A 53,808-nucleotide genomic window follows, 5' to 3' on the forward strand; every position below is an offset into this window, starting at 1 on the left:
GAAGCGCGCGAACTGGCCAAGGCCGCCGAAGGGCATGAAGACAAGCTGGCCGAAGCAGCCGAGATCGCCCATGACGCCGCCGCCGTGCTGCAGGACCGCGAAGAGACCCTGTCGCAACAGACCGAGGATATGGCCCGTCTGGTCGCCCGCCACCAATCGGCACAGCGTTTGGTCGAAGACAGCCGCAAGACATTGGCCCGGTCCGAAGCCGAGGAAGAAAAGGCCCGGTCCGCTGTGGAAGAAGCGCGCGGTGCCTTGTCCCGCACCAGCGAGGCCTTCGAAGCCGCTCAGGAAGGCGAGGAAGAAGCCCGCGAAGCCGCCGAGGCCGCCGAGGAAGCACTGGCCGCGGCGGACGAACTGCGCAACGAGACACAGGCGCGCGAGGCCGAGGCCCGCGCCCAGCGGTCCGAGGCCGAAGGTGAACTTGGCGCCATTCGTGCCGAGACAACGGCGCTGGCCAAACTTGTCGAGCGTGACACGGCCGAGGGTGGGCAGGTGCTGGACCTGCTGCGTGTGGAGCCTGGCTATGAAAAAGCCTTGGGGGCGGCGCTGGCCGACGACCTGCGCGCGCCGCTGGTTGAGGGCGAGGGGCCTTCGGGCTGGGTGCAAGTGGCGGGGTATGACAGCGATCAACCCCTGCCGGACGGGGCCGAACCGCTGGCTCTGCATGTCTCGGGCCCGGATCGCCTGAGCCGCCGGATCGCGCAGATCGGGCTGGTCGACGCGGACCAGGGTGCCCGGCTGCAGGCGTCCCTCAAGCCCGGTCAGCGGCTGGTGTCGCGCTCCGGGGATCTGTGGCGCTGGGACGGGTTCCGGGCCTGGGCCGAGGATGCGCCAAGCGCTGCGGCGCTGCGGCTGGAACAGTTGAACAAGCTGGAAGCGCTGAAACAGGAGCTGGCCCGCACTGAGGCGCAGGCCGATGGAGCGCGCGCTGCGCACGAGGCGCTCTCGCAGCAACTGGCCGACGTCACCGAAGCCGACCGCAGGGCGCGGGAGGCGCGTCGCGCAGCCGATCAGCGCATGGCGGAAACGGCCCGCCAGCTCAGCCGGGCCGAGGCTGACCGCAATCTGGCGCAGGGTCGGCTGGAAACCCTGACACTGGCCGTCGATCGCCACAAGGAAGACGCCATGTCCGCCCGTGCGCAACTGCGCGAGGCCGAGGGCGCGCTGACCGGGCTGGGCGATCTCGACAGTGCCCGCGCGCAGGTCGAAGACATCAAGCAGACGGTCGAGGCGGCCCGGATCACCATGTTGACCCACCGCTCGACCCATGACGAACTGCGCCGCGAGGGCGAGGCCCGCACCCGCCGGACGCAGGAGGTGACCAAGGATCTCAGCGGCTGGCGGCACCGTCTGGACAGCGCCGGAAAGAGGATTTCGGAATTGGCCGAACGCAAGGAAAGCTCCGAAGAGGAACTGTCCGAGGCCATGGCGGCGCCGGGTGAAATCGCTGAGGCCCGCGAAGAACTGAATGACCTGATCGAAACCGCCGAGGCCCGCCGGGCGGAAGCCGCGGACAAGCTGGCCCAGGCGGAGACGCAGCAACGCGAGGTCGTGCTGGCCGAGCGCGAAGCCGAGCGTCTGGCCTCGGAAGCGCGCGAGGCACGCGCGGCGGCTGAGGCGCGGTGTGACGCGGCAAAGGAAAGCGTGACGGCTGCAGCCGAACGCATCGCCGAGGATCAGCAACTGACCCCGAACCAATTGCTGAACCAGTTGGACGTGAACCCCGACCAGATGCCTGCTGCCGACGCGCTGGAGGCGGAAGTGAACCGCCACAAACGCCAGCGCGACGCGATGGGCGCGGTGAACCTGCGGGCCGAGGAGGATTCCAAGGACGTTCAGGAAGAGTTTGATACGCTCAACACGGAAAAGGCCGATCTGGAAGAAGCGATCAAGGCCCTGCGCAGCGGCATCGCCAGCCTTAACCGCGAGGGGCGGGAACGCCTGCTGACCGCGTTCGAACAGGTGAATTCAAACTTCGCCATGCTGTTCAAGCATCTGTTCGGCGGTGGCGAGGCCAATCTGGTCATGGTCGAAAGCGACGATCCGCTGGATGCCGGGCTTGAAATCATGTGCCAGCCGCCGGGCAAAAAACTGTCGACCCTCAGCTTGCTCTCGGGCGGGGAACAGACCCTGACCGCAACGGCGCTGATCTTCGGCGTGTTTCTGGCAAACCCGGCGCCGATCTGTGTGCTGGACGAGGTTGACGCCCCGCTGGACGATGCCAATGTCACCCGGTTCTGCGACCTGCTGGACGAAATGTGCCGCCAGACCGACACACGGTTCCTGATCATCACCCACCACGCGGTCACCATGGCGCGGATGGACCGGCTGTTTGGCGTGACCATGCAGGAACAGGGCGTCAGCCAGTTGGTCTCGGTCGATCTGAAAAAGGCCGAGCAGATGGTGGCCTGACCGTTCACCGCAACGTTATGACCATGTTGCGGGCGATCAGGGTAAGCTGGCCGCATGACCCGTGTTCTGATCCTTGCCCTGCTGATCGCAGGCCCCGCATGGGCCGCAGAGTGGCCCACCAAACCCGGCGACGTCCCACTGACGCCCGAGGAGCTGGACTCTCTGGCTGGGCAAACCCTCACCTTCTTCGATGACGGCCAGTCCCGGTTTTCGGCCGGCGGTGCCTATTCCTATACCTATGCCAGCGGAGAATCCGCTTTTGGCACCTATTCCATCGCCGAGGATGGCAGCGTCTGTATCGCCTATCGAAACGGGTTCAGCCGCTGCGACCTGTATGTGCGCAGTGGCCAACGGCTGATCCTGATCGATGAAAAGGGGGATCGCTATCCGGTCAGACCGGAGTGAAAGCCGCAATCCCGCCTTTCACTATTGGATCAATCTCAATTTTTGGATGGAACCGGCGATCGACACAAATGAGTCGATGATCTCTTCACCGGTCACTTCGTAGTAGTGCGACGGAGAGGATGCGCAGGCCTTGATCTCGGCCGCGGCCACTTCCGATGTCTCAAAGGCAACTGCATAGATGGTTACACCATTCTCCTTGGCCAGTTCACATTGCTTTTTGAACAGCTGAAGGTTGGTCAGTTGCGAAGAGGTTACAGTAGTGTCCTCTGACGGTCTGGCTACAAGCTCTGTAGTGCCATTTTCCTCTTCCATCTCATCAGACGGACGTACCTGCGGGCTGGTCCGGCCATCCGTCATGATAACGATGTACTTGGAGGTGTCCCGGGCATCCCAATCAAGCGGACGGCTTGCAAATTCCGCTGGAATCTCTCCGACCTGACTAAGATAAGCGAACGCGTCTCGGGCAGCAGGATCCAGCAAAGCCAATGCGTATTTCAGACTGTAATTGGTGCCGGTGCCGTCGAACAACCGCAGACCATCTATGAAGTTGTGCAGAATGGTTTCATCGTTCTGCGCGTATTGGATGCTCATTTCGTCATCCGGGCACCAGCCCCAGTTCTGCGTTGTTTCGTCATAGTCCCAGTTCACGAAATACGGCACCTGCTCCGTCGAGCCTGACGGCAAGTCGGAATTCAGAAAGTCCGAATAGGTCAGCTCAAGGCAGGAAGAGACGTTGTTCGGAATGGTTTCGACATAGGAATAGAACTCGTCAAACTGGTATTCCAGGTCGACATTATTGAACTTTGTCGATCCGGTAATCGTTTCCCCGGTTATGCTGAAAAAGGTTGTGGTCTGCTTGCCGCCCTTGATGGACGCGCCCAGCATTTCGGCGGATTCCGGCAGTTCGGACGTTTTGGTTATGATGAAGTCTTTGACATAGTGGTAATATGTGTCGACGTCATCCTTGTTGAACAGTTCGACATCGCGGCCCGGATACCCTTCGATCTTTGCCGAAAAATCGACGTCGTTGTCATTGTCGGTATCGAACCAGAAAACAACGTTCGAGACATCCTGTGTCCATTCATCAAAATAGTCTTCTTCCGTGGTCGTGCCGAAGCGTTCACCCCCCAAGTATTCAAACATCGTAGAACCCGGGTTTGTCTGACCTGCGAAAGGAATAATGTTGATCGAGGTTTGTGTCTCGGATTTTGCTCCGGAGGTGGGATCAGCATTGCGGCTCAGGCTTTTTGTCACAAACGCCTTGGCAGCTGCCTGCATAAGTGCGACACGATTGCCGGTTCCCATGCTTCCTGAAATATCCAGGACCATGGAAATCTCGGTATGCGGTGCTGCCTCGTTTGCAGCGGCGACAACTCCCATTTGAAGGGTCGGAATGCCGCTTAGGCGCATGAAATTTGTCGTGAACTCTGATGAGACGCCGGCAGTGACCGTCCGATCCAGATAGGCATCCTGAACGTCGATGTCTTTTTCGTAGTCAGCAAGGCCCTGGGCTGCGAAATGGGCATTCACCACATCAGCCGGCGGCATTTCCTGTTCAAGGTTTGCGGCGGCCAGAACGGCGTTATCTAATGCCCATTGCAATCTTACGCGGTCTCTCTCGTAGTTCATCAAGTCTACGGCCATTCCGGTAGCAGCCAGAATGCACAGAAAGACAAAAAGCGTGAAAATTGTTAGCGCGCCATCTTCCTTGGAAACAAAACTCTGAAACTCTTTAAAACCTTTACTCGGGCGCACAATGTTCGAAGCCTTCTGAGGCTGTCGTTTGAACATGGGAAACTCCGTTGTATTCAGATTTCCGAATGATCATACGAAGTGATGTTGTCCGATTTTTGCCGCAAAATTGGAGATAAAATTACTCAAAATGAACTCAGAATGAACTCAATGTGAATGAGCCGCTTTGCCTTGGTTAAAAATCCGGGTGCCGTTAAAAAAATTTTTAATAAAATCTTGTAAAGTCAATGGTTTGGCCGATGTTAGCCGGCGCCATCCGGACAGAAGGATGAACACCGACAACTTGGGAAATGTGGCAGACCTGCCACCTTACAACTTGTTCAAAAGATCCACCGTCGGCCACGCATCTGCTGGCAGCCCCAGCCTTGATTGCTCGGCCTGCACCGCCGCACGGGTTCCGGCCCCGAGAATCCCGTCGATCTTGCCCACGTCGTAACCGCGTGCCTGTAGTTTGCTCTGCAACTGCTTCATTTGCGCGCCTGACAGACCCTGCGCCGGGTTGCCTGCGTCATAGATCTGGCCGCCTTCCAGACGGGTGCCGAAATAGGCGGCTGTCAGGACATAGACAAAACTCTGGTTCCATTCGAAATAGACGTCAAAATTCGGATAGGCCAGAAAGGCAGGACCCTTATGCCCCTGCGGCAGGATCAGCGAGGCGGGCAGGTTGGTCAGTGATCCGCTGCGTGCCTGAACGCCCATCGCCTGCCACTCGGACACCGGGCGCGGCTTGCCGGGGCCGGACAGCGACCAGTCCATCTGTGCGGGCACCGTTACTTCCTGCAGCCAGGGCTGGCCCGCCTGCCAGCCCAGATGCGACAGCATCTTGCCGCCCGACATCAGCGCATCCGGCGCCGAGCTTTTCAGCGAGACGTTGCCGTCTCCATCCCCGTCGACACCGTTTTCCAGAATGTCGCGGGGCAGCATCTGTACCATGCCGATCTCACCGGCCCAGGCGCCGGTTGTCCGGTTGGGGTCAAAGCTCCCTTGTTGGAACAGTTCAATTGCGGCAAAGACCTGCGGTCGGAACAATTCGGGTCGGCGGCAGTCATGGGCCAGAGTGACCAGCGCGTTGCGTGTGTTGAAGTCGCCCTGAAACGCCCCGTAATCCGTTTCGAAGGCCCAAAACGCCAGCAAAACCCCCCTCGAGACGCCGTATTCACGTTCGATCCGGTCAAAAACCGCGTCGTATTTGCGGGACATGGCCTGGCCGCGTTCAATCCGGTTTTGTGAGATCAGACGTCGGGAAAATTCGATGAACGGCTTTTGGAACACGCCCTGCGCGCGGTCGGCTTTCAGCACTGCGCTGTCCTGCTGCACGCCCTGAAAGAACGCGTTTACGGTGGCGTCGTCAAACCCCTGTTGCGCAGCCTCGGCCTTCATGCCCCGGACAAAGGAATTGAACCCGCCGCCGCATTGGGCAAAAGCGGGCGAGGCGATGAAAGCGGCGGCCACCAGGCCGGAAAGAATGCGCATGAACAGTTCCGTCACAAGAAAAAGCTGGCCCCAACCCACACTGACAGAAGACCAAGTGCAAGCCCCCAAACGCGCCACAGCATGTCACATGCGCGGAAAACTTCCGGCGCGTCGATTTCGCGCGGTGCGTTGCCGTTGACCCAGGCCAGATCACGCACTTGCCCGTCATAACTTCGAGGACCAGCCAGAGCCACGTTGAGCGCGCGGGCCATCGCAGCCTCGGGCCAGCCGGCATTGGGCGAAATGTGGCGTCGGGCATCTGCGACGATCTCGGGCCACCGACCCCACTGGCCGGAAAGTGCCACGATGATCAAACAGGTCAGGCGGGCCGGGATCAGGTTCAACACGTCGTCGAACCGGGCCGTTGCCCAGCCAAAGGCGCGGTATTTCTCGTTCCGGTAGCCGATCATGCTGTCAGCGGTGTTGACGGCCTTGTAAACCAACAGGCCCGGCAGCCCTGCGACCAGAAACCAGAAGGCCGGTGCTATCACCCCGTCGCTGAGGTTCTCGGCCGCGCTTTCGATGGCTGACCGGGCGACCTGTGCCTCGTTCATGTCGTGCGTGTCGCGCGAGACGATCATGGCCACTTTCGCGCGCCCTTCCGACAATGAGCTGCGCAACCCCTCGCCAACGTCACGCACATGCGCAACCAGCGACTTCTGCGCCAACAGGATGGCGCAGAAGATGACCTCGGCCAAAGGCCCCAGCAATGTCAGCGCATACCCGGCCATCAAGGCGCCGACGGTCAGCGCCGCAACTATGGCACACCCTTTCAGTCGCCGCATGTCGCCCCGGTTCAGCCGATTGTCCAGCCAGCCGATGATGTTGCCGATGGCAACCGCGGGGTGGCGGACGCGGGACCACAGCCAGTCGGGCTCTCCCAGTGCTGCATCGAGGCACATAGCGCACACCAGCAGAAACGCGGTGCTCACAATGCGGCCTCCAGCCTGTCCCACCCGTCTGATGGCGGCAGTCCCAGCCGCAGAAGGGTGCTGGAATAGGGGAAAACACGGCTCCAGATATGGGCGCGGGCCAGCCGATCCTGCCAGTCTGCGGCATCGACGACTTGGTAGAGGCGGAACAGGGTTGTTCCACCGACAAGTTCGGCCCCATTGCGGATCAGCAACCGGTCCAACCGGGCGGCCTCGGTACTCAGTACCTGTCGGGTTTCGTCGGCCCAGTTGAAATCAGACAGCGCCCGTGCCCCGATCCGCAGTGCCGGTCCGGAGACAGCCCAGGGGCCGGTCAGATCGTTCAGCCGGGCGACTAGATCCGGGTGGCCAATGGCGAAGCCCAGTCGCATCCCGGCCAGGCCCCAGAATTTGCCAAAGCTCTTAAGGACAATGACGCCGGGCCGATCTGCCAGATGTATCAGCGACGCGTCTGGGCAGACGTCGCAAAAGCTTTCGTCGATCACGGTCAGCGGCGCGTCAACATCGGCCGCTGACCAGACCCGGCCATCAGGGTTGTTCGGATGCACAAGGACGCGGGCCTGCCCGGGACCGTGCTCGGCCACGGTCCAGCCCTGCGCCGAAAATGCCGCAGCGTGCTCGTTATAGGTTGGCATCGTGATCTGGACGGGGCCACTGGCCGCCAGCGCGGGAAGGCGCGCGATGATGGCCGAGGCACCCGGCGCAGGCAGGATCGCAGCGTTTTCGGGGACCGACCAGAACTGGCGTGCCGCGTGGGTCAGACGCGCAAAGGCGCCATGATCCGGCAATCCGGTCCAGTCCGACGGAACCAGCCCCGAAATGTCGTACGGGTGCGGATTGATGCCGGTGGACAGGTCGATCCAGTCCGCGCGTGTTCCGCCATAGGCGGCGATTGCTGCATCCAGTCCGCCGCCGTGATCGCGCGCGGCGCGTGGGTTCAAGGTTTCGTCATGGCCTGCCATCGGGTGCCTCGCCTGAATCGCCTGTTTCGGCCTGCTTCAAGCGGATTTTCGCCATTTACACAAGCAAATCCGCGTGACCAGTGGCTGGGAGGGGCGTCGTTAACAGTTTGTTAAGGAAATAGCGTGATCACAAACCACGGGGGTCGGCACCACTCACCATACCTAGTGCCGAGGTTGTTGCAAATGAATGTTCTGATTGTTGAGAGTAACCCCGATCTTGGTCGGGTCTGGAAAAGGCATCTGGAACGGCAAAATGCCGAGGTGACGCTTGTCACCGGGCAGGAGGCCGCGATCCTTGCGCTTTATGGCGCGGATTTCGACATTATCGTGCTGGATCTGGTTCTGGAAACAGGCAGCGCGCTGGCAGTGGCGGATTTCGCCAGCTATCGCCGCCCCGAGGCACGGGTGATCTTCGTCACCAATACCACATTCTTTTCGGATGGTTCGATTTTCGCACACAGCCCGAACGCCTGCGCCTATGTGCAAAGCGGGACGCCGCCAGAGGATCTGGCGGCGATGGTGGAACATTACGCGGCGGGTCGCTGACCGCGGCCATGAGGCTCGGCATAGTTCAGTGCCGGGTTCACCGGGATGATCCGGTGCGGATTGATGCTGTTGTGGCTGTAGTGATAGTGGCGCACGATGTGGTTCATGTTCACCGTTCCGGCCACGCCCGGCCACTGGTACAACTCGCGGGTGAAGGCCCACAGGTTGGGGTAGTCGATCAGCCGGCGCCGGTTGCATTTGAAATGCAGGTGATAGACCGGATCGAACCGGATCAGCGTGGTGAACAATCGCCAGTCGGCCTCGGTCACACGGTCACCCATCAGATAGCGGTTCGAAGCCAGACGATCCTCAAGCCAGTCCAGCGTGTCGAAAAGCGGCTCAACGGCGGCATCATAGGCTTGCTGAGTGGTGGCAAAGCCGGATTTGTAAACGCCGTTGTTGACGTTGGAATAGATGCGGGCGTTGACCTCTTCGATCGCGTCGCGCATCGCCTCGGGCCAGTAGTCGTCGGTATTGCCGGTGATGCCGTCGAAGGCCGAATTGAACATGCGGATGATTTCCGAACTTTCGTTCGAGACAATCGTTTCCTGCTTTCTGTCCCACAGGATCGGAACGGTCACGCGGCCTGAATAGGCCGGGTCGGCCTTGGTATAGACCTGATGTGCAAAGTCCAGACCGTACAGCCCGTCACCCGTGGCGCCGTGGTCGTCGGTTTCGAAGGTCCAGCCGTGATCCAGCATGTCGGGATGCACTACAGAAACCGAGATCAGGTCGCTCAGCCCCTTTAGTTCGCGGAAGATAAGCGTGCGATGCGCCCAGGGGCAGGCGTGGCTGACATACAGATGGTAACGATCGGACTCTGCCTTGAACCCGCCTTTGCCGGTCGGTCCGACGCTGCCATCGGCGGTCAGCCAGTTGCGAAACTGCGCGGCGCTGCGTTTGAACGCGCCGCCGGTGGATTTGGTGTCATACCAGGTGTCATGCCATTTGCCGTCGACCAACAGGCCCATTTCAAGTCCTCCGCAATGCGATTTCGGTAAACATAAGGGGTCGCTGCCTGCCTTCCTATGACAGGCGACGCGCACCGAACCTGCGCTTGCGCACAGGTCGATTAGGATTTCCACGCAACAATTTAAGGCCAAAGGCTGTTGTGTGAACGGCTTCATTGGATTTTTACGATTGCTGCCGCACAATAGAGACCATTGCGGGGGAAATTTATTATGACGACCTATGTTTCAAAGGAAATCAGCGCCGAATTGGATGCGGCGCGAATCGCGGCTCTGAAGAAAACCAGCCGGCTACGGGTGCAGATTGGCGACAATGCCTTCAAAATTCTGAGATTGTGGAAAGACGGCTTCACTGTCGAGGCCGCATCGACACCTCGGCTGCGTGGGCTGGTCGATATCTACGATGGCGCCCGTCACCTGTATCAGTGCCTGATCATTGCGGATGAAGATGAAGCAGGTGAAATGCGGTACGAGTTCAAGCGCAGCACGGCAGCGGCGGACAAGGCTCCGCTGGACTTCTACCGCGCGCCGGATGCGCCGATTGCCCTGCTGGGGTACGAGGACTAGGGGCGGATTTCCACGACAGTACCGGTTGGCGTCAGGCTCCAAAGCTGCGCCATTTCGGCGTTTGAGATCGCGATGCACCCTGCCGTCCAGTCGCCGGGCAGGGTCAGGCCGACAACACCGTTTGGTTGCCCGTGTATGAAGATATCTCCGCCCGGATCGATGCCCAGGCTTTGGGCGCGCGTGACATCTTCGGGCAGCGGATAGTTGATCCCCAGTGACAGGTGATAGGCGCTCTGAGGATTGCGCCTGTCGATCTTGAAGGTGCCAATCGGTGTTTTCCCGTCACCTTCCTGTTGCTTATCGCCATCGGGAGCAAAACCCAGTGCGATGTCGGCCTGCATAACAACTGCACCGTTCAGCGTGGCGGTCAGCAAACGGGCAGACTTTTCGATCAGGATATGGTCAATCTGCGTGGCGTGAGGAGCCATTGGCGGCGCAGGCGGGCGCGGCCCGAACTGGTGCCAGCCAAACCACGCCGCGCCTGCCGAAAACAGCAAAAGAGTTATAAGCGCAAACCGCCGCATGCCCTACTGCAGATCGGCAAAGGCGTGCTTCAGCCGTTCACAGGCATCTTCAACCCGCGCCCGCTGGGTGGCCAGATTGAACCGTTCAAAGGTCTCTCCTCCAATGCCAAAACCGGGGCCGGAGGATGTGGCGATCCGGGCTCCCTCACGCAGGCGCCGGACGAATTCGTCGTGGTTCATTCCGGTGCCCGAGAAATCAACCCAGGCTAGGTAAGTGGCCTGCAGCGGCATGGACCATAAACCGGGAATCTCGGCGATGGCGGCGTCAAAGATTTTACGGTTGCTGTCCAGATGCGCGATCTGCGCGTCGACCCATTCCGCCCCTTCCGGCGAATAGGCGGCCGTGATCATCGCCACGCCCAGCGCACTGGGATCGTAATCCAGCGCTTGTATCCGGTGGCGCATGGCCGCACGCAGTTTCGGATCGGGAATGATCATGTTGCCTGTCCGCTGACCGGCGATGTTGAACGTTTTGGACGCTGCTGTCAGGGTGACAGTCCAGGGCCGTGCGTCAGGGGCGGCCACATCCATCGGCACAAAGGTGCTGCCGGGATAGACCAGATCGTGGTGGATTTCGTCAGAGACCAGGATCAGCCCGTTGCGTTCAGCGAAGGCGGCCACCGCGCGCAGTTCGTCCGGCGTCCAGACCCGGCCCGAAGGATTCTGGGGTGAGCACCAGAGCAACAGTTTTTCCGACCCGTCCAGCCGCGTTTGCGCGTCATCCAGATCCAGAACATAGGAATCGCCGTGCCGCACCAGCGGGCATTCGACCACACGACGCCCGGATTTGTTCACCTTGTGGGCGAATTCATGATAGACGGGGCTGAAAATCACCACGCCGTCATCGGGTTCGCTCCAGACATCCAGACAGAGGGCAATTGCATTGCCGAGACCCTGCGACGTCAGCACCCAATCGGTGTCGATCTCCCATCCGTGGCGGCTTTTCATCCACCACTGAACCGAAGCCAGGTAATCCGGGTGAATCCAGGAGTATCCGAAGGCACCATGATCGGCGGCTTTGCGCACTGCGTCGATCACGCAAGGCGCTGTCGCGTAATCGGAATCTGCCGTCCACATCGCCAGCCCATCCTCGGGCGAGACGCCATATAGCGTCTCCATCTTGTCCCATTTTGAACTGTTGGTTCCCCGGCGGTCGATCAGGTCGTTGAAAGTCATGTCTTCTCCATCTGTCCTGCCGAAAGCTAGCTGCTATTCCCGCGGGCGCAAGGGGGGCGTTGCGGCGGGGGGCGGGATGGCCTAAATCAACCCCATGAAACGCAATATCCTGATCCATCCCGATCCCCGCCTGAAAAAGGTCTGCGCGCCGGTTTCCGACATCACCGACGACTTGCGGCAGCTGGCCGATGACATGCTGGAGACGATGTATGACGCGCCCGGCATCGGGCTGGCCGCGCCACAGATTGGGGTGTTGGACCGCTTGATCGTGTTGGATTGTATCAAGGAAGAGGGTGAGACGCCGCGCCCGCTGATAATGTTCAACCCGGAAGTCATCGCGTCGTCGGACGAAACCAATGTCTACGAAGAAGGCTGCCTGTCGATCCCCGAGCAATTCGCCGAGGTGACGCGCCCCAAAGTGGTCGATGTCACGTGGTTGGATCGCGATGGGAACCTGCAACAGGAAACCTTCGACGGGCTCTGGGCAACCTGTGTGCAGCACGAGATTGATCACCTGAACGGCAAGCTGTTCATCGATTACCTCAAGCCGCTGAAACGTCAGATGATCACCCGCAAAATGCAGAAGCTAAAGCGCGAGCGGGCACGCGCATGACTGTTCGAACCTGCCTGCCGTGGCCGGATAAACGCCTGCGGACCAAGGCCGAGGACGTCACCGAGATCACCGATGAGATACGCGCGATCTGGGACGACATGATCGACACGATGGAGGCAATGCCCGGCGTCGGTCTGGCCGCCCCGCAGATCGGTGTGATGCTGCGGTTGGCTGTAGTGGACGGCTCGACCGAGCGTGGTCGCGCGGTGCGTCTGGCAAATCCGGAAATCCTCCACAGTTCGATTGAGCTGCGCGAACATGACGAGGCCAGCCCGAACCTGCCGGGTGTTTCGGCCAAGGTGAAACGTCCGCGCGCTGTGACTGTCAAATATCTGAACGAGCACGGCATGATCGATCGACGCGATTTTGTTGGCATCGAAGCCACCAGCGTTCAGCATCAGATCGACCACCTGAACGGCCGGATGTATTTCGACCGGCTCAGCAAGGTCAAACGGGACATGCTGCTGCGCAAAGCCAGAAAGCAGGGGTAGGAATGCGGGTCATTTTCATGGGCACGCCGGAATTCTCGGTTCCTGTACTGGACGCTCTGATTCAGGCTGGGCACGAGATTGCTGCGGTGTATTGTCAGCCCCCGCGCCCGGCGGGTCGCGGCAAAAAGGACCGTCCGACGCCGGTGCATGCCAGGGCCGAGGCTCTGGGCCTGACTGTGCGCCATCCGGTTTCATTGAAATCACCGGAAGACCAGGCGGCCTTCGCCGCGCTGAATGCCGATGTGGCCGTGGTCGTGGCCTATGGCCTGTTGCTGCCGCAACCCGTTCTGGACGCGCCAACGCAGGGATGCCTGAACATCCACGCCAGCTTGCTGCCGCGTTGGCGGGGTGCTGCGCCAATTCACCGGGCGATCATGGCGGGCGATGCTCGCACCGGCATTTGCATCATGCAGATGGAGGCCGGGCTGGACACCGGCCCGGTTCTGTTGCGCAGGGCCACCGATATCGGGCCCGAGGAAACTACCGCCCAGTTACACGACCGCCTTGCGTTGATGGGTGCGGATCTGATTGTCGAGGCGCTGTACCGGCTGCCGGACCTTACGCCCGAACCACAACCGGACGATGGCGTGACTTATGCGACCAAGATCGACAAGGCCGAGGCGCGGGTGGACTGGACCAGACCCGCGCACGAAGTCGATCGCCTGATCCGGGGCCTGTCGCCCTTTCCGGGGGCATGGACCGAGATGGACGGCGAACGCGTCAAACTGCTCGCCTCACGATTGGCCGAGGGGCAGGGCGCGCCGGGTGAAGTCCTCGATGACACACTGCGCGTGGCCTGTGGAAGCGGTGCGGTTGACCTGCTGCGTCTGCAACGGGCCGGCAAGGGGGCACAGGATGCGGATGTGTTTCTGCGCGGCTGGCCCGTGCCCAAAGGACGCCGAATTCAGAAGGAACAGTGACTTGTACATGATTTTGTTTGGGACGGTTCTGATCGCTGCTGCGGTGGGGGCGCTTTCGGAAAAATCCGGCTTCACCCGGAACGGGTATCTGCCGTCCGTCATCATTTGTATCGGCGGGGCGTTTTTGTTTTACTTCGCGCAGATCATGTTTGGCAGAATGTTCGGGTTCAATTTCGGGATCGGGTCGCCGGGGATGAACGCCATTGTGTCTTCCGTCGGTGCGCTGGTCATCGTACCCACCCATTGGAGGAAGTAGCATGCCCGTCATCGCCCTGATCGTGATCGGAGCCGCCGCTGGCTTTCTGGCCACCCGCCTGATGCGGATCGAGGCGGATATCCCCACAACCATGCTGATCGGCATCATCGGGGCCCTGGTGGGCGGATTTCTGTTGCGCGCCCTCATAACGGTGGCGGGCTGGCTGTCGGGCTTTGTCGGCGCCGTACTTGGTGCGCTGCTGGTGATCTGGATCTGGCAGACCTATCTGCGCCGCTAGCCCGCCAGTGCCCGGGCATTGGGCAATGGGGATGACTTACCGCCCAGAGCGACCGTTTAGGGTAGATCGCTGTTGAATATGGAAATGGCGACTTTCCATGCGCCGTCAGGCTGGCGTTTCAGGATGTTGACGAACTTGCCTTTTTCGGGCGGGTCCGTATCCGCGATGGCATAAGTTCCGACCTGATAGGCCATATCGCCGTCTACGCCATAGTCGATTAACGCGTTTTCGTGCGTGCCACCGGTATTTTCCCTGATGCGGGAGCGGTAGGTTTCGACGAAAGCGGCCCTGCCGCGCGTCATGGCTTCTCCGGGCGGCATAAGCATGACGTCTTCGGTAAAGAACGCAGCACACCCGTCCGCGTCGCCCCGGTTGAATGCGTCATTATAGGCGGCGTCGAACTTTTCGAGGGTTTCTTTCATATCCATGGGCCCCTCCCACTGACCGTTAAACCTGCGAAATGTCTGCCCCATCGTGCCACAAGGCTGCGACATCCCCAAAGAAGGCAAAGTGGCGGTACAACTTCCGGCTTTTCAAACTGCGCTTGGCAGGCGTGGAGGGGCAGCGTTTCAGCGGCGCGGTGGGCGGGCTTTGTAGACCGGCAGTTGCCAGCCAAACAGCAACGAACCGGCCCGCAATGCCCAGCAGATCAGCGCGCAGGTGGTCAGCGCCACAAACTCACCAAACCCCAGAAGGGTGATCAGCACGGCGGTCAGCGCACCGGCAAAGGCGCAGGACACATATAGCTCGCCCTGTTTCAGAACCAGCGGCACCTCATTGCAGACCACGTCGCGCATCAGCCCGCCGAGGCAGCCGGTGGTTATTCCCATCAGGACCACGATTACGCCCGGCTGACCCAGCGCCAGAGCCGCACCCGTGCCGGCGGCAACGGCAACGGACAAGGCAAAACTGTCCAGCCACACCAGCCAGTTGTACCGGCTTTCCACCAGATGAGCCGTGAAGAACACCAAAACGGCGGCCGCGACCGCGATCAGGATATAGTCAGGCTGCCCCACCCAGAACACCGGGTGACGGTTCAGCAGCAGATCGCGCACCGTGCCGCCGCCAACCGCGGTCAGACATGCGATAAACGCGAATCCGACAAGGTCCAGTTGCGCCCGGCTGGCCACCAATGCACCCGTCAGTGCAAAGACCAGAACCGAGGCGTAATCGAGCAGGGCAAGCCCGCTCACGCCTGGGCCTTTTTTGGTTTGAACGGGGCCATGCCCGCGCGGGCAAGCTCATCGGCTTTTTCGTTTTCGGGGTGCCCCGCATGGCCCTTGACCCATTCCCAGGTCACGTCGTGGCGGGATTGCGCCTCATCCAGACGCTGCCACAGGTCGACATTCTTGACCGGCTTTTTATTCGAGGTTTTCCAGCCGTTCCGCTTCCACCCGAATATCCACCCGGTTACGCCGTTTTTCACATAGGCGCTGTCGGTTACGACGGTGATCTTCGACGCCCGATCGAGCGTCTCCAGCGCGCTGATCGCCGCCAGCAATTCCATGCGGTTGTTGGTGGTCTCGGCCTCGCCACCGTTCAGTTCGCGCTCTTTCAGGACTTTGTCGCCGTCCACCGCGCGCAGCAACACGCCCCAGCCGCCGGGGCCGGGATTGCCGGAACAGGCGCCGTCGGTATAGGCAAAAAGCTCAGGCATGGGCCAGAACCAGAATAAACCCGTCATAGGACCCCGCCAGCCCCTTTCCCATCCCAGTGGTGATCCGGTCGATGGTGAACCCCGCCTGCGCCAGCGCTTCTTCGATCTCGGTCTGCGAGAAATAGGTGTAATAGCGGTCCAGGTCGTCGCGGTGTTCGCCGGTGCCCAGTTTCAGTCCTAGGAAAAAAACACCCTCGGGTTTCAGGGCACGGTGGATGGCGGCCAGATGTTTGGGGAAATCCGCGCGCGGGGAATGCAGCAGCGAAAAACTGGCATAGACGCCGTCATACGCGGCCTCTTCACTTACATCGTCGAACGTGCCCAGATGCGCGTCCACACCGTTTTCGCGGGCATGTTCGACAAAGGCCGGGGTGGCGTCCAGCGCGCGGACCGTCAGCCCTTCGCGCATGAAAAAGGCGCTGTCCGAGCCGGGGCCGGAGCCCAGGTCCAGGACATATCCTGTGCCCACCGCCTCGGCAAAGGCCATGCGGGCCTCAATCTGTTCCGGGGGCAGGGGGATCTGCAGATAATCCATCACGCGGGTCGAATAGGCTTTGATCGTTCTTTCGTCGGTCACAGGTAAACTCCTACTGCGAGGCAGGCCAGGACAATGACTGTCAGCAGCACGCGCAGCCGCAACCACCAGGTTGGGGTCAGCCGCCAGTACGCAAAGATGGCGTCCAGCACCAGCAGACCGGCGAAGCCATACATCAGGTTGGTCCCCGTGCTGACCGGCCCGCCGCCGGTTTTGAAAAACGCCCACAGCGCGGGCAGAACCGACAGCGTATAGCAGGTTGCTGCCTTGCTGCCCGAGGTCTTGGTGGCAAAGCCCCAGAGCACACCGGACATAAAGCTGAGGATCACCGAGCCATAGAACAACTGCACATAGGGCCCGACAAAGCGCGCGCCCAATGCGTGCGTGCCCCAGGCGTGCAGATCATCGCTCAGGTACGTCAGCGCGCCCCAGATGAACGGAATCAGCCCGGCCAGCCCGAGGACAAACGGTGCCCTTGGGATACCGCTCATGCGGGTTCTCTCAGCACGCGGGGCACTTTGAATTCGACATTTTCAACCGCTGTTTCCACCATTTCGACGGCCACATCATAATGGTCGCGGAAGGCGTCGATCACCTCGTTGACCAACACCTCGGGGGCGGACGCGCCGGCGGTGATGGCAATGGTGGAAATCCCCTCCAGCGCCCGCCAGTCGATATCGGTCGCGCGTTGCACCAGTTGGGCATAGTTGCAGCCGGCGCGCGCTGCGACCTCGACCAGACGGCGCGAATTCGACGAGTTCGGCGCGCCGACCACCAGCAGGGCGTCCGATTTCGGAGCGACAGCCTTGACCGCCTCCTGCCGGTTGGTGGTGGCATAGCAGATGTCTTCTTTGTGCGGTCCGATGATGGCCGGAAACCGGGCCTGAAGGGCGGCAATGATGTCCTTAGTGTCATCCACGGACAGCGTGGTCTGAGTCACAAAAGCCAGCTTGTCGGCATCACGCACCGCGACGCGCGCGACATCCTCGACGGTTTCGACCAGCAGAACCTCGCCTTCGGGCAGTTGCCCCATGGTGCCGACGGTTTCGGGGTGGCCCTTGTGGCCGATCATGATCATCTGCAGCCCGGCGTCCGCATGGCGCTGGGCCTCGACGTGAACCTTGGACACCAGCGGGCAGGTGGCGTCAACATAGATCATTTCGCGCTGTGCCGCCGTGGCCGGAACCGATTTGGGCACACCATGGGCGGAAAAGATCACCGGGCGGTCATCGGGGCATTCATCCAGTTCCTCGACAAACACCGCGCCCTTGGCGCGCAGCCCGTCGACGACGAATTTGTTGTGCACGATTTCATGGCGCACATAAACCGGCGCGCCCCACTTCTGCAGCGCCATTTCAACGATCTTGATCGCCCGGTCCACACCGGCGCAGAATCCGCGCGGGGCGGCAAGGTAAAGGGTCAGCGGGGGCTTCGTCATGTCACGGTCTCCATACGGCCACAGGTAAGTCTTTTCCCGGCCTTGGTCCAGACAGGACGGCGTCATTTACCTGACATGAATCAGTGCTAGCCAATAGGTGTTTCAGCACCTGTTCCTAGTTAAAGCAGCGCGGTCAGGGTGGTAAATCCTGACCGCGCCGATTTCTTCCCCGGAAATGAGCAGCCGGGGCCTATTGCCCGCCGGCCGCCGCGACGCTGCGCGGTTCCATCGGCACATCGCGCGGAGGGCGCCCGATTACTTCGCGCAGGTCTTCCAGTTCGATGAAGTTATCTGCCTGGCGGCGCAGCTCGTCCGAGATCATCGGCGGCTGGCTGCGGATGGTGGAAACCACCGAAACGCGCACGCCCTGACGCTGAAGGCTTGCAATCAGCGGGCGGAAATCCCCATCGCCCGAAAACAGCACGATATGATCGACACGCGGCGCAAGTTCCATGGCATCCACGGTCAGTTCGATATCCATGTTGCCCTTGACCTTCCGACGCCCCATGCTGTCGGTGTATTCCTTGGCCGGTTTGGTCACCATGGTGAAGCCGTTGTAATGCAGCCAGTCAACCAGGGGACGGATCGGCGAATACTCGTCGTTTTCCAGCAGCGCTGTATAGTAAAAAGCCCTGAGCATCTTGCCGCGGCGCATGAACTCCTGGCGCAGCAGCTTGTAGTCGATGTCAAACCCCAGTGCTTTTGCGGCCGCATAAAGATTCGAGCCGTCGATGAACAGCGCTAGCCGTTCGTCTTTATAAAACATAAATAGATCCTTCCGGTACAAACCAGAACGCCGGGTGTTACGTGAGTGAGCTTAGGAAATATGCGGCGCGCTGATACGCCTATAATTAAGGCTTTTATTATGTATCGCAAGTATGCAATTCGCCGAATATAGGGAGCAGGATGAGCAATTTTTCGTCAGAAGCGGTGATCGCGTTGGGGGCAAATCTCAGTTTGAGAGGTTCAGAACCCAAGGTGACACTTCAGAAGGCCCTGGACGCGATTTCGCGTCAGGGGGTGGTGATTCGCGCCACAAGCCGCATTTACCGGACGCCGTGTTTCCCGGCCGGTGCGGGCCCGGATTATGTCAACGCCGCCGCCCTGATCGGGGCGGATCGGTCGCCCGCCGACCTGTTGCGCGTGCTGCATGAGGTTGAACACGAATTTGGCCGCGAACGGGTGCAACGCTGGGGTATGCGGACCCTTGATCTGGATCTGGTCTGCCACGGTGATCTGGTTCTGCCGGACCTGACCGAATATGACAGGTGGCGGAATTTGCCGTCCGAGGCGCAGAAACAGCAGGCCCCGGATCAGCTGATCCTGCCGCATCCCCGCCTGCAAGACCGTGCCTTTGTTCTGGTTCCGATGGCGGATGTGGCCGCCGGGTGGCGCCATCCGGTGCTGGGGCGGACGGTTGCGGAAATGCTCTCGGACCTGCCTGCTGAAGACACGGCGGCAGTCACCCCATTGTGATTGGTGCGTTGATGGCATTTCTTGCTTGTCAAGGCAGGGATTCGCGCTTAGATAAACGGCTTCCTGACATGGATTCAGTAACGGAGAGCGCCCAATGGCCCGCGTGACGGTAGAAGATTGCGTAGACAAGGTTCCGAACCGGTTCGAGCTGGTGATGCTTGCCGCCCATCGTGCGCGCGAGATTTCTGCCGGTGGCCCGATCACCGTGGACCGTGACAACGACAAGAACCCTGTCGTGTCGCTGCGCGAGATTGCCGACGAAACCCAGAGCGCCGATGAACTGCGCGAGCGTCTGATCGAGGCCAACCAGACTCAGATCGAGGTGGACGAGCCGGAGGAAGACCAGATGGCTCTGCTGATGGGTGCGGAATCGGACAAGCCTGCCGATGACGACATGTCCGAAGAGAAGCTGCTGCGCGCTCTGATGGAGGCTCAAGGCCAGGGGTAAGCCCCAGACACGAAGGTGCGGACCGGATGATTTCTGCTGACGATCTGATTGCGCTGGTCCGCAACTACAACCCCAAGACAAATGCTGACCGCATCGCCCGGGCCTATGAGTTCGGAAAGCAGATGCATGAGGGTCAGTTCCGCCACTCCGGCGAGCCCTATTTCACCCATCCCGTTGCCGTTGCCGCCATCCTGACCGAACAGCGTCTGGATGATGCGACCATCATTACCGCGCTGCTGCACGACACGATCGAAGACACCAAGGCCAACTACGGCAAAGTGTCCGAGCTGTTCGGGGAAGAGGTCGCCAAGCTGGTCGACGGCGTCACCAAGCTGACCAACCTGCAGCTTTCCAGCCGCGAAACCAAGCAGGCAGAGAATTTCCGCAAACTGTTCATGGCCATGTCCAAGGACCTGCGGGTCATTCTGGTCAAGCTGGCCGACCGCCTGCACAACATGCGGACGATCAAGGCGATGCGTCCGGAAAAGCAGGTGGTGAAAGCGCGCGAGACGATGGATATATACGCGCCGCTTGCGGGCCGGATGGGTATGCAGTGGATGCGCGAAGAACTGGAAGACCTCGCCTTCCGCGTCCTGAACCCCGAAGGCCGTCAGTCGATCATCCGCCGTTTCATCACGCTGCAACGCGAAACCGGCGACGTGATCCATCGCATCACCGGTGACATGCGGCACGAGCTGGAAAAGGCGGGTATCGAGGCCGAAGTATTCGGCCGCGCCAAGAAACCCTATTCGATCTGGCGCAAGATGCAGGAAAAGGATCAAGGCTTCTCGCGCCTTTCCGACATCTATGGGTTCCGCATCATCACCCAGACCGAAGAGGATTGTTACCGCACCCTCGGCGCGATCCATCAGCGATGGCGCGCGGTGCCGGGGCGATTCAAGGATTATATCAGCCAGCCGAAATCGAACGGTTATCGCTCGATCCACACCACAGTCTCGGGCCGTGACGGCAAACGGGTCGAGGTGCAAATCCGCACCCGCCAGATGCATGACGTGGCCGAAACCGGCGTCGCGGCGCACTGGTCGTATCGCGACGGCGTGCGCTCGGAAAACCCCTTTGCCGTGGACCCGGCCAAGTGGATTGCGAACCTGACCGAGCAATTCGACAGCGAGGATGATCACGAGGATTTCCTCGAAGCGGTTAAGCTGGAGATGTACTCGGATCAGGTGTTCTGCTTCACGCCCAAGGGCGACGTGGTGAAGCTGCCGCGCGGGGCGACGCCGATCGACTTTGCCTATGCCATCCATACCCGTATCGGGCACGCCTGCGTGGGGGCCAAGGTGGACGGTATCCGCGTGCCGCTCTGGACCCGGATCAAGAACGGGCAATCGGTGGACATCATCACCGCCGACGGCCAGACGCCGCAGGTCACCTGGCTTGAGATTGCGGTCACCGGCAAAGCCCGCACCGCCATCCGCCGGGCGTTGCGCGAGGTGGACCGTGAACGCTTTATCAAGCTGGGCAAGGAACTGGCGCGGTCCGGGTTTGAAAACGTGGGCCGCAAGGCGACCGACAAGGCCCTGGACACAGCTGCCAAACACCTGCGCCTGAAAGACCGGCATGAGCTGCTGGCCCGCCTGGGCAGCGCCGAACTGACGGCGCATGACGTCGTCAGCGCGGTCTATCCTGAACTGACACAGGACGAAGGTGACGCGATCCCGCTGCGCCGGGCTGTGATTGGCCTTGAACCGGGGCAGAAATTCGACCGCGCGCCCTGCTGTCAGCCCTTGCCGGGCGAGCGTATCGTCGGCATCACCTATCGCGGCAAGGGCGTGGTCGTGCATGCCATCGACTGCGATCGCCTGTCTGATTACGAAAGCGAACCCGACCGCTGGGTCGATCTGCATTGGCATTCGGGCACCCACCCCGCCGTTTATGGCGCGACGCTGGACGTGACGATTGGCAACGATGCCGGGGTGCTGGGGCGTATTTGCACATTGATCGGTGAGAAAAAGGCCAATATCTCGAACCTGGAATTCGTCGACCGCAAACCGGATTTTTACCGCCTTCTAATCAGTGTCGAACTGCGCGACCTGGAACAGCTGCATTCGCTGATGCTGATGCTGGAAGCCGAAAGCGACGTTGCCGCGGTCGAGCGGTACAGAGACAGGACCAAAACCGCCGTTGCGGCTGGCTGAGAAGGGGTGATCAGGAGTGGTTTTCAAGCGCCGAGATCGACGCTCGCCTGTCCAGATCGCTTCGGAATTCGTCTATCCCCGTGGCGGATGGACCCGGGCCTTTCACTATGTCAAACACCGCGTCCGTCGCCTGCCGGATTCACCTGAACGCATCGCGCGCGGAATCGGCGCAGGTGTATTTGCGGCATTCACACCGTTTTACGGGCTGCATTTTTTGGTTGCCGCAGTACTGGCCCGGCTGCTGAACGGCAACATTCTTGCCGCGCTCAGCGGGACATTCTTCGGTAATCCCCTAACTTATGTCCCCATCGGCGTCGTCTGTCTGCAAACTGGGCATTTCCTGCTGGGAACCGAGTTTCAGGAAGGCGATACACACGGCCTGATGGGTAAATTCGCCAATGCAATAGGAGACCTGAAGGACAACCTGATCGCCGTGTTTACCGATCGGGTGGCCGACTGGCACGGGTTGGGCATCTTCTACCGCGAGGTGTTTTACCCCTACATGATCGGCGGCGTCCTTCCCGGTATTCTGGCCGGAGTGATCTGCTTCTATCTCAGCCTGCCACTGATCCGTACCTATCAGCAACGCCGCCGCGCCAAGATCAAGGCCAAGTTCGAAGAAATCAAACGTCTGGCCGAATCCGAGGCTGCCGTTCCCGTTGCAAACCCACTAGGCTCGGGTCGGAATTCGGGAAAGGAATCAAGCGATGTCTGACAACCACCTGCGTCTGGGCGTGAATATCGACCACGTGGCCACCGTGCGCAACGCCCGTGGCGGGGCATATCCCGATCCGCTGCGCGCTGCCAAACTGGCCGAAGAGGCCGGGGCCGACGGTATCACAGCCCATCTGCGCGAAGACCGCCGCCATATCTCGGATGCCGATATCGACGGGCTGATGGAGGTTCTGTCGGTGCCGCTGAATTTTGAAATGGCCGCCACCCCGGAAATGCAGAAAATTGCGCTGCGCCACAAACCGCACGCGGTCTGCATCGTGCCCGAAAAGCGCGAGGAACGCACCACCGAAGGCGGGCTGGAAGTCGCGCGCGAGGAAAACAAGCTTGCGCATTACATCGCGCCGCTGCGCGAAGCCGGGTGCCGCGTGTCGATCTTCATCGCTGCCGACCAACGCCAGATCGAAGCCGCCCATCGCATCGGGGCCGAGGTGATCGAACTGCACACCGGGGCCTATTGCGACGCCCATGCCGAAGGCCGCATGGACGAGGCCGCGCGCGAACTGGATGCGTTGCGCGAAATGTCTGCCTATGCGCATTCGCTGGGGCTTGAGGTTCACGCGGGCCACGGCCTGACCTATGACACCGTCAAACCCGTGGCCGAGTTTCCAGAGGTCCGCGAATTGAACATCGGCCATTTCCTGATCGGCGAGTCGATCTTTCTGGGGCTCACCCCGGCCATTGCCGAAATGCGCCGATTGATGGATGAGGCGCGGGCGTGATCACAGCGGGGTTCATAGCGATCTGGATCGCCTGGCTATTGGCGGGCGGCTCTCCGGGTCCGGCGACAATGGGTATTGCGGGGACCGCCATGAACGAAGGCCGCCGCGCGGGCCTCGCCTTTGCGCTGGGCATCTGCGCCGGGTCCGCAGCATGGGGCATCGCCGCGGCGCTGGGGCTGTCGGCGATCATGCTGGCCAATGTCTGGGTTTTCGAAGTCATCCGCTATGTCGGAGTGGCGTATTTGGGCTGGCTGGCGTTCAAGGCCCTGCGCCGTGCGATGACATCGGACGAAATTGCGCTGGGCAAACCGGCGACCGGCTCTGTTGGCGCGATTTTCGCCAAAGGCGCTGCAATCCACCTGACCAATCCCAAGGCCATCCTCAGTTGGGGGTCGATCTATGCCCTTGTCGCACCAAGTGACGCCAGCCTGCAGATGCTGCTTGGGTATTTCGCACTGCTCTACGCGGGTTCGTTGCTGATCTTCGTCGGCTATGCATTCCTGTTCTCGTCTGCCCGTATCGTGCGGTCCTACCGGCGTGCCCGCCGCTGGTTCGATTTCGCCTTTGCAGGATTTTTTGGCGTGGCCAGTTACAAGATTTTGACGGTGCGGCTGACATGATCCTCGGCATCGGTACGGACCTTGCGAATATCGACCGCATTCAGGGCACGCTCGACCGGTTTGGCGACCGGTTCCGCAACCGTGTCTTCACCGAGACCGAACAGCGCAAGGCCGAGCGTCGCGCCGATACCGCAGGCACCTATGCCAAGCGCTGGGCCGCGAAGGAGGCGTGTTCCAAAGCGCTGGGCACCGGCCTGCGCATGGGTATCGCTTGGAAGGACATGGCGGTTTCCAACCTGCGCACCGGGCAGCCCGTCATGCATGTCACCGGCTGGGCTGCTGAGCGCCTGAAGGAAATGACACCGGACGGGCACGAGGCGATCATTCACGTCACCCTGACCGATGATCACCCCTGGGCGCAGGCCTTTGTGGTGATCGAGGCGCGCCCGCTTCACGAAGGCACCGCGCAGCCTTGACTCGCCCCCGACCGACCCGCATGTAGCACCCCAACAACGCAAGGAACGGAGAGCAGTATGGCCGAGGAAGCCAAAACCGGAAGTGGCATCTGGGAGACGATCAAAACCATCGTCTACGCCCTGCTGATCGCGGGTGTTTTCCGCACCTTGTTCTTTCAGCCCTTCTGGATTCCGTCCGGGTCGATGAAGCAGACCTTGCTGATCGGAGATTTCCTCTTCGTCAACAAGATGGCCTATGGCTACTCCTATGCCTCATGCCCCAGCCTGATCATCCCCAGCGTCGGACTGAACATCGACGCAGAAGATATCTGCGGCTGGTTGTCGGGCGATGACAACGCACGGATTCTGGGCGGTGAGCCGGTGCGCGGCGACGTCATCGTGTTTCGCCACCCGGTCACCGGACGCGATTACATCAAGCGCCTGATCGGCCTGCCGGGCGACCGCATCCAGATTCGCGAAGGCCAGATCATTCTGAACGGCACCCCTGTTCCGCAACAGCCGGATGGGGTCTTTACCGAAATCGCCGAGCCGCAAGGCCCGCAACGTCTGCGCCCGCGCTGTGAAAACGGACCTGTCGGTCGCGGGGGGCAGTGTGAAAAATCACGCCTGATCGAAACCCTGCCCAATGGCGTCTCGTATGATGTGCTCAATATCGGCAATCAGGGGTCCGACAATACCGGCATCTATACGGTGCCCGATGGCCACTATTTCTTCATGGGCGACAATCGCGACAATTCCAGCGACAGCCGCCTGCCGCAGTCTGCCGGCGGGGTCGGGTATGTGCCGTACGAAAACCTGATCGGTCGCGCGGATCGCATCATGTTCTCATCCGCAGGTCGGTCGATGCTGTTCTTCTGGACCTGGCGCGGAGATCGCTTCTTCAAGGCGGTCAATTGAAGCTGTCAGCCGAGATAAAGGCGTTCCAGAAACGTCTGGGGTATGAATTCTCCGACCCCGAATTGCTGCTGCGGGCGCTGACGCACGGGTCGGTCTCGTCCCCGACCCGCCCCGACAATCAGCGGCTTGAGTTTCTGGGCGACCGGGTTTTGGGCCTTGTTATGGCGACCGCGCTGCTGGAGGCCGACAAGAAAGCCTCCGAAGGACAGCTTGCGCCCCGTTTCAATGCGCTGGTCCGCAAAGAGGCCTGCGCCGATGTGGCGTTGCAGATCGATCTGGGCGCGGTCCTGAAACTCGGCCGGTCCGAGATGCTGTCCGGTGGTCGTCGCAAGCAGGCCCTGCTGGGCGACGCGATGGAGGCTGTCATTGCCGCCATCTACCGCGATGCCGGGTTCGAGGCGGCACGCGACGTGATCCTGGCGCTTTGGGGTGACCGCATCCACAATGTCGAGGCCGACGCTCGCGACGCCAAGACCTCGCTTCAGGAATGGGCGCAGGCACGGGGGCAGAAGCCGCCCTCTTATGTCGAAATAAGGCGCAGCGGCCCCGACCACGCGCCCGTCTTTACCATTGCTGCCCGTCTGCAGGACGGCGCCGAAGCGCAGGCCACTGCCGGATCAAAGCGGCAGGCAGAACAGGCAGCGGCGCGCGCTTTGCTGGACAGTCTTCCCGCTAAGTAACCCGGATGAACCCGGTGAGCCCGGTCTTCTGGTGTTCGATCACATGGCAGTGGAAGGCCCAGTCGCCGGGATTGTCGGCAACAAGCGCTATCTCGACCACTTCGTCTTTCAGCAACAGCATTGTATCCGTTGTCAGCGGCGGCAGGTGGCGCAGGTTCGACTTTAGCGGCACGAAGGTCAGCCCGTGCAGATGGATCGGATGCAGGTTCGGGGACTCGTTGCGCAACCGCAGAACATAACTTTTGCCGCGTTCAAGTGTCGCCAGCGGACCGACATCCTGCGCCGCGTCGCCGGGCCATGGTTTGCGGTTGATCGACCAGAAATTGTACCCGAGAGAGCCGCAGAACCCGTTGGTGGGTTCACCGCCTTCAGGTGTCCAGCCAAAGACAAACTCATGCAGTTCGGCGGTGTTCAGATCGGGTTTGGCGATGGGGTTCTGGGGCAATGACCGCAACTCGCGCAGGTCGCGTGTTACTGACTTCCCTGCGGCGCGCAGTTGGGCCATTGCGCGGTGCGGCTGGCCGGGATACTTGGCCATCAGATCGACAGTTTCCCCTTCACCTGACGGCATGACCACTGCGAAATCCACCCGCTGACCGGGCCCGACCAGAAGGGGCTGATCCGCGTCGGGCATCGGAACTTCAACTGCGACCGGGTGTCCGTCCCAGGCAATGATCCGGGCCTGACCGCCCTGCAGATGCACTTTGTAGATTCGGGTGGTGTCGGTGTTGACCACGCGAAGACGCACCAGTCCACCCGCCGCATGATCGTAAACCGGGTTGTTCAGCCAATTCGCCGTTTGCATATTGCCAAATGTCCCCGCCCGGGCCGCGCCGCGGGTGGTGTAGGCCGGTAAAAACGTCCCATCATCATTCAGTCGAAAGTCGCGCAGGTTGATCACCTGCTCGCTGTCGAACCCGGGGTCCTGAGCTTCAGCAATGACCATGACACCGGTCAGCCCCTGGGCCATCTGCTCCATCGTCATGCAATGGGGGTGGTACCAGTAGGTACCCGCATCCGGCGGGGTGAATTCATAGTCAAAAACCTCACCCGGTCCGATCGGCATCTGTGTCAGGTAGGGCACTCCATCCATTGCGTTGGCGATCCGCAGCCCGTGCCAGTGCATCGCGGTATAGTCGGGCAGGGTGTTGCGCACCGGCAAGCGCATCACTTCGCCCTGCCTGCCATAAAGCACGGGCGGCGGCGCGTCCGGCGACAGGCTGACCATTCCCGTCGTTACTTGGTCGCGCAGGGCAAAACTGGCCGGTTGAATGACCAGTTCGGATGCGCCGGCCGCGCGACCGAACCCGCCCAGACCCAGTGCGCCGGCAGCAGCGGCGCTGCCCAATAGAAACTCTCGTCGTTTCATGTCTGCCTCGTTGAAAGGGAATGTCGCCTGGCTGGGGGTGGCTTGGCACGCCCCTGTGGTGACATCCCTGGCGCATGGCTGCAATGCGACAAATCCCTCTGGCCCGACCGGGCTTTCTGCTATAGGGGTGCGCACTTGCAACCAGGATCGCAGGACACATGAGCACACGCGCCGGATTTATCGCCCTGATCGGAGAGCCCAACGCAGGCAAATCCACCCTTCTGAATCGCATGGTCGGGGCGAAGGTCTCGATCGTGACGCACAAGGTGCAGACCACCCGCGCCCGCATTCGCGGCGTGGCGATGGAAGGCGACGCGCAACTGGTCTTCGTCGACACGCCGGGTCTGTTCAAACCGCGCCGCCGTCTGGACCGCGCCATGGTCGCCGCCGCCTGGGGCGGCGCAGCGGATGCCGATATCGTGGTTCTGATGGTCGAGGCCCATCGTGGCATCACCGAAGGGGTGGAACGTATCCTCGAAGGTCTGGAAGAGATTGGGAAGGGCCGCAAAATCGCATTGGCGATCAACAAGATCGACAAGGTGCCGTCCGAAAAGCTGTTGGCGCTGACCAGCGACCTGAATGCGCGCTATCCCTTTGCAGAAACCTTCATGATATCTGCCGAAAAAGGCTATGGTGTCGACGATCTGCGTAAATGGCTGGCGGATGAGCTGCCCGAGGGGCCATGGCTCTACCCCGAGGACCAGATCGCGGATCTGCCCCTGCGCATGATCGCGGCCGAGATGACGCGCGAGAAACTGACCCTGCGTCTGCATCAGGAACTGCCCTATCAACTGACCGTCGAAACCGAGAACTGGGAGGAACGCAAAGACGGTTCCGCCAAGATCGATCAGGTCATCTATGTCATGCGCGACGGCCACAAGGGGATCGTTCTGGGCAAGCGCGGCGAAACCATCAAGGCCGTCAGTCAGGCGGCCCGAGCAGAGTTGGAAGAGTTCCTGGACCGCAAGATCCACCTGTTCCTTCAGGTCAAGGTCCGGCCCAACTGGCTGGAAGAATCCGAGCGTTACTCGGAGATGGGTCTGGAATTCAAAGACGGCAACGCATGACATCCGACAAGAGTTTTCGACGAAAATTCTCGGGACCCGCAGCATGACTCGGTTGACCGCAGAATTTTGGGTTCACGCCTATCTGGCGCGGCTGCGGTTTCAGGAAATTCCGGCCTTTGTCGTGGTTCATGGCGACGATACGGCCGGCGCGGTGCTGGTCAAACTGAACACACTGGACGGGCAGGCTACGGCGTTCCAGCGCAGCTTTGATCTGATGAGCGGTGAACGCAAATGGGTTGAGCTTTCCAGCGGACCCGAAGCCGATGTTGACGCTGCCGTCACCCGCCAACGCGGTTTCGATCCCGACCTCTGGGTGATTGAGGTCGAAGACCGGCAGGGGCGGCATCTGCTGGGCGAAGAGGGATTGGAATAGCCCTACCAGCCGCCGGTTTTCGCCGAAATCGCATGCCCGGTTGCATTGGGATTACCACCGGCGAACTCTTTCACCTTGGCAGCGAAGTTTTTGAAATAGGCCTGCGACTGGACATGGGCCAGTGTTTCCGCACTGTCCCACCGCCCCCAATGGAAGCGGGACTTTCCGTCATCAGCGACGGCCACTTGATAGGTGAATTTTCCGGCAACTGCGGGATCGGCATCAATGGCCGCAATGAAAGCCTCGGTTGTCGCCTTCCAGTCGGCTTCGTCGCCATCGAAACTGTAGGTAATGGTGATTCCGCGCATGATGGCCTCCAATTTAACAATCAGGTTAATTAATGTGTGGCAGGCCCCCTTTGTCAAGCCGACCGTTATTGAGGGTTATTTCAACTCCGGTATCTGTCGGCGCAGCTTCAAAGACCTAAGTTGGTCAATCTTAGGGGCGAAGCCACCGCGCCGATGAGGCTGCGCGTCATTTCAAGGACGGCAGTTCGGGTCTTGAATACAACCCGTTAGCGCAGCTTTGGTTGCGGGGTCGAATGTGCCGGTGATCTGTCCATCGTAGTGGCCGGTTTCTTGCATCTCGGTTTGAAGCACCTCGATCACGCGGCTGTTGGCAATCGAAAGCGATGTGACCAATTCAGATCGTGCATCGTCGGCGCTGCGCTGCGAATTCAGCACGGATGCCCGCGCAAACAACGCCTTCAGATGCGGCGTGTCGCGGCGGAGGGACTCACCTTCGCCCGACTCAATCAAACGAACGGCTTCCTGATAATCGGCCAGCGCGTCCGCCTGGCGTCCGACTGCTTCAAACACCTCCCCGCGTTTGATCCAATGGCGGTTGTCGTCAGCATCGAACGAGATGAATTCGTTCAGGGATGCAAGCGCCCCTTCCCAATCCTGAAGTTCCATTTGCAGCGCGAATTGTGCCTTCAAGGTCAGCGGGAACATTGCAACAAGATTGCTGACCATTGCATCATGGTATGCTGAAGCACATCCACCAAACGTTGGAATGCGGTCGATGTTCTTTGCCCAGTTTTCTGTAATCGCTTTGTAATCCGCCAGCGCCAGTTCTTTTTGTCCGGTGTATTGATACAGACTTGCGCGGTATCGCTGCGCAAATAACGGAATGTCTGATACTTCCATAAGACGGTTGGCATCCTCGATGGCACCCTCAAAGTTCCGGTCGGCCCAGCGGGCGAATAGCCGGAGTTCCAGGAAATCGGAATTTTCAGGGTCGTCCCTGAGCACTTCGTCGGCCGCTGCCTCGATCTTTTTAGGATGCGAGCGGGCCTGCTGACGCAAGGTCGTCAGCAGTTTCCCCTGCCGCTTCAACGCGCGACAATAATCGGGCTTCAGTTCCAGGGACTTCTGAAAGTCGAGCAGTGCAGCGGGCCAGTTGTCTGCTTCCATGTGAATCCAGCCACGCAGGTACAGCCGCTCGGGCGTCACTTCCCCGAAGGCCATGGCCTTGTTTGCGTCAGCCATCGCCCCGTCAGTGTCGTCAAGGCGGAGCCTGATCCAGGCCCGATCCATCAGGAACAGGTCGAAAAACGCATGTTCGGAATGCGCCGAAACCGCGGTGTTCAGAACCGCCAGGGCTTTGTCGTATTCCTGCAAGTCGTCAAGGATGCGGGCCTTTTCAAACAGGGCGACGTCATGGGTCGGGTCCAGCTCAAGTGCGGCGTCGGCGTCTGCCAGGGCGCGTTGGGTGTCTTCCAGATTTCGAAACACCCGCGCCCGGTATGACAGGGCGTGTTTGTGATATCTGCTTGTGGGTTTCGAACGCTCGATTATCCCGTTTAGCTCGGGCAGGGCCGCCTGATAGTTTCCTTGTTTATCGACAAGAAAAACGGCCCGTTTATACGCCGCAAGGGTTGTCGCCTGAAGCGGGTTTCTGGATGGGTTAAACACAAGGAAAACCGTCAGGGCAGCAATCACCAGCGCCAGAACGCGGGTTTTCGTCAATGCAATCATGTCAGGGGCTCGGGCCGTCAATATGTTTTCTACCTGTCCCATAAGCTATGCCGATGCAAAGCGGCCAGATTGTGGCCGGCGGGTTGGAAACTGCCGGGGTTCGAACCCGGCATGGCCTTGACGCGGCCCTTGCGAACCGGTTCGTATTGCGGTCTTTTGGCGGCTCAACGGGCTGAAACTTCCGGGAAACGGTGATGGACTGGCGCGATCACGGCATCCTTCTGACCTCTCGCCGTCATGGCGAAACGGCGGCGATCATCGAGGTCTTTACCGAAGGCCATGGCCGCCATGCGGGTGTCGTGCGCGGCGGGACCAGCCGCAGGGTCGCGCCAGTCCTGCAACCCGGCGCGCAGTTGGATGTGCTGTGGCGGGCACGGCTTGAGGAACATATCGGAACCTTTCAGGTCGAGCCGATGCGATCGCGCGCGGCAGCGGCGTTTTCGGGGCGGCTGGCGCTGTCCGGGCTGAACGCGGTGGTGGCGTTGCTGTCTTTCTGCCTGCCCGAGCGCGAACCCCATCCCGCGATTTACAAGCAGACCGAACAACTGATGGACCTGCTGGGGCAGGATGAGATCTGGCCACTGGCCTATCTGCGCTGGGAACTGGCGCTGCTCGAAGAACTTGGCTTTGGTCTCGACCTGTCCGTTTGCGCGGTGACGGGGGCCACCGAAGGGCTGGTCTATGTTTCGCCCAAAACCGGGCGCGCGGTCAGCGCACTGGGCGCCGGAGAGTGGGCGGACAAGCTGTTGCCTTTGCCGCCGTGTCTGCGGGGGGAAGGGGCCGCGCCGGACGCGGAAATCGGTGCGGGGCTACAAACAACCGGCTACTTTCTGAACCATCGGCTGGCCCCGTCACTGGGGAATCATCCTTTGCCCGAGGCCCGGGCGCGGTTTGTGGATCAGTTCACTCGGCGGATTTGAACACCATCTCGTGCCCGTCCTCATTGCGCAGAATCAGAATGTCGCCGGACACTTCGGATTGTGTCATGGCCAGCAGGGCGGCAAAAAAGAGACCCTCGGCCTCAAGCCCGGCACAGGCCGCACGGGTGGCGGTCAGGTCTGTGACTTCGAACCACGGATAGGGCGCGCCCATGGTGCCGCTGTAGCGGTTGCAGGGGGCGTTTCCGGCGATCTTACCGGGCTCAGGAAATCGCAGCAGGGCGCTGGCCGGATAGGTCTGTCCGTCAATCTCCTGCAGGGTCCAGACCTGATCAGCCGCGCCATAGGCCGCGACTGTCTCGTCCCTGTCGCATTGAAACAGGGCCAGCAGCGGCAGTATCACGGTCAGGCGCATCATCAGGCAGGTTTACCTTATGGGGCGCACGGAAGGAACCGGCGCATCGTTCATCAATATGCCAACTCGCCGTTCAGCAGGGACGCACGCACCTCCAGCCGGGGTTTCCAGTTGTAGCGGGTGTCTTCGCCAACCGGGGCCCAGAACAGTGCGCCGCTGTTTCGCCACGGATCCAGAATGATCCCGTCATTCATCGGATCGCCCTTGGCGCTGATCAGGGCGGAATGGTGAATGATCCGGAACGGCGTCGGGGGCGACGTCACCCAATGCAGGTCCAGCGTCCGGAAATTTTCCTGACGCATCCGTGTTGTCATTGCCTGCGCCCAGTCGTTGCACAGGCCCCGTTCGCGAAACCCGTTGATGATCTTGGCGTTGTGGATGATGGCCGGATCGGTGACATTCCACTCCTGTTTCAGCTGCTGGGAATGGGTATAGGCAAGGGTTGCGGCCTGCCGGGCTTCAACGGGGTCAACATCTGGGCCGAGGCTTTGGATGGCCTGCGTCAGATCGTCGATGTCGCTTGCGCCGGCAGTCGGGTGGCTGGTGGCGCAGCCGCCAAGGGCAAGTGCCGCGAGGGTTGCCCAAAGGGCCAGAATTCGTCGGGTCATGTGATGGGCCAACTGCTGGATAATTGGTCTGTGTCGCCGGGTGCTCTAACCGGGTTCCTTGCCGGATCAAAGGGGAAGTTTTGGTTTCGGCGGATCAGGGCTGAGCCGTTGCTGTGTCGCACGGCGCGTTCGAACCTATCCGAAGGCCGATAGGACGCCAACACCACAACGAAAAAGACCCGGCGCAAGGCCGGGTCCAGTTGGGGAAACAGGAAAGCCGAAACCGGTCACCCGAGCAGACGTCGTGCGATGACCTGTGCCTGAATTTCGGCCGCCCCTTCGAAAATGTTCAGAATGCGTGCGTCACACAGCACGCGGCTGATCTTGTATTCCAGCGCAAAGCCATTGCCGCCATGGATTTGCAGCCCATTGTCCGCCGCCGCCCACGCAACGCGCGCACCCAGCAGCTTGGCCATCCCGGCCTCAAGGTCGCAGCGCTGGCCGTGGTCCTTTTCCCAGGCCGAGAAATAGGTCAGCTGACGCGCGATCATGATCTCGACCGCCATCATCGCCAGCTTGCCGGAGACGCGCGGGAAATTGATCAGCGACTTACCGAATTGCTTGCGGTCCTGCGCGTATTGCATGGCGATATCCAGCGCGCTTTGCGCGACCCCGATGGCGCGGGCAGCGGTCTGGATACGGGCGGATTCAAAGGTTTCCATGAGCTGTTTGAAACCCTTGCCTTCTTCGCCACCCAGCAGGTTCTCGCCCTTGACCTTGAAGCCGTCAAAACCCAGTTCGTATTCCTTCATGCCGCGATAGCCCAGAACCTCAATCTCGCCGCCGGTCATGCCCGGGGTGGGGAAGGGATTCTCGTCCGTGCCCGGTGTCTTTTCCGCCAGGAACATGGACAGGCCGCGGTGGTCTGTGCTGTCGGGGTTGGTGCGCGCCAGCAGGGTCATCACATGGGTGCGCGCCGCGTGGGTGATCCAAGTCTTGTTGCCGGTGATTTCATAGTCACCATCCGCGTTTTTGACAGCGCGCGTGCGCAGGCTGCCAAGGTCGGATCCGGTGTTCGGTTCGGTGAACACGGCGGTCGGCAGGATTTCCGCGCTGGCCAGCTTTGGCAGCCAGTTGGCTTTCTGTTCGTCGGTGCCACCTGCAATGATCAGCTCGGCCGCAATCTCGGAGCGGGTGCCCAGCGAGCCCACACCGATGTAACCGCGCGACAGTTCCTCGGACACAACGCACATCGAGGCTTTGGACAATCCGAACCCGCCGAATTCTTCGGGGATCGTCAGACCAAAGACGCCCATCTCGGCCAGTTCCTCGATGATTTCCATCGGGATCAACTCGTCATTCAGATGCCAGTCATGGGCGTTCGGTTCGACCTTTTCCTGCGCATAGCGGCGGAATTGGTCGCGGATCATCTCAAGCTCGACGTCCAGACCCGAGGCGCCGAACATGGTGGCACCGGACTGGTCCTCCATCAACGTGACCAGACGGCTGCGCGCGGCCTGGGAATTGGCCTGCGCCATCAGTGTCTGTACTTCTGCGGCCTGAAACCCGGACAGCGCGTCCCAGCCAAGGCCCATGTCCTGCAGGCGCACGACCTCGCCCTGATTCATCGGAATGCCGCCCGCGACCTGGTGCAGGTATTCGCCGAAGGCAATCTGATGCAAAAGCTGCTCGACCTCGCCGAACTTGCCGTCAGCTTCCAACGCCTCGGCCCAGCGTTGCATCTGCTGAAGAGATTGTTGGTAGGTTGCCAGCCAGGCCAGTCCATGGGCTGCCGTCTGGTTGGCTTCGATCAACGCGCCTGAGACCCGGCCGTCCGCAGTGACCATCGCCCGAACGGACTCGCGTGCGCGGTCAAACACGGCCCCCACCGCCGGCACTGCCACGCGGGTCAGCGTCAGAAGATCGGGCAAAATCGCGGATGTCGTCATCGGGGTCATATCCTGTCCGTCATGGGCCATGAATCAGGTCTCTCCTTTGGTCGTCTGGTCATATCATGCTGCACGTGCAGCGCAACAAAAATGCGAGTTACGCTGCGAAATAGTTCGATTATTGCTTGGGCATTTTTGCAGTGCAGCGCACGTCAGGAGTGATATCACAGGCCCATGACGTTGTTTCCAATGCTGACCTCGCAGGATTTGTTGCTGGCTCTGGCCGTCGCCTTTCTGGCGGGGTGGGTCAAGGGGATTGTCGGTTTCGCCATGCCCATGGTGCTGGTCTCGGGGCTCAGCATGTTCCTGCCACCTGACCTGGCCATTGCCGGGTTGATTCTGCCGACGCTGGTCACAAATGGCGTTCAGGCCCTGCGCGAAGGCGTTCCGGCCGCCGTCTCGTCGATCAGGCAATTCCGAACCTTTCTGATCGTCGGATTGCTGTTCCTTCTGGCTGGCGCGCAGGTGGTCAGCCTGGTGCCGCCGACGACCTTTCTGCTGATGATCGGGATACCCGTCACCTTCTTTGCGCTGATCCAGGTACTGGGCGCGCGGCTTACGCTTCACAACCCGTCTGCGCGGATTGAGGCTGTCATTGGCGCGATTGCCGGTTTCGTCGGTGGGATGTCAGGTATCTGGGGGCCGCCGACGGTCGCCTATCTGACCGCACTGAACACGCCAAAGGCCGTGCAGATGCGGGTGCAGGGGGTGATTTATGGATTGGGTGCCGTTGCCCTGCTGGTAGCCCATCTTGGGTCCGGCATTTTTCGCGCCGAGACGGCACCGTTTTCGGCGGCGCTGATCGCGCCTGCGCTGGCCGGAATGTGGGCCGGGTTGCGATTGCAATCCAGGATCGATCAGGGGCTCTTTCGCAAGGTAACCTTGCTTGTGCTGCTGGTGGCCGGGATCAACCTGTTGCGGCGCGGGCTGATAAGCTAGCTGCGGCTGTCCACGAACCGAAGCGTGAAATACAGGCCAAGCATCAGGAAAAACAGCCCCGAGATGTCACCGATCAGAAAGGCGACATATTCCACACGCGCGCTGCCAAAGGCCATGTTGGTCAGGCCGGAAACAAGAAATGACGTGACGATTCCCACGCCCATGACACAAGACCAGCAGGGTTTGCGATCCGGTCGCGGAAACAGATCCCAGCCCGCCCATTTGCACAGATAGAACACCGCCGGAACCGTGGTGACGGCAATGACTATGGCCAGCAGGCGGCTGGGCAAAAAGACATCGCTGCCGCCGAGAAAGGCGAAGACCAAAAACACACCGGGCAGCAGGGCGAAGATCGCCCGCCAGCCCAGCAGCCACGCTGACAGAACCCGCACCCCATGCGGAAGAAACAGCAGGCTGGCCCGGCTGGGATATTCGGGAAAGAACACATTCTGCAGCGGCATCAGAACCTCGAATGTGAGGAACGATGCAACCACGTAAGCCAATGAGGCAAAGAATGTGTCAGAGGCCCATCTGCGCACGATGTTCAGCCACCGTTGCGCAGGTCAAAGGCGTCACCTGGGGGCATGAACGATATACCGTCCCCGGTTCGCGCTGCCACTTTGCGACAGGTACCCTTTTTGCACCAGAGATTTGAGTGCACGGAAAAACGTCGGGCGCGACACGCTCTGGACAAGCGTATGTTCGATCAGACCGAAGGTGCGCACTTCCTGGTCGGATTTCGACAATTCCTCGGCGGCGTAGTAAATATCGCGCTCAACCGGAGAGAGTTGTTCAAGCCCCAGAGTCCGCTCCATGCTCTGCATCAGTTTACGCAGTTCGGTCAGTTTTGAGATTTCGGTCATTTTTTACCCATCGTTTTCCGTGCCAACTGCCGCCGTCCCGCGACAAACTGCGACATGCTGTTTCGAGTGTTTTTCAGCACGTCTCATCTTGACACTCATCCCCTTTAGAATACACTAGTTATCTGATTAGGTTGCTCAATTCGCTGATGTGAGAGTCTGCTTGAGCCACCCAAAGGTCTTTTTACTTTTCGCCCGGTGCGCAAGCGCCGGGCATTTACGTCATAATGACACGGTGGAATACCCTAAACGGGCAATTCGGGCAACGCATTTGTATGCGCACGTTGCGTAATACAACTTTAAGATGATCAATCTGCGGCGAGACTCTTCAAATGAGAAAGGGGGCAAGCGCCCCCCATATGCGTTTATCCGATTGCGACGGCTTTGATGTCTTCGTCGATGAAGGGCAGGTACTGTTCGAAGTTCTCGGCAAACATCCGCACCAGTTTTTCGGCCTGTTTGTCGAACGCGGCCTGATCGTCCCAGGTGCGGCGCGGGTCCAGCAGAACCTCGGCCACGCCGGGTACGGAGACCGGCACGTCAAAGCCGAAATTCGCGTCCTTGCGGAACTCGGCATCGCGCAGCGAGCCTTCCAGCGCCGCAGTCAGCAACGCACGGGTGGCGCGGATCGGCATCCGGCTGCCCACGCCATAGGCACCGCCGGTCCAGCCTGTATTGACCAGCCAGCAGGTCGCGCCGTGCTGGGCGATCTTTTCGCGCAACAGGTTACCGTATTCCTCGGGACGGCGGGGCATGAACGGCGCGCCAAAGCAGGTCGAGAAGGTCGGCTGCGGTTCGGTGATCCCACGTTCGGTGCCCGCGACCTTGGAGGTGAAGCCGGACAGGAAGTGATACATAGCCTGCGCCGGGGTCAGCCGGGCGATCGGAGGCAGCACGCCGAACGCGTCGCAGGTCAGCATGATGATGTTCTTCGGGTGCCCGCCCAACGCGCTTTTGGACGCGTTCGAGATGTATTCCAGCGGGTAGGCACAGCGCATATTCGCCGTCAGCGAGTCGTCGTCGAAATCCAGTTCCTTGGTATCGGGATCGAAAACCATATTCTCGATCACCGTGCCGAACTTGCTGGTGGTCGCATAGATTTCCGGTTCGGCCTCGGCGTTCAGGTTGATGGTCTTGGCATAGCAGCCGCCTTCGAAGTTGAAGGTGCCGCGATCCGACCAGCCATGTTCGTCATCCCCGATCAGGGTGCGCGACGGATCGGCGGACAGGGTTGTCTTGCCGGTGCCGGACAGGCCGAAGAACACGGCGGTGTCGACCGGGTTGCCGACGGCATGGTTTGCCGAGCAGTGCATCGGCATCACGCCTTTTTCCGGCAACATGTAGTTCAGCAGGGTGAAGACGGATTTCTTGTTTTCACCCGCGTACTCGGTTCCGCCGATCAGGATCAGCTTGCGGTCAAAGTTCAGCGCGATCACCGTCTCGCTGCGGCAGCCGTGCTTCGCGGGGTCGGCCTTGAAGCTGGGGCAGTTGATGATGGTGAAATCTGCGGTGAATTCGTCCAGATCCTCCCGATCCGGACGGCGCAGAAGATGGCGGATGAACAGGTTGTGCCAGGCCAGTTCGGTCACCATGCGCACATTGATCGCATGGGCGGGATCGGCCCCGCCAACCAGATCCTGAACGAAATAGTCGCGACCCTTCATATGGGCCAGCATATCGTCATACAGCGCATCGAACCCTTCCGGGCTCATCTCGGCATTGTTTTCCCACCAGATGCTGTCAGCGACGCTGTCGGTCCTGACGACATGCTTGTCCTTTGGCGAACGGCCCGTGAACTTGCCAGTGGTGACCAGAAACGCCCCGCCATTGCCCAGCGTACCTTCGCCCCGTTTCAGAGCTTCTTCGATCAGCGCCGGTTCCATGAAGTTGTAATAGACATTGCCCAGACCCTCGATGCCCTGATCTTCGAGGCGGAATTGCGGGTTAACCCGTCCAGATGTCATGTGTTTCTTCTCCTGTGGCGGCGCGACGGCGGTTGGGCCGGGTGCGCTCTTGGGGCATTTTGCCGGAACGCTCCGGCGGACAGGCGGGTCTTATCATGGTCATTTGGGGCATGAACAGGACGGTTTGGCGCAGTTAGCGCAACCAAGTTCAAGTTTAGCGCCACCACCGATTTCCTGCCGGAAAACAAGGCTCTTATCCGCCCGAATTAACGGCTTTTTTGCCGCATCAGTGTGACAACAATCGCACGATTCGCAGATACGGATTGATTCGCGGCCATAAAAACGACAAAAATGCCCTACAAATAAGCGAAATATTGCATGAGTGAGCAGGAATAGGGGTAACCCCGATGTCAAAGATTGCACTGGTGGACGACGACAGAAACATTCTGACGTCCGTGTCCATGACTCTCGAAGCCGAAGGTTTCGAGGTCGAAACTTACAATGATGGGCAGGCCGCCCTGGATGCATTCAACAAAAAATTGCCGGATATGGCCGTGCTGGATATCAAGATGCCCCGCATGGACGGCATGGATTTGCTGCAGCGATTGCGGCAGAAAACCCAGATGCCGGTGATCTTCCTGACCTCGAAGGACGATGAGATCGACGAGGTTCTGGGCCTGCGGATGGGCGCGGATGATTATGTCAAAAAGCCGTTCTCGCAACGGTTGCTGGTGGAACGCATCCGGGCGCTGCTGCGTCGGCAGGAGGCGACCGCGGGCGACGTGACCAACGCGGCGTCGGGCGACACCAAGGTGATGGAACGGGGCGAGCTGCGGATGGATCCGCTGCGCCACGCGGTCAGCTGGAAAGGCACCGATGTCTCACTGACCGTTACCGAATTTCTTTTGCTGCAGGCTCTGGCGCAGCGTCCGGGCTTTGTCAAAAGCCGGGATCAGTTGATGGACGTCGCCTATGACGATCAGGTCTATGTGGACGACCGCACCATCGACAGCCACATCAAGCGCCTGCGCAAGAAAATGCGCGCAGCAGACCCCGAATTTTCGGCCATCGAAACCCTGTACGGAATCGGATACAGGTATAACGAAGAATAAGCGTGGCCGCTCAAAAGGGGTAAACGGGTCTCGTGCGCGATACGGAACAAGCCAGCGAATTGCGGGACGGTGATGTCGTTCTGGGGGATGATTGGGTCATCCCGCAGGACCCCGAGTCGGCCGAGCTTCGGGCCGCGCGCCCCCGGCGCAACCTGTTTTCCATGCGCGGCTCGCCCCTTGCGCGCAAAATCATCACCCTGAACCTGATAGCGCTTGTGATCCTTGTTACGGGGCTGCTGTATCTGGACGATTCCCGTGAGGAACAGGTTCAGCAGACGGCGCGGAACCTGATCGGGGATGCACAGCTGGTCAGCAACGTGTTCGAGGCCCAGCTGCGCCAGAACGCGTCGGCACCCTCGCAGGATGCCGCCGCGCTTGACGTCAAACAGACGCTGGCGGGCCTCAGCCTTCCGGACGGGGGTGAAGTGTTCGTCTATGACGCAGACGGGACGCTGATCGGCTGGACGCGTGGCGCGTCCAGTTCGGGGCAGCTGCCAGTGCTGCTCAGATCTGATGCAGAAGTGCAGACAGGCAGCACGCTGATCAGCGACGCCCTGAATGCCGTCTGGACCGGATTGTCCAGGGTATTCACACGCGCGGACCCGGACGAGGCACCGACGCTGGCGCAGCGTGTTCAGGAAATCATTCCACAGGCCCTGCAGGGCCAGATGCAGGTTCAGGCGGTCAAGGATGAAACGGGTCAGACCGTCATCGTGGCCGCAGCGCCGGTGCAGCAGGCCGGGGTGCCGGTTGGTGCAGTGGCAATGGCCGGCCCGGCCGGTGAGATTGATGCGTTGGCCCGTCGCGAGCAGGAGCGCATCCTGCAAATGTTCGTTGTCGCCCTGCTTGTGTCCATCGGCCTGAGCCTTGTTCTGGCCTCGACAATCGCCAACCCATTGGCCGATCTGGCCGCGGCGGCGGAAATGGGCAGGGATCGCGGCACCGGCGTCAATCCGGGCCGCATTCGCATCCCCGACCTTACTGCTCGCCCGGATGAGATCGGACGCCTCAGCCGCGCGCTGCGGGGTATGGTAACGGCGCTCTATAACCGTATCGACGCGAACGAACAGTTTGCTGCCGATGTCGCGCACGAGATCAAGAACCCGCTGGCCAGCCTGCAATCCGCCGTCGGTACCCTGCGCATGGTCAAGCGCGACGATCAGCGCGACAAGTTGTTGGGTGTGATCGAACATGACGTGCGGCGGCTGGACCGTCTGGTCAGCGATATCTCGAACGCCTCGCGGCTGGATGCGGAGCTGGTCAAGGAAGAAGAGCAGCCCTTCGATCTGCTGAAGCTGATCGACAATATCGGCCAGTATCTTGGCGAGGAAGCCCGCGCCAAAGGCATAGATTACATCATCGACCTGCCCTCCAAGCCGATTGTTGTGAACGGGCTTGAAGCGCGACTGGCGCAGGTTTTCGTCAACCTGATCACCAATGCGATTTCCTTTTGCGAGGAAAGCGACGCCATCCGTGTCTGGGTGCGGCGGCGCGAAAACCGCGTTCTTGTCGTGGTCGAGGACACCGGCCCGGGCATTCCCGAACAGGCGCTGACCAAAGTGTTCAAGCGGTTCTATTCACAGCGCCCGGCCGAGCATTTCGGCAACAATTCGGGCCTTGGTCTGGCGATATCCAAGCAAATCGTCGAAGCCCATGGCGGCGTGATCTGGGCCGAGAATATCCGCCCGACCGAGGCCGACATAACATCGGACCCCCTGGGCGCGCGTTTTGTAGTGGGCTTACCTGTGTAAGCGCATGAGGGGGCAGACACTCTCGGACATTCAGGGTCAGGACACCGCAGTCATCCACGCCACCTGCGTCGCCGTTGGGGGGCAGGCGGTTCTGATCGTCGGAGCCTCTGGCGCGGGCAAATCGGCGCTGGCCCTGCAAATGATGGCGCTTGGCGCTAAGTTGGTGGCCGATGACCGCGTGAATTTGCACATGGGCGACGGTGTGGTCGTAGCCGATACACCGCCAAGTATCCGGGGCATGATCGAGGCGCGGGGCATCGGGCTATTGCGGGCGGAGCCTGCAGGTCCTGTACCCGTTACCTATGTCGCAGATCTGGACCAGTCCGAACATGCGCGCCTGCCGGAACCGGTCACGGTTGCGGTCCTGAGGCAAACTGTTCCCTTGCTTCGGGCGGCTGATGTCCCCAATTTGCCTGCAGCGCTGATGCAATTACTGAAAATGGGGCGCGAGAACCCGGAATGGCCCGTCACATGACTACACAACGGCGCATCGTACTGGTGACCGGCCCCTCGGGGGCGGGGCGTTCGACGGCAATCCGTGTTCTGGAGGATCTGGGGTTCGAAGCCATCGACAACCTGCCCATGGGCCTGTTGATGCGTCTGCTGGACGGGCCCGAGACCGATCGGCCCATGGCCCTTGGGATCGACACGCGCAACCGGGATTTCTCGACCATCGGCTTCATCGAACTGGCGGTCAGGCTACGGCGCATGGCGCAGGTCGACCTGACGACCCTGTATCTGGATTGCAGCGACGAAGTGCTGCTGCGCCGGTTCTCGGAAACGCGTCGCCGACACCCCGTCGCCACTGATGCCAGCCCCGAAACCGGCGTCCGGCAGGAAAAAGAGTTGCTGGCCCCGATCCGCGAGATTGCTGATACGCTGATCGACACCACGCCCCTGAACGTCCACCAACTGCGCGAAGAGGTCGAACGCTGGTTCGCCCCCAAGGATGGGCGGCATCTGGCGGTTTCGATCGAATCCTTCTCGTATAAACGCGGCCTGCCACGGGGGCTGGATATGGTGTTCGACTGCCGGTTTCTGGCCAATCCCTACTGGCGCCCAGAGTTGCGGGCAGAAGATGGTCGAAACCCTGATGTGGCGCACTATGTTCAGTCCGATATGAACTATGCGCCGTTTTTTGACCGGGTGGTTGATCTGCTGAAACAGTTGCTGCCGGCCTTTCGTGCCGAAGGCAAGGCCCACCTGTCCGTCGCTTTTGGCTGTACGGGCGGGCAACACAGATCGGTAGCCATGGCCGAGGCGGTCGCAAAGGCCCTTGCAGAGGAGGGGCAGCAAGTGGCAATTAGGCACCGCGAAATGGAACGACGATCGTTGAATGTGAGGCCGGATTGATCGGGATCGTACTCGTAGCACATGGCGGGCTGGCTCAGGAGTATCTGGGCGCCATGCAGCATGTGGTCGGAAAGCAACCTGGCCTGGCCGCGATCTCGATCGAGGCGGACCATGATCGCGAGGCGAAGCAGGCCGAAATCTGTGCGGCCGCCGACAATGTCGATGTCGGAGACGGCGTTGTCGTCGTGACCGACCTGTTCGGTGGCAGCCCCTCGAATCTGAGCCTGCGCGCCTGCGCACCCCAGGACCGGCGCATCCTTTACGGTGCGAATCTGCCCATGTTGATTAAATTGGCTAAAAGTCGCCACCTGCCCGTAGGCGATGCCGTGCGGCAGGCGATGGAGGCTGGACGCAAATACATCAATGCGCAAAATGTGACATTGGACGAAGACCGGATTGATTAAGAATGACCACCCGAAGCTTGAAAATCATCAATGAAAAAGGCTTGCACGCGCGCGCCTCGGCAAAGCTGGTCGAAGTGGTCGAAGGGTTTGATGCCCAGGCAGAGGTGTCGAAGGACGGGCTTTCTGCATCCGGAGACAGCATCATGGGCCTTTTGATGTTGGCAGCCTCGCGCGGAACGACTATTGACGTCGAGACGTCCGGACCGGATGCTGAGGCGTTGGCGGATGCTTTGGAAACCCTGGTGAACGACAAGTTTGGCGAAGGGTTCTGATCGCTCCGGTCGCATACGAAGAACGGGAAGACCAGGAATTGGCGGAAACAACGCACGAGACCAAGACAGGCCCGGTGGTGGATGGGACCACGGATCAGGGTGAAATCTACGATCGTAGAACCCTGACCTACGCTAATTCCTTCGACGATGCCTGGACTGCGACAGCCATCCGCGCCATCGAATGGTGCACCGGCAAGCTGACCATTCTGCGCATGGTCAACAAGTTCGAGAAGAAGAACGAATACTATCGGGGCCAGCGGTTCTGGGGCGGCGCCTTGCAAGTTATGGGCATCGACCTGACCACGCCCGCAGAACAGATCGCGCGCATCCCCAAAAAAGGCCCGGTGGTTGTCGTGGCCAACCACCCCCACGGCATGGTTGACGGCATGATCTTGGCCGAATTGATCGGCCGGGTGCGCAATGACTACCGCATCCTGACCCGCTCGGTCCTAACCGGACTGGACGAAGCGGCGACCTCTTTCATGATCCCGGTCCCGTTTCCGCATGACCCCGAAGCGCAGACCAAAATGCTGGAAATGCGCGGCAAGGCGATGGAGCACCTGAAAGACGGCGGTGTGGTTGCCCTGTTTCCGTCAGGGGTGGTGATGTCTTCGGATGACTGGTTCGGCCCGGCGCAGGAGCGTGAATGGAACGTCTTCACGGCCAAGATGATCCGCCGGTCCGGCGCGCAGGTGGTGCCGATTTTCTTCCCCGGAAGGAATTCGCGCGCCTATCAGATCGCCAACAAGCTCTCGCCGATCTTGCGGCAGGGTCTGCTGCTGCATGAAATCGTACGCTCCTGCAATAAACCGCAGTCACCAGTGATCGGCGACCCCGTTTCCGACGAGGATATGCAATTGCTGGAACGCGACCCGCGCGGCTTCATGGCCTGGCTCAGAAATCACACGATGGCGCTGGGCCAGTCGCTCAAACCCTGATCCGCATCTTCATCTGGCCTAAAATACCTCGGGGGTGAGCCCGGATGAAATCCGGGCGAGGGGGCTGGCCCCCATTCTTTACCGCGTCGGAACCGGAACCTCACCGCGATAGTCATAGAATCCACGCTCGGTCTTGCGGCCCAGCCACCCGGCCTCGACATATTTGGTCAGCAAGGGGCAAGGGCGGTACTTGGTATCCGCCAGCCCGTCATGCAGCACGTTCATGATGGCAAGGCACGTGTCCAACCCGATAAAGTCGGCCAGTTCCAGCGGCCCCATCGGATGGTTCGCGCCCAGTTTCATCGACTGATCGATGGATTTCACGCTGCCGACCCCTTCATAGAGCGTGTAAACCGCCTCGTTGATCATCGGCATCAGGATACGGTTGACGATAAAGGCCGGGAAATCCTCGGCGCTGGCGGCGGTTTTGCCCAGACGATCCACAACGGACTTGCAGGCGCTAAAGGTGTCTTCGTCGGTCGCAATGCCCCGGATCAGCTCAACCAGTTGCATCACGGGAACCGGGTTCATGAAGTGGAACCCCATGAAACGCTCCGGCCGATCCGTGCGGCTGGCCAGTCTGGTGATCGATATTGACGATGTATTGGAGGTCAATATCGTATGCGGCAGCAAATGCGGCTGCAGGTCTTCGAATATTGCCTGTTTGATTGTCTCGCGTTCCGTCGCAGCCTCGATCACCAGATCAGTCTGGCCCAGTTGCGGCAGTTCCAGTGTGGTTGTGATCCGTTTCAGCGCCGCCTGCATCTCGTCATCTGAGATCTTTCCGCGGGACGCCTGACGGGCCATGTTGCTTTCAATCGTCGCCAGGGCGGCATTCAGGGCATCCTGATTTACATCGTTCAGCAGAACGTCATACTCTGCCAGGGCAAGGACGTGGGCGATACCGTTGCCCATCTGGCCTGCGCCGATCACTCCGACTGATTTTACATCCATATTCAGGTGCCTCTGTGTCACGGGATATGGCGACAGTATCGGCAGATCGGTATGGGCGGCAAGGGGCTCCGCCCGGTCGAATTTGCTTCAAATGCGCACATTAGGACTTTCTCAAGACCTGCGGCCGCAACATGGCAACCGGGTGAAAATTGGGTGAGTGTTATGAGCTATCATCAAACAGGCTCGGGGGGACCCGGGGATGCCGTTTGTCAATACGAAGGATCGCGCCTGTGGTTTCGCGGGCCACAGCGTTCCCGGCACACGCCGTATATGGCATGTGTCGGTGGCGATGAAACATATGGGCGGTTTGTCGACCGGCCTTTTGCCGCAATTCTGGAGGAACGTCTGGACAGGCGCTGCCTGAATCTGGGCAGTCTGTTCTGCGGTCTGGACGCGCTGTGTTCAGATCGCGGTTTGTTCGACCTGCTAAACGGAGCCGGGCTGTGCATTCTCCAATCCCCCGGAGTGCTGGGTCAGTCAAATCGCTTCTACCGCGTTCATCCCCGGCGCAATGACCGGGTGCTGGCCCCGACGCAGGCCCTGTTGGACCTGTATCCCGAGGTCGATTTTACCGATGTCCATTTCGTGTGCCACCTGATGACCCTTCTGCAGGCCCATCCGGACGCTCGGTTCGAAGTCGTAGCCGAGGAATTGCGCCGAAACTGGGTCAGGCAGATCAGCGACCTGCTCAACAGGCTGAATACTCCGGTCATCCTGCTGTCACTGCGCGTTCTGCGCGACGGGGCAAACGGGTGTCTCTGCGAACAGGTGCCTGTGCCGGTCACGGCGCAGATGCTTGGTGCTGTACGTTCGCTGTGCACGGACTGCACCGAGGTTTCGGTCCCCGTGGCCGGACATTCTGACGAGCTTGAGGATATGTTGTTCGGGACCCTGCAGCAGCCCAAGGCGGAGCACATGATCGGGCCTGCGGGGCATAAATCCATCGCAAACGCTCTGATCGCGCCGATCCGGAGCCTGAATTGAAAAAGGCCCGCCTACAGGCGGGCCTTTCAGAAGTTTCAACGAAAATCCTTCGCCGAGAATCAGCCGAGCTTCTCGGTCAGTTCCGGCACGGCCTGGAACAGGTCAGCGACCAGACCGAAATCGGCAACCTGGAAGATCGGCGCTTCTTCGTCTTTGTTGATCGCAACGATGACCTTCGAGTCTTTCATACCAGCAAGGTGCTGGATTGCGCCCGAGATACCAACTGCAACGTACAGATCGGGGGCTACAACCTTACCGGTCTGCCCGACCTGCCAATCGTTCGGGGCGTAGCCCGAGTCGACGGCGGCGCGCGATGCGCCAACAGCGGCACCCAGCTTGTCGGCCAGGGTTTCGATCAGTTTGAAGTCCTCTTCCGAGCCAACACCACGGCCGCCCGAGACAACAACACCAGCCGAGGTCAGTTCCGGACGGTCGCTTTCGGCAACCTTGTCCTCGACCCACGAAGACAGACCCGGGTTGTCACCGACCGAGATGGTCTCGACCGGGGCCGAGCCACCTTCGCCCGCCGCGTCAAAACTCGCGGTCCGCAGGGTGACGACCTTCTTGGCATCGTTCGATTTCACGGTCTGGATCGCGTTGCCCGCATAGATCGGACGCTCGAAAGTCGAACCGTCGACCACGCCGGAAGCATCCGAGATCACCATCACGTCAAGCAGCGCTGCAACGCGCGGCATCACGTTCTTGGCGTCGGTGGTGGCGGGGGCAACGATGTGCTCGTACCCATCGGCCAGACCCACGATCAGCGCGGCGGTCGATTCCGCCAGGCGGTGGCCCAGCGACGCATCTTCGGCAACCAGAACCTTGGACACACCGTCGATCTTGGCAGCGGCCTCACCAGCAGCGGCGGCGGACCCACCTGCGGCCAGAACGGTCACGTCACCCAGAGCTTTCGCAGCGTTGACAGCCTTGGCGGTTGCGTCCAGCGACAGCTCACCATTGTTGACTTCGGCGAGAAGAAGAACAGCCATTACACAGCCCCCGCTTCTTTGAGTTTCCCGACCAGCTCGTCCACCGAGCCCACGATGATGCCTGCGGCACGCGCCGGCGGCTCTTCGGTCTTGACGACTTCCAGACGCGGGGTGACGTCGACGCCGTAATCGGCGGCGGTCTTCTCATCCAGCGGCTTTTTCTTCGCCTTCATGATGTTGGGCAGCGACGCATAGCGCGGTTCGTTCAGGCGCAGGTCAACGGTCACGATGGTCGGCATCTTGACGCTGATGGTCTGCAGGCCGCCATCCACCTCGCGGGTGATCTTGGCGCTGTCGCCTTCGATGTCCACTTCGGACGCGAATGTGCCCTGGCTCCAGCCCAGCAGGGCCGAGAGCATCTGGCCGGTGGCGTTCATGTCGTTGTCGATCGCCTGCTTGCCCGCCAGAACGATGCCCGGCTGCTCTTCCTCGACCACTTTGGCCAGAATCTTGGCAACTGCCAGCGGTTCGATATCGGTGTGCACGTCATCTGCGGCCACAACCAGAATGGCGCGGTCTGCACCCATGGCCAACGCGGTGCGCAGGGTTTCCTGCGCCTGCTTCACACCGATCGAAACGGCGACGACTTCGTCCGCCTTGCCGGCCTCTTTCAGGCGGATCGCTTCTTCGACGGCGATTTCGTCGAACGGGTTCATCGACATTTTGACATTGGCGAGATCGACACCGCTACCGTCCGCTTTCACGCGGACCTTCACATTATAGTCAATCACGCGTTTGACAGGCACGAGTACCTTCATTTTGCGCTTGCTCCTCACAAAAAACGGTAAGCCGCGTCGCGACTCCACCAATGCTCTCGGACGACTGAATAGCGTCTCAATTCGCGCGGCAACAGGGCAAAATCGTCACGTCATGATCTTGAGACGTCGCGTTTCGCAATTTTTGACGCAACGGCGCGAAATAATATTGCCAGAAGGTCAGCGCCTTAGCGGTTTGCGCCCGGAACCCACAACACATCCGCGGTGCCGTTTTCATTGGCGCAGCGGGCGGCGACAAAAAACCAGTCGCTAAGGCGGTTGAGGTATTTCACGGCGACCTCGTTCACCGGTTCCATATTGGTCAGCTCGACGGCTAGCCGTTCCGCCCGACGGGACACCGTGCGGCAGACATGAAGATGGGCCGCCAGACGTGAGCCGCCCGGCAGGATAAAGCTGCGCAGCGGTTCAAGGGTTTCGTTCATGGTGTCAATCTCGGCTTCCAGCCGGTCGATCTGGGCCGGAACGATGCGCAGCGGCGGAAAGTCGGCCTCGGCGTCCTTTTCCATGTCCGGGCGGCAGAAATCGGCACCCAGATCGAACAGGTCGTTCTGGATGCGCGACAGGGCCGCTTCGACTTCGCCTTCGGCCTCGGTCCGGGCGACGCCGACAAAGGCATTCAGTTCGTCAACAGTGCCATAAGCGGTGACGCGCCCCGAATATTTGGCAACACGTTCGCCATTTCCCAGTGCGGTTTTCCCGTCATCGCCGGTGCGCGTGTAAATCTTGTTGAGAACGACCATCTATTGCACTCCCTGTCCGCGCAAATAGACGTAGAGCACGATCAGCACGACGGCAATGAACTGAAACAGGATGCGCAGCTGCATCATCCGGTTGCTTTTCATCGCGGCGCTTTTGCCGCTTTTACCGAAATTGGAGATGCCGATTGCCAGCACGACGACAACCGCCGCCATGGCCAACAACAACACGACCATCAAAAGGTCCATGGGTACACCGTCCGGGTTTATTGTTTCGTTGACGTATCATCTAGCCCCACGGGCCTGAAAAGCGAACGGGTAATTTCGCCTCAGACGTCCGACAGGATGCGGTCGATGGTGCGGGTCGGCAGGATACGGCGCAGGTAGCCGGCGATATAGGTGGGGGTTGTGACGTAATAGCGCGCGCGCGGCCGTTTCGATTCGACCGCATGGGCCAGCTTGTCGGTCACCGCTGATGCAGGCAGTTCGAACCGGTCGGGACCGGAGGATTCATAAAGTCTTTTCAGCAGCGTCGCTTCATATTTCGCCCGCAGGGCCGAGTTCTGCCAATTGATGAACCGTTCGAAAAACGGGATCGAATTCTCGCGGATTTTCGAGGTGATCGGGCCGGGTTCGATCAAGACGACCTTGATGCCTGTATCTTTCAATTCCAGACGCAAAGTGTCCGTCAAACCCTCGACCGCGTACTTGGTCGCCACATACGCGCCCCGCCAGGGAAAGGCGACGAAGCCCAGGACCGACGAATTCTGAACGATTCGCCCGTGCCCCTGCGCCCGCATGACCGGAATCACCTGCCGCGTCAGTTCGTGCCAGCCAAAGAAGTTTGCTTCGAAAATCTGGCGCAGACCCTCGGTCGGCAGATCCTCGACCGCGCCGGGCAGGCCGTGCGCGCCATTGTTGAACAACGCATCCAGCGTGCCGCCTGTGGCTTCAAGCACTTCGGTCAGCCCGGCAGAGATACTGTCGGCATCCGTATAGTCGATCTGCGGGCTTTCAAACCCCTGCGCCCGCAGGCGATCGCAATCACGCTGTTGGCGGCAGGACGCAAAAACGCGCCAGCCGCGGGCGCGCATGCCATGGGCGGCATCCAGGCCGATGCCGGATGAGCAGCCGGTGATAAGAATGGTTTTCTGCATGATCTACCCAAAGCTGAAACTTGCGCCAAAGCTACGGCGCGGGTCAGCCCAGGACAATGACACCTTCGCGTCAGTTCGCGATTTTTCGGACCAGTGACGACGAAATCCATCCGACCTGTTGCTGGGGCAACACGCGCAGGCGCAACCAGCCGGTTCCGGATTCGCTCAGCACTTCGACCTTCTGGCCGATGTTCGCCTTGCCGATGATGGGATAGATCGTGCCTGGTCCGTCGCGCATATTCACCCGTGTGCCCGAGATTTCGCGGATGTCCTTTTCAGGTTCGGGAAGTGCCGGCGATTCCACGGCTTCCTGCGGCGTATCCTCGGTGATCTGACGCAACCCGGCCAACCCGTCTTCCAGCGAGGCGAGCGTGATGTTGGCGTCCTGATCTTCGAAAACCGTCAGACCCGAGAAAGACCCGAGGCTCGCATCCTCTGTGACGAACACGACAACCTCTTCCACTGCCAGATCCGGTTGGGCGCGCACGGTCGGTGCACGTGCGGCGACGCTGGTGACAAGCTCACTGACCTGAGCAGGCGCGACGGTTGACGGTTTAGGGGCTGAGGCGACACGTTCAGGTTGATCGGCGCGCAGGCCGCGCGGTTCGAAATCCGGTCCTCCGCTTATTACGTAAAAGCACCAGCCGAGTGCGGCGAAGGTAATAACAATAAGGCGCGTCATGGCGCATCCCCCGGTAATCGCAAGAAACAAGAAATAGGCAGTAGTTAATGCAGTCAGCCTACCATATTTCGCACCCCGAGTCGAAAACCGGGGGAAATCGGGGGGTTGTCTCCCCCTGTTGCAAAAAGCGCTACTTGTCCCCAGCAAAATACGCGCTGATTGCTTTACCACGGCGCGCTTGCGGCGTATCACATCATGTATGAACGATACGATCGACGACCCCAACATGGAGGCCCCTGGCAATGGGGGCGAGGTGGCCGAACCGCTGCGCCGCGCGATTGGCGAACGCTACCTGACCTATGCACTGTCCACCATCATGCACCGGGCTTTGCCCGATGCGCGCGACGGGCTGAAGCCGGTGCACCGGCGAATCCTGTACGCCATGCGGGAACTGCGACTCAGCGCGACCGGTGGATTCCGCAAGTCGGCCAAGATTTCGGGCGACGTGATGGGTAACTATCACCCGCACGGTGATGCCGCGATCTACGACGCGATGGCGCGTCTGGCGCAGGACTTCAATGTCCGTTACCCGCTGGTCGATGGGCAGGGGAACTTCGGCAATATCGACGGCGACAACCCGGCGGCCTCGCGCTACACCGAGGCGCGGATGACCATCGTGGCCGAAGCGCTGCTTGAGGGCCTGAACGAGGACGCCGTCGATTTCCGCGACAACTATGACGGTACGCTGACCGAGCCGGTCGTGCTGCCCGCGCAGTTCCCGAACCTGCTGGCCAACGGGTCCAGCGGCATCGCGGTCGGCATGGCGACGAACATTCCGCCGCATAATATTGCCGAGCTGTGTGATGCCTGTCTGCATCTGATCAAAACGCCCGATGCGCGCGACGATACACTGCTGAATTATGTCCCCGGTCCGGACTTCCCGACCGGCGGCGTAATCGTCGAGCCACCCGAGAACATCGCGCAGGCCTATCGCACCGGGCGCGGCTCCTTCCGTCTGCGCTGTAAGTTTGAGGTCGAAGATCTGGGTCGCGGCCAGTGGCAGATCGTAGTCACGGAGATCCCGTATCAGGTTCAGAAATCCAAGCTGATCGAAAAGATCGCGGAACTGATCCAGACCAAGAAAATCCCGATCCTTGCAGATGTGCGCGATGAATCGGCTGATGACATCCGCTTGATCCTCGAACCGCGTTCCAAGAATGTGGACCCCGAGGTGCTGATGGGCATGCTCTACCGCAACTCGGACCTTGAGGTGCGGTTCAGCCTGAACATGAACGTGCTGATCGACGGGGTGACGCCCAAAGTCTGTTCGATGAAGGAAGTGTTGCGCGCGTTCCTCGATCACAGGCAAGAGGTTTTGCTGCGCCGCTCGCGTCACCGTATGGCGAAGATCGATCATCGCCTTGAGGTTCTGGAGGGTTTTATCGTTGCCTTCCTGAACCTCGACCGTGTGATCGACATCATCCGTTATGACGATGACCCCAAAGCCGCCCTGATGCGCGAGGATTGGGGTATCGACCATGTCCGCGCCACCAGCGAGGCCGACTATGTTTCGCCCAAGCCGGGTGAGGGCGAACTGTCCGAGGTTCAGGTCGACGCGATCCTGAACATGCGCCTGCGCAGCCTGCGCCGTCTGGAAGAGATGGAGCTGGTGCGCGAGCGCGACGAATTGATGCTGGAGCGTGCCAATCTCGAAGACCTTCTGGCTGACCCGGCCCTGCAATGGGCCAAAATCGCCGAGCAGTTGAAGGAAACCAAAAAGACCTTCGGCAAAGACTACGAAGGCGGTGCGCGCCGGACGCAATTTGCCGAGGCTGGCAATGTCGAAGAAGTGCCGCTGGAGGCAATGATCGACCGCGAGCCGATCACCGTGGTCTGCTCTCAGATGGGCTGGATTCGGGCGATGACGGGCCATATCGACCTGAACCGCGAGCTGAAATTCAAGGATGGCGACGGCCCGCGTTTCATTTTCCACGCGGAAACCACCGACCGGCTGCTTGTTTTTGCCTCGAACGGGCGGTTCTACACGGTCAGCGCCGCCAACCTGCCCGGCGGGCGCGGCATGGGCGAACCGCTGCGCCTGATGGTCGACCTGCCGAACGAAGCGCAGATCGTCGATATCCTGATCCACAAGCCGAGGCGCAAGCTGTTGGTGGCCTCGGACGCTGGCAACGGGTTCATGGTGCCCGAGGATGACGTGCTGGCCCAGACCCGCAATGGCAAACAGGTGCTGAACGTCAAAGGGGACGAAGCGGCGGTGATCTGCAAACCGGTGGATGGCGATCACGTGGCAGTGGTGTCCCAGAACGGTAAGTTTCTTGTGTTCCCGACTGAGGAACTGCCTGAGATGACGCGGGGCAAAGGCGTGCGCCTGCAGAAATACAATATGGCCCGCGGGCGCCAGGGCACTCTGGAGTTGGACGGCGGGTTGTCGGATGTCACCACCTTCAACTGGGATGACGGCCTGAAATGGTCCATGGGTGGCGACAAGACCCGGCACGAGGCCGATATGTCCCAATGGCTGGCCAAGCGCGCCAGTGTCGGGAAAAAGCCGCCTTATGGCTTCCCGCGCGACTATAAATTCTCGTGATCGCGCAACACTTGCGGGTGGAATTCTGCCGATATGGCTTGGCACAGGCCGTATCGGTGCGCTAGATCAAAGAAAACAGGCCTATCGAGACGAGACATGTTGCGCATTCTGACCCTGATCACCGGATTGGCCCTGATGGGCGCGTGCACCCAGACGCAGGTTTATGAAGAACCTGAATCGCTGGGTGAATTTAAACTGCGCGTCAATTATGCGTTTGCTGAGAAAGCCAAGCAGGGGCCGGTTTCACGGGATGCGACGCCCAAAGAATGGGAAGAGGCCATTCAGAATGCGGTGGATATTCGTCTGGGCCGATACACAGGCGCGCAGGAATATGACATCGGTATTAGCCTGGAAGGCTACATGCTTGCCCCTCCGGGCGTTCCGGTGATCTACAACCCCAAAAGCACGGCGATTGTGCTGGTGAATGTCTATGACGTTCGCAACAAAGAGTTTTTGGCAAAAGCCAAGCAGTTCCAGGTGCTTGAAGACACGACCGGAGAAAGTGCTTTTGCCGGATCCGGTAATGCCCGGACAAGGGAAGAACAAATGAACGGTCTGGCGCTGAAGGTGGCGGACCGCGTCGAAGAATGGCTGGCCGAGGAACATGAAGAGAACGGCTGGTTCGACAGGCGACCCGACCTGATCCAACCGCTCGATTCCGGCGAAGTTACACAAAATCCGGCGTCGTAACCTGCTTTTCCCGCAGGATGTGCTTGATTTTCCCCTTTGAACCAAATATCTCGCGCGCGCAGATGTAACCACGGGACCAAGGGTCCCCCAAATCGCAAAAGGGCGCCTGAGGAATGGCAAAGGAAAAGTTTGAGCGTACAAAACCGCACGTCAACATCGGCACGATTGGCCACGTTGACCACGGCAAGACCACGCTGACCGCAG

General features: G+C 60.4%; 63 protein-coding genes (1 of these 63 running past the window's edge). 33 read left to right on the forward strand and 30 right to left on the reverse strand.

The features are described 5' to 3' along the window. Together ACR0D8_RS18225 and ACR0D8_RS18230 are read left to right on the forward strand one after the other, a co-directional pair. Positions 1-2,415 carry the 3' portion of a chromosome segregation SMC family protein gene (locus tag ACR0D8_RS18225; RefSeq protein ID WP_480648630.1) on the forward strand. Its footprint begins 1,041 nt before the window's first position, so 2,415 of the gene's 3,456 nt are visible here — the last part of the coding sequence; the start codon falls outside the window, past its left edge; its stop codon occupies positions 2,413-2,415. A 54-nt stretch (positions 2,416-2,469) separates the two neighbouring features. Further along, the gene (locus tag ACR0D8_RS18230) at positions 2,470-2,820 is read left to right on the forward strand and encodes a hypothetical protein (protein WP_480648632.1); all 351 of its coding nucleotides are present in this window, start codon (positions 2,470-2,472) and stop codon (positions 2,818-2,820) included. 21 nt (positions 2,821-2,841) lie between these two features. Here the strand turns inward: ACR0D8_RS18230 and ACR0D8_RS18235 are convergent, their stop codons facing one another. The 4 genes from ACR0D8_RS18235 to ACR0D8_RS18250 form a co-directional block, all read right to left on the reverse strand. Next, positions 2,842-4,611: a TadE/TadG family type IV pilus assembly protein gene (locus tag ACR0D8_RS18235; protein WP_480648634.1), complete on the reverse strand. Its 1,770-nt coding sequence runs from the start codon at positions 4,609-4,611 to the stop codon at positions 2,842-2,844. Positions 4,612-4,881: 270 nt separating this feature from the next. Beyond that, positions 4,882-6,045, reverse strand: a complete 1,164-nt coding sequence (locus tag ACR0D8_RS18240) for a lytic murein transglycosylase (RefSeq protein WP_480648636.1) — start codon at positions 6,043-6,045, stop codon at positions 4,882-4,884. 11 nt (positions 6,046-6,056) lie between these two features. Continuing rightward, positions 6,057-6,977 (reverse strand): adenosylcobinamide-phosphate synthase CbiB, encoded by a 921-nt coding sequence (gene cbiB / locus ACR0D8_RS18245; protein ID WP_480648638.1) that lies wholly within the window; start codon positions 6,975-6,977, stop codon positions 6,057-6,059. Continuing rightward, entirely contained in the window at positions 6,974-7,939 is a 966-nt protein-coding gene (locus ACR0D8_RS18250) for a threonine-phosphate decarboxylase (protein WP_480648640.1), read from the reverse strand. Before ACR0D8_RS18250 ends, cbiB begins: the two co-directional genes overlap by 4 nt. 183 nt (positions 7,940-8,122) lie before the next feature. Here ACR0D8_RS18250 and ACR0D8_RS18255 point away from each other — a divergent pair, with 183 nt between their 5' ends. After that, positions 8,123-8,485: a response regulator transcription factor gene (locus ACR0D8_RS18255; RefSeq protein ID WP_475163031.1), complete on the forward strand. Its 363-nt coding sequence runs from the start codon at positions 8,123-8,125 to the stop codon at positions 8,483-8,485. On the opposite strand, the gene ACR0D8_RS18260 is transcribed toward ACR0D8_RS18255, so the two are convergent. After that, on the reverse strand, positions 8,467-9,456 hold the full coding sequence (locus tag ACR0D8_RS18260; RefSeq protein ID WP_480648643.1) for a glutathione S-transferase family protein: 990 nt from the start codon (positions 9,454-9,456) through the stop codon (positions 8,467-8,469). The genes ACR0D8_RS18255 and ACR0D8_RS18260 overlap by 19 nt on opposite strands. A gap of 210 nt (positions 9,457-9,666) precedes the next feature. On the opposite strand from ACR0D8_RS18260, the gene ACR0D8_RS18265 reads away from it, so the two are divergent. Continuing rightward, a complete protein-coding gene (locus ACR0D8_RS18265; protein ID WP_475163028.1) occupies positions 9,667-10,020 on the forward strand; it encodes a hypothetical protein in 354 nt (117 codons plus the stop codon). Here ACR0D8_RS18265 and ACR0D8_RS18270 read toward each other — a convergent pair. Continuing rightward, positions 10,017-10,544, reverse strand: a complete 528-nt coding sequence (locus ACR0D8_RS18270; protein ID WP_480648645.1) for a L,D-transpeptidase family protein — start codon at positions 10,542-10,544, stop codon at positions 10,017-10,019. The two genes, ACR0D8_RS18265 and ACR0D8_RS18270, sit on opposite strands and share 4 nt — an antisense overlap. 3 nt (positions 10,545-10,547) lie before the next feature. Further along, complete coding sequence (locus ACR0D8_RS18275; RefSeq protein ID WP_480648647.1) at positions 10,548-11,720, reverse strand: MalY/PatB family protein; 1,173 nt, start codon at positions 11,718-11,720, stop codon at positions 10,548-10,550. A gap of 94 nt (positions 11,721-11,814) precedes the next feature. Between ACR0D8_RS18275 and def (ACR0D8_RS18280) the strand changes: the two genes are divergently transcribed. From def (ACR0D8_RS18280) to ACR0D8_RS18300, 5 genes are read left to right on the forward strand one after another with little or no spacing between them, the layout of a single operon-like run. Further along, a complete protein-coding gene (gene def / locus ACR0D8_RS18280; protein WP_480648649.1) occupies positions 11,815-12,333 on the forward strand; it encodes a peptide deformylase in 519 nt (172 codons plus the stop codon). Continuing rightward, positions 12,330-12,824 carry a peptide deformylase gene (gene def / locus ACR0D8_RS18285; protein ID WP_480648651.1) on the forward strand — a complete coding sequence of 165 codons (495 nt, stop codon included), beginning with the start codon at positions 12,330-12,332 and terminating at the stop codon, positions 12,822-12,824. The genes def (ACR0D8_RS18280) and def (ACR0D8_RS18285) overlap by 4 nt, the downstream gene beginning before the upstream one ends. 2 nt (positions 12,825-12,826) lie before the next feature. Next, the gene (gene fmt / locus ACR0D8_RS18290; RefSeq protein WP_480648653.1) at positions 12,827-13,744 is read left to right on the forward strand and encodes a methionyl-tRNA formyltransferase; all 918 of its coding nucleotides are present in this window, start codon (positions 12,827-12,829) and stop codon (positions 13,742-13,744) included. A gap of 7 nt (positions 13,745-13,751) precedes the next feature. Continuing rightward, on the forward strand, positions 13,752-14,000 hold the full coding sequence (locus ACR0D8_RS18295) for a hypothetical protein (protein ID WP_475163013.1): 249 nt from the start codon (positions 13,752-13,754) through the stop codon (positions 13,998-14,000). 1 nt (position 14,001) lies between these two features. Continuing rightward, positions 14,002-14,238: a GlsB/YeaQ/YmgE family stress response membrane protein gene (locus ACR0D8_RS18300; RefSeq protein WP_480648655.1), complete on the forward strand. Its 237-nt coding sequence runs from the start codon at positions 14,002-14,004 to the stop codon at positions 14,236-14,238. A gap of 56 nt (positions 14,239-14,294) precedes the next feature. Here ACR0D8_RS18300 and ACR0D8_RS18305 read toward each other — a convergent pair whose 3' ends face one another. The 7 genes from ACR0D8_RS18305 to ACR0D8_RS18335 all read right to left on the reverse strand — a co-directional run bounded on the left by ACR0D8_RS18305 (position 14,295) and on the right by ACR0D8_RS18335 (position 18,634). Beyond that, positions 14,295-14,666, reverse strand: coding sequence for a YybH family protein (locus ACR0D8_RS18305; RefSeq protein WP_480648657.1), 372 nt, complete (start codon positions 14,664-14,666; stop codon positions 14,295-14,297). A 141-nt stretch (positions 14,667-14,807) separates the two neighbouring features. After that, positions 14,808-15,431: a trimeric intracellular cation channel family protein gene (locus ACR0D8_RS18310; RefSeq protein ID WP_480648659.1), complete on the reverse strand. Its 624-nt coding sequence runs from the start codon at positions 15,429-15,431 to the stop codon at positions 14,808-14,810. After that, positions 15,428-15,895, reverse strand: a complete 468-nt coding sequence (gene rnhA, locus ACR0D8_RS18315; RefSeq protein WP_480648661.1) for a ribonuclease HI — start codon at positions 15,893-15,895, stop codon at positions 15,428-15,430. Before rnhA ends, ACR0D8_RS18310 begins: the two co-directional genes overlap by 4 nt. Further along, the gene (locus tag ACR0D8_RS18320; protein ID WP_480648663.1) at positions 15,888-16,472 is read right to left on the reverse strand and encodes a class I SAM-dependent DNA methyltransferase; all 585 of its coding nucleotides are present in this window, start codon (positions 16,470-16,472) and stop codon (positions 15,888-15,890) included. The genes rnhA and ACR0D8_RS18320 overlap by 8 nt, the downstream gene beginning before the upstream one ends. Beyond that, positions 16,469-16,921: a DUF3429 domain-containing protein gene (locus tag ACR0D8_RS18325; RefSeq protein WP_480648665.1), complete on the reverse strand. Its 453-nt coding sequence runs from the start codon at positions 16,919-16,921 to the stop codon at positions 16,469-16,471. Before ACR0D8_RS18325 ends, ACR0D8_RS18320 begins: the two co-directional genes overlap by 4 nt. Further along, positions 16,918-17,868, reverse strand: a complete 951-nt coding sequence (ispH, locus tag ACR0D8_RS18330) for a 4-hydroxy-3-methylbut-2-enyl diphosphate reductase (RefSeq protein WP_480648667.1) — start codon at positions 17,866-17,868, stop codon at positions 16,918-16,920. The genes ACR0D8_RS18325 and ispH overlap by 4 nt, the downstream gene beginning before the upstream one ends. 190 nt (positions 17,869-18,058) lie before the next feature. Continuing rightward, on the reverse strand, positions 18,059-18,634 hold the full coding sequence (locus tag ACR0D8_RS18335; protein ID WP_475162992.1) for a LabA-like NYN domain-containing protein: 576 nt from the start codon (positions 18,632-18,634) through the stop codon (positions 18,059-18,061). A 140-nt stretch (positions 18,635-18,774) separates the two neighbouring features. Here ACR0D8_RS18335 and folK point away from each other — a divergent pair, with 140 nt between their 5' ends. The 9 genes from folK (at position 18,775) to rnc (ending at position 26,018) form a co-directional block, all read left to right on the forward strand. After that, positions 18,775-19,344 (forward strand): 2-amino-4-hydroxy-6-hydroxymethyldihydropteridine diphosphokinase, encoded by a 570-nt coding sequence (folK, locus tag ACR0D8_RS18340; protein WP_480648669.1) that lies wholly within the window; start codon positions 18,775-18,777, stop codon positions 19,342-19,344. A gap of 94 nt (positions 19,345-19,438) precedes the next feature. Further along, a complete protein-coding gene (gene rpoZ, locus ACR0D8_RS18345; protein ID WP_010437681.1) occupies positions 19,439-19,792 on the forward strand; it encodes a DNA-directed RNA polymerase subunit omega in 354 nt (117 codons plus the stop codon). Positions 19,793-19,818: 26 nt separating this feature from the next. Beyond that, on the forward strand, positions 19,819-21,951 hold the full coding sequence (locus ACR0D8_RS18350) for a RelA/SpoT family protein (protein WP_475162988.1): 2,133 nt from the start codon (positions 19,819-19,821) through the stop codon (positions 21,949-21,951). Between the two features lie 16 nt (positions 21,952-21,967). Beyond that, positions 21,968-22,666: a DUF2062 domain-containing protein gene (locus ACR0D8_RS18355; RefSeq protein ID WP_475162987.1), complete on the forward strand. Its 699-nt coding sequence runs from the start codon at positions 21,968-21,970 to the stop codon at positions 22,664-22,666. Beyond that, positions 22,659-23,405 (forward strand): pyridoxine 5'-phosphate synthase, encoded by a 747-nt coding sequence (locus ACR0D8_RS18360; protein ID WP_480648672.1) that lies wholly within the window; start codon positions 22,659-22,661, stop codon positions 23,403-23,405. Before ACR0D8_RS18355 ends, ACR0D8_RS18360 begins: the two co-directional genes overlap by 8 nt. Continuing rightward, positions 23,402-24,025, forward strand: coding sequence for a LysE family translocator (locus tag ACR0D8_RS18365; RefSeq protein WP_480648674.1), 624 nt, complete (start codon positions 23,402-23,404; stop codon positions 24,023-24,025). Before ACR0D8_RS18360 ends, ACR0D8_RS18365 begins: the two co-directional genes overlap by 4 nt. After that, positions 24,022-24,441, forward strand: coding sequence for a holo-ACP synthase (gene acpS / locus ACR0D8_RS18370; protein ID WP_480648676.1), 420 nt, complete (start codon positions 24,022-24,024; stop codon positions 24,439-24,441). The genes ACR0D8_RS18365 and acpS overlap by 4 nt, the downstream gene beginning before the upstream one ends. A gap of 57 nt (positions 24,442-24,498) precedes the next feature. Further along, positions 24,499-25,338 carry a signal peptidase I gene (lepB, locus tag ACR0D8_RS18375; RefSeq protein ID WP_480648678.1) on the forward strand — a complete coding sequence of 280 codons (840 nt, stop codon included), beginning with the start codon at positions 24,499-24,501 and terminating at the stop codon, positions 25,336-25,338. Next, positions 25,335-26,018, forward strand: a complete 684-nt coding sequence (gene rnc / locus ACR0D8_RS18380) for a ribonuclease III (protein ID WP_475162976.1) — start codon at positions 25,335-25,337, stop codon at positions 26,016-26,018. Before lepB ends, rnc begins: the two co-directional genes overlap by 4 nt. On the opposite strand, the gene ACR0D8_RS18385 is transcribed toward rnc, so the two are convergent. Continuing rightward, positions 26,011-27,387 (reverse strand): multicopper oxidase family protein, encoded by a 1,377-nt coding sequence (locus ACR0D8_RS18385; RefSeq protein WP_480648680.1) that lies wholly within the window; start codon positions 27,385-27,387, stop codon positions 26,011-26,013. The genes rnc and ACR0D8_RS18385 overlap by 8 nt on opposite strands. A 158-nt stretch (positions 27,388-27,545) precedes the next feature. On the opposite strand from ACR0D8_RS18385, the gene era reads away from it, so the two are divergent. Together era and ACR0D8_RS18395 are read left to right on the forward strand one after the other, a co-directional pair. Then, entirely contained in the window at positions 27,546-28,454 is a 909-nt protein-coding gene (gene era / locus ACR0D8_RS18390; RefSeq protein ID WP_480648682.1) for a GTPase Era, read from the forward strand. A gap of 43 nt (positions 28,455-28,497) precedes the next feature. Beyond that, positions 28,498-28,827, forward strand: a complete 330-nt coding sequence (locus tag ACR0D8_RS18395; protein WP_475162966.1) for a DUF1491 family protein — start codon at positions 28,498-28,500, stop codon at positions 28,825-28,827. Positions 28,828-28,829: 2 nt separating this feature from the next. On the opposite strand, the gene ACR0D8_RS18400 is transcribed toward ACR0D8_RS18395, so the two are convergent. Together ACR0D8_RS18400 and ACR0D8_RS18405 are read right to left on the reverse strand one after the other, a co-directional pair. After that, positions 28,830-29,135 carry a hypothetical protein gene (locus ACR0D8_RS18400; protein ID WP_480648684.1) on the reverse strand — a complete coding sequence of 102 codons (306 nt, stop codon included), beginning with the start codon at positions 29,133-29,135 and terminating at the stop codon, positions 28,830-28,832. Positions 29,136-29,306: 171 nt separating this feature from the next. Next, the gene (locus ACR0D8_RS18405) at positions 29,307-30,848 is read right to left on the reverse strand and encodes a tetratricopeptide repeat protein (protein WP_480648686.1); all 1,542 of its coding nucleotides are present in this window, start codon (positions 30,846-30,848) and stop codon (positions 29,307-29,309) included. A gap of 152 nt (positions 30,849-31,000) precedes the next feature. On the opposite strand from ACR0D8_RS18405, the gene recO reads away from it, so the two are divergent. Beyond that, positions 31,001-31,726: a DNA repair protein RecO gene (gene recO, locus ACR0D8_RS18410; RefSeq protein ID WP_480648688.1), complete on the forward strand. Its 726-nt coding sequence runs from the start codon at positions 31,001-31,003 to the stop codon at positions 31,724-31,726. Here recO and ACR0D8_RS18415 read toward each other — a convergent pair. The 3 genes from ACR0D8_RS18415 to ACR0D8_RS18425 form a co-directional block, all read right to left on the reverse strand. Next, positions 31,710-32,102: an META domain-containing protein gene (locus ACR0D8_RS18415; protein WP_480648690.1), complete on the reverse strand. Its 393-nt coding sequence runs from the start codon at positions 32,100-32,102 to the stop codon at positions 31,710-31,712. The genes recO and ACR0D8_RS18415 overlap by 17 nt on opposite strands. 50 nt (positions 32,103-32,152) lie before the next feature. Further along, on the reverse strand, positions 32,153-32,707 hold the full coding sequence (locus tag ACR0D8_RS18420) for a hypothetical protein (RefSeq protein WP_480648692.1): 555 nt from the start codon (positions 32,705-32,707) through the stop codon (positions 32,153-32,155). A gap of 227 nt (positions 32,708-32,934) precedes the next feature. Continuing rightward, complete coding sequence (locus ACR0D8_RS18425) at positions 32,935-34,626, reverse strand: acyl-CoA dehydrogenase family protein (protein WP_480648694.1); 1,692 nt, start codon at positions 34,624-34,626, stop codon at positions 32,935-32,937. A 144-nt stretch (positions 34,627-34,770) separates the two neighbouring features. Here ACR0D8_RS18425 and ACR0D8_RS18430 point away from each other — a divergent pair, with 144 nt between their 5' ends. After that, positions 34,771-35,535, forward strand: coding sequence for a sulfite exporter TauE/SafE family protein (locus ACR0D8_RS18430; protein ID WP_480648696.1), 765 nt, complete (start codon positions 34,771-34,773; stop codon positions 35,533-35,535). Here ACR0D8_RS18430 and ACR0D8_RS18435 read toward each other — a convergent pair. The 3 genes from ACR0D8_RS18435 to ACR0D8_RS18445 form a co-directional block, all read right to left on the reverse strand. Further along, a complete protein-coding gene (locus ACR0D8_RS18435) occupies positions 35,532-36,074 on the reverse strand; it encodes a hypothetical protein (protein ID WP_480648697.1) in 543 nt (180 codons plus the stop codon). The two genes, ACR0D8_RS18430 and ACR0D8_RS18435, sit on opposite strands and share 4 nt — an antisense overlap. A 33-nt stretch (positions 36,075-36,107) precedes the next feature. Next, positions 36,108-36,398, reverse strand: coding sequence for a hypothetical protein (locus tag ACR0D8_RS18440; RefSeq protein ID WP_475162946.1), 291 nt, complete (start codon positions 36,396-36,398; stop codon positions 36,108-36,110). Positions 36,399-36,760: 362 nt separating this feature from the next. Further along, positions 36,761-38,359, reverse strand: coding sequence for a phosphoenolpyruvate carboxykinase (locus ACR0D8_RS18445; RefSeq protein ID WP_480648700.1), 1,599 nt, complete (start codon positions 38,357-38,359; stop codon positions 36,761-36,763). A 347-nt stretch (positions 38,360-38,706) separates the two neighbouring features. Between ACR0D8_RS18445 and ACR0D8_RS18450 the strand changes: the two genes are divergently transcribed. Genes ACR0D8_RS18450 through ACR0D8_RS18480 form a run of 7 tightly spaced genes read left to right on the forward strand, consistent with a single transcriptional unit; the run spans position 38,707 to position 44,129 of the window. Continuing rightward, entirely contained in the window at positions 38,707-39,411 is a 705-nt protein-coding gene (locus ACR0D8_RS18450; protein ID WP_475162941.1) for a response regulator transcription factor, read from the forward strand. Positions 39,412-39,443: 32 nt separating this feature from the next. Continuing rightward, a complete protein-coding gene (locus tag ACR0D8_RS18455) occupies positions 39,444-41,162 on the forward strand; it encodes an ATP-binding protein (protein WP_480648702.1) in 1,719 nt (572 codons plus the stop codon). A gap of 4 nt (positions 41,163-41,166) precedes the next feature. Further along, positions 41,167-41,637, forward strand: a complete 471-nt coding sequence (locus ACR0D8_RS18460) for an HPr kinase/phosphorylase (protein ID WP_480648704.1) — start codon at positions 41,167-41,169, stop codon at positions 41,635-41,637. Beyond that, on the forward strand, positions 41,634-42,515 hold the full coding sequence (gene rapZ, locus ACR0D8_RS18465; RefSeq protein WP_480648706.1) for an RNase adapter RapZ: 882 nt from the start codon (positions 41,634-41,636) through the stop codon (positions 42,513-42,515). Before ACR0D8_RS18460 ends, rapZ begins: the two co-directional genes overlap by 4 nt. Beyond that, positions 42,512-42,919, forward strand: a complete 408-nt coding sequence (locus ACR0D8_RS18470; RefSeq protein WP_475162928.1) for a PTS sugar transporter subunit IIA — start codon at positions 42,512-42,514, stop codon at positions 42,917-42,919. Before rapZ ends, ACR0D8_RS18470 begins: the two co-directional genes overlap by 4 nt. Positions 42,920-42,921: 2 nt before the next feature. Beyond that, positions 42,922-43,191, forward strand: coding sequence for an HPr family phosphocarrier protein (locus tag ACR0D8_RS18475; protein ID WP_170485943.1), 270 nt, complete (start codon positions 42,922-42,924; stop codon positions 43,189-43,191). A gap of 38 nt (positions 43,192-43,229) precedes the next feature. Further along, positions 43,230-44,129, forward strand: a complete 900-nt coding sequence (locus tag ACR0D8_RS18480; RefSeq protein WP_475162925.1) for a lysophospholipid acyltransferase family protein — start codon at positions 43,230-43,232, stop codon at positions 44,127-44,129. Between the two features lie 78 nt (positions 44,130-44,207). Here the strand turns inward: ACR0D8_RS18480 and ACR0D8_RS18485 are convergent, their stop codons facing one another. Continuing rightward, on the reverse strand, positions 44,208-45,083 hold the full coding sequence (locus tag ACR0D8_RS18485) for a 3-hydroxybutyryl-CoA dehydrogenase (RefSeq protein ID WP_475162922.1): 876 nt from the start codon (positions 45,081-45,083) through the stop codon (positions 44,208-44,210). A 162-nt stretch (positions 45,084-45,245) separates the two neighbouring features. Between ACR0D8_RS18485 and ACR0D8_RS18490 the strand changes: the two genes are divergently transcribed. Continuing rightward, entirely contained in the window at positions 45,246-46,067 is an 822-nt protein-coding gene (locus tag ACR0D8_RS18490) for a DUF6473 family protein (RefSeq protein WP_480648709.1), read from the forward strand. Between the two features lie 59 nt (positions 46,068-46,126). On the opposite strand, the gene ACR0D8_RS18495 is transcribed toward ACR0D8_RS18490, so the two are convergent. From ACR0D8_RS18495 to ACR0D8_RS18520, 6 genes are all read right to left on the reverse strand, one after another. Next, positions 46,127-47,056: an electron transfer flavoprotein subunit alpha/FixB family protein gene (locus tag ACR0D8_RS18495; protein WP_480648710.1), complete on the reverse strand. Its 930-nt coding sequence runs from the start codon at positions 47,054-47,056 to the stop codon at positions 46,127-46,129. After that, positions 47,056-47,814, reverse strand: a complete 759-nt coding sequence (locus tag ACR0D8_RS18500) for an electron transfer flavoprotein subunit beta/FixA family protein (protein WP_480648712.1) — start codon at positions 47,812-47,814, stop codon at positions 47,056-47,058. The genes ACR0D8_RS18495 and ACR0D8_RS18500 overlap by 1 nt, the downstream gene beginning before the upstream one ends. Before the next feature lie 185 nt (positions 47,815-47,999). After that, on the reverse strand, positions 48,000-48,572 hold the full coding sequence (locus ACR0D8_RS18505) for a cob(I)yrinic acid a,c-diamide adenosyltransferase (protein ID WP_480648713.1): 573 nt from the start codon (positions 48,570-48,572) through the stop codon (positions 48,000-48,002). Further along, a complete protein-coding gene (locus tag ACR0D8_RS18510; protein WP_475162910.1) occupies positions 48,573-48,776 on the reverse strand; it encodes a twin transmembrane helix small protein in 204 nt (67 codons plus the stop codon). A gap of 80 nt (positions 48,777-48,856) precedes the next feature. Next, complete coding sequence (locus ACR0D8_RS18515; RefSeq protein WP_480648715.1) at positions 48,857-49,684, reverse strand: SDR family NAD(P)-dependent oxidoreductase; 828 nt, start codon at positions 49,682-49,684, stop codon at positions 48,857-48,859. Positions 49,685-49,754: 70 nt separating this feature from the next. Beyond that, positions 49,755-50,366, reverse strand: coding sequence for an SH3 domain-containing protein (locus tag ACR0D8_RS18520; RefSeq protein ID WP_480648717.1), 612 nt, complete (start codon positions 50,364-50,366; stop codon positions 49,755-49,757). A gap of 199 nt (positions 50,367-50,565) precedes the next feature. Between ACR0D8_RS18520 and ACR0D8_RS18525 the strand changes: the two genes are divergently transcribed. From ACR0D8_RS18525 to ACR0D8_RS18535, 3 genes are all read left to right on the forward strand, one after another. Continuing rightward, positions 50,566-52,914: a DNA topoisomerase IV subunit A gene (locus ACR0D8_RS18525; protein ID WP_480648719.1), complete on the forward strand. Its 2,349-nt coding sequence runs from the start codon at positions 50,566-50,568 to the stop codon at positions 52,912-52,914. A 96-nt stretch (positions 52,915-53,010) separates the two neighbouring features. Then, complete coding sequence (locus tag ACR0D8_RS18530) at positions 53,011-53,604, forward strand: hypothetical protein (protein ID WP_480648721.1); 594 nt, start codon at positions 53,011-53,013, stop codon at positions 53,602-53,604. A 113-nt stretch (positions 53,605-53,717) separates the two neighbouring features. Further along, positions 53,718-53,808: GTP-binding protein (locus ACR0D8_RS18535; protein ID WP_215675807.1), on the forward strand; the 91-nt coding region annotated here is incomplete at its 3' end.

Source organism: Ruegeria sp. BG10 (assembly GCF_056538575.1).

Coding starts and splice junctions, on each gene's coding strand:
- ACR0D8_RS18230 (WP_480648632.1), top strand. CDS start 2,470: ATGACCCGTGTTCTGATCCTTGCCCTGCTGATCGCAGGCCCCGCATGG.
- ACR0D8_RS18235 (WP_480648634.1), bottom strand. CDS start 4,611: ATGTTCAAACGACAGCCTCAGAAGGCTTCGAACATTGTGCGCCCGAGT.
- ACR0D8_RS18240 (WP_480648636.1), bottom strand. CDS start 6,045: ATGCGCATTCTTTCCGGCCTGGTGGCCGCCGCTTTCATCGCCTCGCCC.
- ACR0D8_RS18250 (WP_480648640.1), bottom strand. CDS start 7,939: ATGGCAGGCCATGACGAAACCTTGAACCCACGCGCCGCGCGCGATCAC.
- ACR0D8_RS18255 (WP_475163031.1), top strand. CDS start 8,123: ATGAATGTTCTGATTGTTGAGAGTAACCCCGATCTTGGTCGGGTCTGG.
- ACR0D8_RS18260 (WP_480648643.1), bottom strand. CDS start 9,456: ATGGGCCTGTTGGTCGACGGCAAATGGCATGACACCTGGTATGACACC.
- ACR0D8_RS18265 (WP_475163028.1), top strand. CDS start 9,667: ATGACGACCTATGTTTCAAAGGAAATCAGCGCCGAATTGGATGCGGCG.
- ACR0D8_RS18270 (WP_480648645.1), bottom strand. CDS start 10,544: ATGCGGCGGTTTGCGCTTATAACTCTTTTGCTGTTTTCGGCAGGCGCG.
- ACR0D8_RS18275 (WP_480648647.1), bottom strand. CDS start 11,720: ATGACTTTCAACGACCTGATCGACCGCCGGGGAACCAACAGTTCAAAA.
- def (WP_480648649.1), top strand. CDS start 11,815: ATGAAACGCAATATCCTGATCCATCCCGATCCCCGCCTGAAAAAGGTC.
- def (WP_480648651.1), top strand. CDS start 12,330: ATGACTGTTCGAACCTGCCTGCCGTGGCCGGATAAACGCCTGCGGACC.
- fmt (WP_480648653.1), top strand. CDS start 12,827: ATGCGGGTCATTTTCATGGGCACGCCGGAATTCTCGGTTCCTGTACTG.
- ACR0D8_RS18295 (WP_475163013.1), top strand. CDS start 13,752: ATGATTTTGTTTGGGACGGTTCTGATCGCTGCTGCGGTGGGGGCGCTT.
- ACR0D8_RS18300 (WP_480648655.1), top strand. CDS start 14,002: ATGCCCGTCATCGCCCTGATCGTGATCGGAGCCGCCGCTGGCTTTCTG.
- ACR0D8_RS18305 (WP_480648657.1), bottom strand. CDS start 14,666: ATGGATATGAAAGAAACCCTCGAAAAGTTCGACGCCGCCTATAATGAC.
- rnhA (WP_480648661.1), bottom strand. CDS start 15,895: ATGCCTGAGCTTTTTGCCTATACCGACGGCGCCTGTTCCGGCAATCCC.
- ACR0D8_RS18325 (WP_480648665.1), bottom strand. CDS start 16,921: ATGAGCGGTATCCCAAGGGCACCGTTTGTCCTCGGGCTGGCCGGGCTG.
- ispH (WP_480648667.1), bottom strand. CDS start 17,868: ATGACGAAGCCCCCGCTGACCCTTTACCTTGCCGCCCCGCGCGGATTC.
- ACR0D8_RS18335 (WP_475162992.1), bottom strand. CDS start 18,634: ATGTTTTATAAAGACGAACGGCTAGCGCTGTTCATCGACGGCTCGAAT.
- folK (WP_480648669.1), top strand. CDS start 18,775: ATGAGCAATTTTTCGTCAGAAGCGGTGATCGCGTTGGGGGCAAATCTC.
- rpoZ (WP_010437681.1), top strand. CDS start 19,439: ATGGCCCGCGTGACGGTAGAAGATTGCGTAGACAAGGTTCCGAACCGG.
- ACR0D8_RS18350 (WP_475162988.1), top strand. CDS start 19,819: ATGATTTCTGCTGACGATCTGATTGCGCTGGTCCGCAACTACAACCCC.
- ACR0D8_RS18360 (WP_480648672.1), top strand. CDS start 22,659: ATGTCTGACAACCACCTGCGTCTGGGCGTGAATATCGACCACGTGGCC.
- acpS (WP_480648676.1), top strand. CDS start 24,022: ATGATCCTCGGCATCGGTACGGACCTTGCGAATATCGACCGCATTCAG.
- lepB (WP_480648678.1), top strand. CDS start 24,499: ATGGCCGAGGAAGCCAAAACCGGAAGTGGCATCTGGGAGACGATCAAA.
- ACR0D8_RS18385 (WP_480648680.1), bottom strand. CDS start 27,387: ATGAAACGACGAGAGTTTCTATTGGGCAGCGCCGCTGCTGCCGGCGCA.
- era (WP_480648682.1), top strand. CDS start 27,546: ATGAGCACACGCGCCGGATTTATCGCCCTGATCGGAGAGCCCAACGCA.
- ACR0D8_RS18395 (WP_475162966.1), top strand. CDS start 28,498: ATGACTCGGTTGACCGCAGAATTTTGGGTTCACGCCTATCTGGCGCGG.
- ACR0D8_RS18400 (WP_480648684.1), bottom strand. CDS start 29,135: ATGCGCGGAATCACCATTACCTACAGTTTCGATGGCGACGAAGCCGAC.
- ACR0D8_RS18405 (WP_480648686.1), bottom strand. CDS start 30,848: ATGGGACAGGTAGAAAACATATTGACGGCCCGAGCCCCTGACATGATT.
- recO (WP_480648688.1), top strand. CDS start 31,001: ATGGACTGGCGCGATCACGGCATCCTTCTGACCTCTCGCCGTCATGGC.
- ACR0D8_RS18415 (WP_480648690.1), bottom strand. CDS start 32,102: ATGATGCGCCTGACCGTGATACTGCCGCTGCTGGCCCTGTTTCAATGC.
- ACR0D8_RS18420 (WP_480648692.1), bottom strand. CDS start 32,707: ATGACCCGACGAATTCTGGCCCTTTGGGCAACCCTCGCGGCACTTGCC.
- ACR0D8_RS18425 (WP_480648694.1), bottom strand. CDS start 34,626: ATGGCCCATGACGGACAGGATATGACCCCGATGACGACATCCGCGATT.
- ACR0D8_RS18430 (WP_480648696.1), top strand. CDS start 34,771: ATGACGTTGTTTCCAATGCTGACCTCGCAGGATTTGTTGCTGGCTCTG.
- ACR0D8_RS18440 (WP_475162946.1), bottom strand. CDS start 36,398: ATGACCGAAATCTCAAAACTGACCGAACTGCGTAAACTGATGCAGAGC.
- ACR0D8_RS18445 (WP_480648700.1), bottom strand. CDS start 38,359: ATGACATCTGGACGGGTTAACCCGCAATTCCGCCTCGAAGATCAGGGC.
- ACR0D8_RS18450 (WP_475162941.1), top strand. CDS start 38,707: ATGTCAAAGATTGCACTGGTGGACGACGACAGAAACATTCTGACGTCC.
- ACR0D8_RS18460 (WP_480648704.1), top strand. CDS start 41,167: ATGAGGGGGCAGACACTCTCGGACATTCAGGGTCAGGACACCGCAGTC.
- rapZ (WP_480648706.1), top strand. CDS start 41,634: ATGACTACACAACGGCGCATCGTACTGGTGACCGGCCCCTCGGGGGCG.
- ACR0D8_RS18475 (WP_170485943.1), top strand. CDS start 42,922: ATGACCACCCGAAGCTTGAAAATCATCAATGAAAAAGGCTTGCACGCG.
- ACR0D8_RS18485 (WP_475162922.1), bottom strand. CDS start 45,083: ATGGATGTAAAATCAGTCGGAGTGATCGGCGCAGGCCAGATGGGCAAC.
- ACR0D8_RS18490 (WP_480648709.1), top strand. CDS start 45,246: ATGAGCTATCATCAAACAGGCTCGGGGGGACCCGGGGATGCCGTTTGT.
- ACR0D8_RS18495 (WP_480648710.1), bottom strand. CDS start 47,056: ATGGCTGTTCTTCTTCTCGCCGAAGTCAACAATGGTGAGCTGTCGCTG.
- ACR0D8_RS18500 (WP_480648712.1), bottom strand. CDS start 47,814: ATGAAGGTACTCGTGCCTGTCAAACGCGTGATTGACTATAATGTGAAG.
- ACR0D8_RS18505 (WP_480648713.1), bottom strand. CDS start 48,572: ATGGTCGTTCTCAACAAGATTTACACGCGCACCGGCGATGACGGGAAA.
- ACR0D8_RS18510 (WP_475162910.1), bottom strand. CDS start 48,776: ATGGACCTTTTGATGGTCGTGTTGTTGTTGGCCATGGCGGCGGTTGTC.
- ACR0D8_RS18515 (WP_480648715.1), bottom strand. CDS start 49,684: ATGCAGAAAACCATTCTTATCACCGGCTGCTCATCCGGCATCGGCCTG.
- ACR0D8_RS18520 (WP_480648717.1), bottom strand. CDS start 50,366: ATGACGCGCCTTATTGTTATTACCTTCGCCGCACTCGGCTGGTGCTTT.
- ACR0D8_RS18525 (WP_480648719.1), top strand. CDS start 50,566: ATGAACGATACGATCGACGACCCCAACATGGAGGCCCCTGGCAATGGG.
- ACR0D8_RS18530 (WP_480648721.1), top strand. CDS start 53,011: ATGTTGCGCATTCTGACCCTGATCACCGGATTGGCCCTGATGGGCGCG.